The organism is Paraburkholderia sp. Ac-20347 (assembly GCF_017104805.1).
Classification (GTDB): domain Bacteria; phylum Pseudomonadota; class Gammaproteobacteria; order Burkholderiales; family Burkholderiaceae; genus Paraburkholderia; species Paraburkholderia tropica.
In genome coordinates, this window is record NZ_JAAGPN010000029.1 from 1 (window position 1) to 52,028 (window position 52,028).

The following is a 52,028-nucleotide window of genomic DNA, read 5'->3' on the forward strand; positions in this document are numbered from 1 at the left end:
TTTCGGTTCAGTTAAGAACCGGTCGCTCACTCAAAGCTGACAGGTAATTGAATTACTTCAAAAACCTGACTTACTTTAGTGTGAGACTCTTGATACTTTTGCTTCTCCTGACCGGCTCCGAAGAACCGCTCAGGTCGCATCACCTATCAAGCGCCCACACTTATCGGCTGTAAATTTTTAAAGATCGCGTCGCCCAAACTGCCCGGTTCGACTGCCGCACCGTAGTGCGCTGTTACTACCCGGCGTTTGCTGCGTTGCTGCGTCAGCAGCAGAGAAACGAGATTATGAAGGCTCTTTTTCGTTTCGTCAACATCTTTTTTGCGCTACCGCTTAAAAGCTTGTTGATCCTGCGAACCCGCTTGTTTCGTCGCGGGCTTCGCGCTGCGGTGTCAGTGACATCGAATTGCGAAGGAGGCGAATTCTAGTCATACGCATGACATATTGCAAGCGGTTTTTTTGGTATGTCCTTCCGGCTTCACGCAGCGCATCGCCCTCAGCAGTAGCCCGCCAGCGCACGGAACACCACGCGGCCACACGCCCTCTTCTCCTCATCCTGTAGGGCAAACCGATGGCCTGCGCGGAACAGACTAGAATATGGGGTTCTCTGCATCCCAACTCACTGATTTATGCGCTCGCGAATCGCCAAACGCCTCCCTCCTGACGCCGACAAGCTTGTCGGCCTGTCGCTCGCCCTGTTCGCCTCGGGCAGCCGCACCGAAGACCGCTTCTGGGAGGCCAAGCTCGACACGCTCCTAGCGAAGGTCGTGCGAAACGGCAATCAGACCACGCTCGACGCCGCGCTCGATCATCTGCAGCAGAATCATCCGGACGCCTACGGCGCGCTCGCCGACATGGCGGAAACGCATAGCGAGTCGTTCATCCTCGAGCACGAGGGCGAGAAGTACGAGGCGCTGCTGGTCGCCGCGCCCGTGCTCGCCTGGACGCGCTACGTGATTCCGTCGGGTCCGCTGAAGGCCGATGCCTCGGACGCCCTGCGCACGCATCTGCAGGCACACGTGCTGGCGAGCGGCACGCATGTCGCGATGGCGCCCTATCTCTATAGCATCGACCAGCTCCCGCGCCATCACGTAGAAACGTGGCGCCTCGCCCAGCAGCTTTCGCAGTCGGCGCTGACCGGCAACGCCGCGAAGATCAGCACGGGCGAGCTGCCCGAGACGTCGCCGATCCTCGCCGACCCGCGTTTCCTGCTCGCCGTGGTGGCTGCACCGCTCGGCGCGCCGCTGTTCCGCTGGCAGGAAGAAGAAAACGGCTCGCGCATCGAGCGCGGCCAGTGCCTCGAACAATGGGCCACGCAGGGCGGCGCCAATCTGGCCGTCGTCATGCCGGGCTGCGAGTTCGAATGCCTGCTGCCGGACGCCTACTACTCCGCCTGCCGCGACGCCGACGAGCGCGTGCGCCCGCACACCATCCGCACCGCCGTGCGTTATCTGCTCGACACGATCGGCGCGACGGCGCAAGACCTGCGCGCCGTCGTCGCCGGCTTCGGCGAGCGTCGCATCGACGAATACCGCATCGGCTTCACGAAGCGCGGCAGCAACGACGTGCTGTACGGCGTCGTCTGGCCGCTCTACGGTCGCGAAAACGGTGACGCGGAGATCGACGAAGAGCCGTCCGAAGAAAGCGACGCCACCGGCCCGCTCGAAGAAATCGTGACGCTGCTCAAGGAATCGGGCATCACCGATATCCGTCGCCACGCAGGCCGTTTCGAGCCGGAATATTGCGACGATTGCGGCGTGCCGCTCTATGCCGATCCGCTCGGCGAAATCGTCCACGCCGAGATGCCGGAAGATGCTGAGCCCGTTCAGCCTCACTTCCACTAAGCAACGCGGCGTATTCCTACCCGCTGCATCCCAAGTCCCGCCACTGTGCGGGATTTTTTTTTGCCCTACGTCCTACGCCATCTGGACAGGCCGTCAAACGGCGGCCGTTTTGTCATCATGGTGCGGTAGTTCCGGTTTCGAGCGACGTGTGCCGAAGGTACGCGCAGCACAACATTTCGAGAGGCAATACACGGGAGGGCAGTGTTATGCGGTTTGCTGTATTCAATCCGGACGCCGAACGGCGCGAAGGACTCAAGGCGCTGTTAAGACAAATCGACCGTCGCGCGCGTTTCAGCGACGCCCCGGACTGGCGTAGCGCCGAACGCGCGGCGCAGCGTTTCACTCCGAACCTGTTCGTGATCGACTGGCACGACGGCATCGTCGCTGGCGAACTGCGTCAGTTCGTGAGCCGGCACCGCACGCTGCCCATCGCCGTGCTCGTCGATCGCACCGAACCGCCGCACAAGGTGCGCGCCCTGCTCTCCGAAGGCGCGCGCGGCATCATCCGCCGCACGACCGACTCGATCCTGATCGTCAAACTGCTCGAACTGATCCTGCTCGGCGGCGACCATCTGCCCGCCGATGTCTTTGGTCCGACGTTCTGCCCGCCCGGTGCGTGGCCGGTTCCGCCGCGCCGCAATGCACGCGGCATGCCGCTGCCGCGCAAGCTTTCAACGAGGGTGACGCTCTCGCCGCGCCAGGAGCAGATCCTGCGTTGCGTGCATATGGGCAGCACGAACAAGATGATCGCGCGTGCACTCGGCATCAGCGAAGGCACGGTCAAGGTTCATCTGGCGAGCATCTTCCAGCAGCTCGGCGCACCCAACCGGGCGGCGGCCGTGGCGATCTACAACGGCTTGCTGTCGAATCAGCTGCAGGTGCTGCGTACGCGTCGCGAAAGTCCGCGCAAACCCGCACATGGCGAACACGGTCCCACGCCGCTGCGCACCCGCGTGGAGGCGGAGTTCCGCTATCCGTTGCTGACAGACGACACCTTTGCGCCGCTACCGATGGCCGCGGAGCCCATGCCGCCTTACGGCGACGCGGCGCCCGCGCCCTGCAATCCGCCCGCGGCCACCCTCGTCGACGCAGAAGACCCCGAAGCGCCGCCAGGCAGCACACACGTTTTGCCCTCCAACGAGTAATATGAAGCACATGGGGTTCCTCTATACGCCACTACCGTTGTGGGTCATCGTCGGTGCATGGGTTGCATCGGCGGGTCTGCTTGCGTTCGCGCTATGGAACAACCCGTTCAAGCGTCTGCAGGACGCGACGCTCCAGCACGTGTGGCTCGCCATCATCGTGGCCGTCTCCGTGCTGTGGGCGAGCAACGCGTGGCTCGAAGACGGCACCGTGCTGCATCTGCTCGGCGCCACCCTCGTGGTCACGCTGTTCGACTGGGGCCTGGCGCTCATCGCCATGGCCGTGGTCGTCGCGCTCGCGGCGCTGGTGTTCGACTCGCCGTGGGACGGCGTCGCGCTCACCTTCCTCGTCTACGGTGCGTTTCCGGTCTGCCTGTCTGCGTTGCTGCAGCGCGCCTTCACGGCCTGGTTGCCGCGCAACCTCTTCATGTTCATCGTCGGGCAGGGCTTCGTCTCACCGGCCATCGCCGTCTCCGCGGCGGCGTATCTCGCACTCGGCACGCACATCGCGCTCAACAACGGTTCGATGCTCGCGGTGCCGGCCGGCTACGCGTTCAGCGTCTTCCTGCTCGCATCCGGCGAGGCCTGGTTCACCGGCATGGCGACCGCGCTGATCGCCGTCTACCGTCCCTCGTGGGTCACGACTTACGACGTGCGACGCTATCGCCTCGGCGGCCCTCGCACCTGAGCCTGGCCGAGCAACACTGAGCGCACCCGTGCGCCGCCCAAGCATCGCTGACGCAAGCAACGCGTCGCATCCCTGATGGTTTCCTCGATTGCGACCCGCCGGTCGTGCGCTAGAATGAACCGGCGCCTGCGGCCACAAGCCGCGTCGCGCTCACTGCGTGTGCGGCAACAACGGTCGATCCCACGAGGGCAACGCGCGAAATAATTGTTTCAGGATTGAACTCAACCACGCAGCGCAGCATCTTACGGTGCCAGACGTTCCACCCTCATCCAGAACAATCAGATGGACCGCAACATCGCTTTCCGCCAGTTGCTGCGTACCGGAGGCCGACTGGTCGCCTGCGCCGCGAGCCTGATGCTCGTCTGCACGCTGCCCGCCGAGGCCGATCAGCTCGAGCAGCAAAACGATCTCGTCAACACCTACGTCACGCAGATGCATGCCGATCCGCTGGTCGCGCGTTGCGCCGCGCACGGCAACTTCATCGCCGGCACGTCGAGTGTGCTCGATCACGTCGAATTCCCGCCCAGTTCCTTCGATAGCGCGCACGCCACCGTCACGCCCTGGAACGATTCCTTCGATGAAGGCAAGCAGCGTGTGAAGGTCGATACGATCGTCACGGTCGACGGCATCGGCATTCCGCAAGACAGCAACCACGCACCGTACGATCTCAAATTCCGCTGCGGCTACGTCGGTCAGCAGATCCTCGCCTTCAGCTGGAACGATCCTGAACCGCCAGCCCGCGCGCACAGCGAACGCAGCAGCGCGTCGTCCGGCGCGGCGCATGTGAGCGGCAAGCACGGCGCCAAGTCGAAGAAAGCCACCGGCAAGGGCAAAGGCACGACGAAGAAGTCGACGGGCAAATCGAGCCACAAGTCGTCGTCCACCTCGTCGAAGAGCGCCACGAAGTCCGCATCGAAATCGACGACGAAGTCCACCGCGAAAGCCACGGCGAAGAAGTCGTCGACGAAGAAAAAGTCGACGGCGCAGTAAGCGCGGCACGACAGTTCACGCGCGCAACAGCGCGAACAAAAAGGGGGAAGCGGCTCACACCGCTTCCCCCTTTTTCATATCGTCACCATCGTGGCGATGCCGTCAGGCGAGCCTCAGGCAAAGTTTTCGACGTGATGCAGAATGGCCTGCAGCATCGCCGCGCCAAGCGAGGCGCTGCGCTCGCCGTTCCAGCCCACGCGCTCGTCGGGCAGATTCGCGTTGTCCTTGAACGGCATTTCGAGCGTGAGCGAGAGACAGCCATAACGATGGCCGATGTACTTTGACGCCAGCTTGAGCGCGTCCTCGCGATAGCGGCTCGCTTCGTAGCCGTGCTTGTCCTGGAAGTCGGGGCTCGCGATCTTGAAGGCGTCGATGAACGCCTTCTGCTCCGTGCGCTGCTGATCCGTGAAACCCGGCAGCATTTCCGAGCCCGCCACGAACACGTAGGGCAGCGTTTCGTCGCCGTGGATGTCGAAGAACAGATCGCAACCGGTCTGCTCGATCGCATCACGCACCACCAGCACTTCCGGACTGCGCTGCGCGTCCGGCGCCATCCATTCACGATTCAGGTTCGCGCCCACAGCGTTCGTGCGCAGATTGCCGTGCACGCTGCCGTCCGGGTTCATGTTCGGCACGATGTGGAAGATCGCGCGGTCGAGCAGCTTGCGCGCGACCGGATCGCCCGACCAGTCGCCCCACCCCGCCAGCCGCTTCACGAGACCTTCGACGAACCATTCGGCCATCGATTCGCCCGGATGCTGGCGCGCGATGATCCACACGGTCTGCTTGGGCTTGCCTTCGGGCGTGGTGTCGCCGGGCATGCCGAGCGAGAGCAGCGACATCGGCCGGCCCTCGACGCTCTGGCCGAGTTCGCTCAGCGTAGCGTGCGGCAACTGCTGCAGCGCGCCGAGGAATTCCGAGTGGCGCTCCTCGCCGTACGGCTCGAAGTACGCGTAGTAGATGCTGTCGAAGTCGGGCGTGTGCTCGATGGTCAGCGCCTTGCCGTCGTACGAGGTCGGCACGCGGAACCAGTTCACGCGGTCGTAGCTCGCGACGGCCTGGTAGTCGCGCCAGCCTTCGGGAAACGCGCACGCCGATGCGTTCTCGAAGGTCATCGTGCACGGCTCGCCGCGCGCGCCCGTCAGGCGGAAGTAGAACCACTGCGCGAACTCGGACTGATTGTCGGGTCGCACGCGCAGACGAATGTCGTCGGGCTGCTCGCACGACAGGACTTCGATCGCGCCCGCGTCGAACTGGCTGGAGATGGAAATCGTCATGGCAATATCCTTGGCTGGATCGGTGCTCGCGCGCCGCTCAAACGGTCAAATCGATCAATCGGCGATGCGCCGGCGGAATACGTAGGTCGAATCGTTCGATGCGCCCGCATCGAATGCATAGCCTTCGCTGTCGAAGGCCTTGAGCGCTTCGGGCTCGGCGATGCGGTTCTCGACCGCATAGCGCGCCATCAGGCCGCGCGCGCGTTTCGCGTGGAAGCTGATGATCTTGTAGCGGCCACCCTTCCAGTCCTCGAAAACCGGCGTAATCACGGGCGCGTCGAGCTTCTTCGGCTTCACGGCCTTGAAGTACTCGTTCGATGCGCAATTCACGAGCACGCGCGCGCCGTGCTTCGCGCTCTTCGCGTGGTTGTGCTCGAACTGCGCGTTGAGCGCGTGCGTGATGCGCTCGCCCCAGAACGCGTAGAGATCCTTGCCGCGCGCGTTCTCGAAGCGCGTGCCCATCTCCAGACGATACGGTTGCAGCAGGTCGAGCGGACGCAGCAGACCATAGAGACCCGAGAGCACGCGCACGTGGTTCTGCGCGTAGTCGAGGTCGGCGTGCGAAAGCGAGCGGGCGTCGAGACCCTCGTACACGTCGCCGTTGAACGCGAGTACGGCCTGCTTCGCGTTGGTCTGGCTAAAGCGCGTGGACCAGTCGGCGTAACGCTGGAAATTCAGGCGCGCGAGCGGGTCGGAAATGCTCATCAACGTGCCGATCTGCTGCGGCGACAGGCGGCGCAGGCCGTCGATCAGCTCGGCCGCGTCGTCGACGAAATCGGGGATGGTGTGGGTGTCGACGTGCGCCGGCGTGTCATAGTCGAGCGATTTGGCCGGCGACAGAACGATTATCATAGAGGCTTGCAGGGCACGCGGTGCCCATGTTCAAAGGCGAAAGCCCGATTGTAGCGAATTCACGAATGACCGGTTTTACGCCCCGGAATCCCGACGCGCCCATCGTGGTGCTCGACTCCAATGTCTGGCTCGACATCCTCATCTTCGACGATCCCCACACGCGGCCGATCCGCGCCGCGCTCGAACGCGGCGACCTCACGGCGCTGATCGACGCGCGTTGCCGCGGCGAACTCGCGTTCGTGCTCGATTATCCGCATCTGCAGGGACGCGGCGTGGACAAGGCCGGCGCGCTGGCCGCGCTTGCGCCGCTGGTCTCGCTGATCGAGCCGCCCGAGCTGCCCGCCGACGCGCGTGCGCTGCCGCAATGCCGCGACCGCGACGACCAGAAGTTCCTCGAACTCGCGCGCGCAAGCGGCGCGGCGTGGCTGGTCTCGAAGGACCGCGCCGTGCTCAAGCTCGCGAAGCGCATCGCGCGCGATTTCGGCTTCCGGATCGCCACGCCCGATGTGTTCCTCGCCGAATGCGGGCTGGGCGGCGCGGCCGAAGCCGCCGCCTGAACCGGCGCACGCAGCCGCGCCGATTTCCCTACAATCAGGCTTTCCTGTTCCTCCGATTCCAGACGACCGCGCCATGAACGCACCGCATCCTTCGCAAGCTCCGTCGACGCAGAACCTGCTCACGCCCTCTTTTCCGTCGCGTCTGCCCGACGTCGGCACGACGATCTTCACGGTGATGAGCGCGCTCGCCGCTGAAAAGGGCGCGGTCAATCTCGGTCAGGGCTTCCCCGATTTCAACTGCGATGCGCGCATCGTCGACGCAGTGGCGCAAGCCATGCGCGACGGCCACAACCAGTATCCGCCGATGGCCGGCGTCGCCGCGCTGCGCGAAGCGATCGCCGGCAAGATCGAGCAGGTCTACGGCCGCCGCTACGACGCCAACAGCGAAATCACGGTGACCGCGGGCGCGACCCAGGCGCTCCTCACGACGATTCTCGCGACCGTGCATCCCGGCGACGAAGTGATCGTGGTCGAGCCGACCTACGACAGCTATCTGCCGTCGATCGAACTCGCGGGCGGCAAGCCCGTGTTCGTGACGCTCGAAGCGCCCGATTACGCGATTCCGTTCGACCGCCTCGCCGCGGCCATCACGCCGAAAACGCGCCTGATCCTCATCAACACGCCGCACAACCCGACCGGCACGGTCTGGCGCGCCGAGGACATGCGCAAGCTCGAAGAGATCGTGCGCGGCACCAACGTGCTGATCCTCTCCGACGAAGTCTACGAACACATGGTCTACGACGGCCAGCCGCACGAGAGCGTGGCGCGCTATCCGGAACTGGCCGCGCGCAGCTTTATCGTGTCGAGCTTCGGCAAGACGTTTCACGTGACCGGCTGGAAAGTGGGCTACGTGGCCGCGCCCGCGCCGCTCACGGCGGAGTTCCGCAAGGTGCATCAGTTCAACGTGTTCACGGTGAATACGCCGATGCAGGTGGGTCTGGCGCAGTATCTGCGCGATCCGCAGCCGTATCTGGACCTGCCCGCGTTCTATCAGCGCAAGCGCGACTTCTTCCGCGCAGGCCTCGCGAACTCGCGCTTCAAGCTGCTGCCGTGCGAGGGCACCTACTTCCAGTGCGTCGATTATTCGGCGATCAGCGACCTGCCCGAAGCGGAGTTCTCGAAGTGGCTCACTTCGGAGATTGGCGTGGCGGCCATTCCGGTGTCGGCGTTCTATCACGAGTCGCACGAATCGGGCGTGGTGCGCTTTTGCTTCGCCAAGCAGGAGAGCACGCTCGCCAGCGCGCTCGAACGGCTCGCGCGGCTCTGAGCGCGTAACATCCCGCCGCCCCGCCAGCGCGATGACACCGCGAACCGCCTCGAGGCGTGTCCGGTCATCGCGCGGCAGGGCGCGCTCCTGCGCGTTACGCGTTCGCTTCGAGATACGCCTTGCGGTCGGCGCCCACGCGCTGCGCGGCCGGGCGCTCGCTCACGAGCTTGACGTACGCCTTCCAGTCCACGCCGGCCTCGGCGAGGAAATCGCGGCCGTAGACCTTCTGCGTCGCCATGCCGACGAGCGGCAGGCTCACGAACGCCGCCATGTCGGCCACGCCGAACTGTTCGCCGCCCACATACGGCGCGAACTTCGCGAGCCGCTTAAAGCTCGCCACATAGCGGTTCAGACGCTTTTCGACCGTCGCCTTCACTTCGTCGCTAGCCTTTCCGCCGAAGAACGCCTCGCCGTACAGCTCGCGCGCAACCAGCTCCAGATGCGTTTCGATGAAGGTGATCAGCTCGCGCTCCTTGGCGGCCTGCCACGGATCGGCCGCGAAGATGCGCTTGTCGGGAAAGCGCGCCGCCAGATACTCGACGATCACTTCCGACTCGCACAAAAAGCCCTGCTCCGTTTCGATGTACGGCACCTTGCCGCCCGGCGATTCGGCGAGCTGCGCCTCGGCGAGCGGCAGCTTCGTCAGCACTTCCTCGAACGGAATGCCGTGCTCGAGCAGCACGAACTTCACCTTGTTGTAGTAGTTCGAGACCGCAAAACCATGCAGCTTGATCATCCTCATCTCCTCCGTTGGGGCGATGTCCGGCAATTCGAGATTGCCGAACCGTTTTCATAAAAATGTACGACCGTGCTATTCTAGGCCAATCATGGAGCCAGGCTTCCAATGACTTTCCATCATTTCAATATTGAGACACCCGGCGACGATGCGGCAACGTATCCCGCCGACACCTTCGCGAAACTCGCCGTAAAAGGCAAGTCCGGCAAACGCGCCGCGTGCAGCGTCACGCGCCTGCGCGCCGTTTCCATCGCATCGAACGAGGCCCAGTCATGAGCGCCGAACTCCTCAGCACCCGCCCGCACGGCCATGAATCGACGCTCGTGCTCACGCTCTCGAATCCCGGCGCGCGCAATGCGCTGCATCCCGACATGTACGCCGCCGCGATCGAAGCGTTCGATACCGCCGAGCGCGATCCGTCGCTGCGCGCGATCGTCCTCACGGGCGCTGACAACTTCTTCTGCGCGGGCGGCAACCTGAACCGCCTGCTCGAGAACCGCGCGAAAGACCCGTCGGTGCAGGCCGCCAGCATCGACATGCTCGCCCAATGGGTCACGGCCATGCGCCAGTGCAGCAAGCCCGTGATCGCCGCCGTGGAAGGCGCGGCAGCAGGCGCGGGCTTCTCGCTCGCGCTGGCCGCCGACCTGCTGGTCGCCGCCGAAGATGCGAAGTTCGTCATGGCCTACGCGCGCGTCGGCCTCACGCCCGACGGCGGCGGCTCGTGGTTCCTCGCGCAGTCGCTGCCGCGCGCGCTCGCATTCGAGCTGATGGCCGAAGGCAAGCCGATCGCCGCGTCGCGCCTCGCCGAACTGGGCGTCGTCAACCGCATCGCCAAACCGCAGGGCGCGCTCGACGCCGCGCTCGCCTGGGCCGACGAACTCGCGAAGATCGCGCCGAACTCGGTCTCGCGCATCAAGGGTCTGACGAACGTCGCCGTCACGCACACGCTCGACGAGCAGCTCGCCGCCGAACGCGACAACTTCGTCGCCTCGCTGCATCACAGCGACGGCCTCGAAGGCATCACCGCGTTCCTCGAAAAACGTTCCCCGGTCTACAAGCGATGAGCGAATTCCAGTTGCCGCAGCGCCGCCGCATCTATCTGATGCGCCATGGCGACGTCACCTATTTCGACGATTCGGGCCGCGCGATCGATCCGGACACCGTACCGCTCAACGATAACGGCCGCGCCCAGGCGAGCGCCGCCGGCGCGGCGTTCGCGCAGCAAGGCGTGCGCTTCGATCGCGTGATCGTGAGCGGCTTGCGGCGCACGATCGAAACCGCGCAGCATGTGCTCGACGCGACCGGCCAGCAGATCGCGCTCGAAGAACAACCGGCGTGGCAGGAAATCCGCGGCGGCCGTCTCGCCGACATCGCGCCCGCCGACATCGAGAACGCGTTTCTGCGCGCCTTCGACGGCGTCGTGCCCGAAGAGACGCGCTTTCTCGGCGGCGAGAGCATCGGCGAACTGCTCGATCGCGTGCTGCCCGCCGTCGCCGAACTGCGCGCCGATCCCGCCTGGGACACGGCGCTGCTCGTGCTGCACGGCGGCGTGAACCGCGCGATTCTCTCGCTCGCGATCACGGCGGGCGGTCGCATGTTCTTCGGCCACCTCGCGCAGACCACGGGCTGCATCAACGTGCTCGACGTGGGCGCGGCGCCGCACGACTGGGTCGTGCGCGCGCTGAACCACGCGCCGCCCTCGCCTTTGCATCGCGACACCCGCAACACCACGATGGAGATGCTGTACGCGCAATATCTGCGCTATCGCCCGCAGCGCTAGCGCGTTGCACCGACGGCTTACACAAGAACGGAGACAAACATGGCGCAAGCCACCCCGGATGGAGACAAGAACGCCGCCGACAAGTCGACCGACTTTTCGGCGTTCGAAGGCACGCGGCCCGTGGCCGACCGTCAACGTTTCGATGTCGACGCCTTGAGCGCGTGGCTCGCGGCGCACGTCGCGGGCTTCGCCGGACCGCTCACGGTCGAGCAGTTCGCCGGCGGGCAGTCGAATCCCACCTTCAAGCTCGTCACGCCCACGCGCAGCTATGTGATGCGCGCGAAGCCGGGACCGAAGGCGAAGCTGCTGCCTTCGGCACACGCCATCGAACGCGAATATCGCGTGATGGATGCGCTCGGCGCCACCGACGTGCCCGTCGCGAAGATGCTCGCGCTGTGCGAAGACGAAGCCGTGATCGGCCGCGCGTTCTATGTGATGGAGTTCGTCGAGGGCCGCGTGCTCTGGAACCAGGCGCTGCCCGGCATGACGCGCGAGGAACGCGGCGCGATCTACGACGAAATGAACCGCGTGATCGCCGCGCTCCACAACGTGAAGCCCGACGCCATCGGTCTCGCGGACTTCGGCAAGCCCGGCAATTATTTCGCACGCCAGATCGATCGCTGGAGCCGTCAATATCAGGCCTCGGAAACCGAGTCGATCGACGCGATGAACCGCCTGATCGAGTGGCTGCCGCAACACATGCCCGACGATCAGGGCTCGCGCGTGTCGGTCGTGCACGGCGACTTCCGCCTCGACAACCTCATCTTCCATCCGACCGAGCCGCGCGTGCTCGCCGTGCTCGACTGGGAACTCTCGACGCTCGGCGATCCGCTCGCCGACTTCTCGTATCACTGCATGGCGTGGCACGTCGATCCGGGCCAGTTCCGCGGCATCGGCGGACTCGACTGGCAGGCGCTCGGCATTCCCGACGAGCAGCATTACGTGCAGCGTTATTGCGAGCGCACCGGCCTCGAAATCCGCGGCGACTGGAACTTCTATCTCGCCTACAACATGTTCCGCATCGCAGCCATCCTGCAAGGGATCATGAAACGCGTGGTCGACGGCACCGCCGCCAGCGCCCAGGCCGCCGACGCCGGACGCCGCGCACGGCCGATGGCCGAACTCGCGTGGCACTACGCGCAAAAGGTGCGCTAGCCGCGCACCGGATTTCCTGACTCATCATCGGCAAACCGATCAGCAAACCCATCGCACTCGAAACGTATTCGGTGCTCTTTAGCGAGGTCCCAGATGAATTTCGATTACACCCCGAAAGTGCAGGCGCTGCGCGAGAAGCTGCTCGCGTTCTTCGACGAACACATCTATCCGAACGAGTCCGTCTATCACGAGGAAGTCGAGCGCAACCGCGCCGCCGGCAACGCGTGGGTGCCCACCGAAATCGTCGAGAAGCTCAAGGTCAAGGCGCGCGAAGCCGGACTGTGGAATCTGTTCCTGCCGGAATCGCATCGCGGCGCGGGTCTGACGAACCTCGAATACGCGCCGCTGTGCGAGATCATGGGCCGCGTGATCTGGGCGCCCGAAGTGTTCAATTGCAGCGCGCCCGACACCGGCAACATGGAAACCCTCGAGCGCTACGGCGCCGAGGAGCACAAGCGCCAGTGGCTCGACCCGCTGCTGCAGGGGCAGATTCGTTCGGCCTTCCTGATGACGGAGCCGGAAGTCGCTTCGTCGGATGCGACCAACATCCAGACGCGCATCGAGCGTGACGGCGACGACTACGTGATCAACGGCACGAAGTGGTGGTCGTCGGGTGCGGGCGATCCGCGCTGCGCGGTGTATATCGTGATGGGCAAGACCGATCCCGATGGTCCGCGCCACGCGCAGCAATCGATGATCCTCGTGCCTTCCGACGCGGCGGGCATCACGGTCAAGCGCCCGCTCACGGTGTTCGGCTACGACGACGCGCCGCACGGCCACATGGAAATCAAGCTGGAAAACGTGCGCGTACCGGCGTCGAACATCCTGCTCGGCGAAGGACGCGGCTTCGAGATCGCGCAAGGCCGTCTCGGGCCGGGCCGCATCCATCACTGCATGCGGCTGATCGGGCTTGCGGAACGCGCGATCGAATTCATGGCGAAGCGGGCGCTCTCGCGCGTCGCGTTCGGCAAGACCATCGCGCAGCAGACGGTCACGCAGGAACGTCTCGCCGAAGCGCGCTGCATGATCGAACAGGCGCGCCTGCTCACGCTGAAGACCGCGTACATGATGGACACGGTCGGCAACAAGGGCGCGCGCGGCGAGATCGCGATGATCAAGGTGGTCGCGCCGAGCATGGCCTGCCAGGTGCTCGACTGGGCGATTCAGGTGCATGGCGGCGGCGGCGTCAGCGGCGACTTCCCGCTCGCTTACGCGTATGCGCAGGCACGCACGCTGCGTTTCGCCGACGGCCCGGACGAAGTGCACCGCAACGCCATCGCCAAGCTCGAACTCGCGCGTCATATGGAGCCGGGCGCGGCGTCGCGCGTGGAAATGCCGGTCACGCGCTCGTAAGTCCGGCGTAGCACTCAGCGCCGCATCGGGCGGATCGAACACCGCTCGATGCGTGCGTTTAGTCAGATCTCAGGTTGCGCTCAGGTTGCGCTCGCCCGCTGCGCCGCGAGCGATCTGGCCACCGACGCCAGCGTCCTGCGCCGGATCCAGCCGCTGGCCGTGCGTATCGCGAGCCAGTATGGCGTCATCAACATCCGGGTGGACCACGACGGGCAATGCACGAACGTCTCGGTCACGAGCCGCGACGTGCGCTCGCCCTCCTCCACGCGATACCGCAACACCAGCTTCGCGATATCGGCGCGCTCAAGTGCGAGAAAAGCGTCCGCATCCGCGACATCGACGAGACCGAAATCCGGACGCCAGAAGCGCCCCGCCAGCCCAAACGACAACTCGCGCTCACCGCGATCAAGCGGCGTGAACGTACTCAGGCCGAACGACGCACGCGCCTCGCCATGCAGACGCTGCACCAGACGCGTCGGCGCTTCGCGCACGCGCATCAGCGTATCGATGACCCAGTCGTCGCGCATGTCGAGCGCCACGAGCGCGTCGAGAATGCGCTCGGGCGACGTCTCGTCGACAGACGCCGCGTGTCGCTCATAGAACTGGTGACTCGGCAGAAAGCGCGTGTGTGCGGCAGCAGATGCAGTCATCGTCGACGTGTGCGCATGCGGGTGCAAAGCGCGAAAGTGGAACACTGCGCAACATGATGCCACCGCCGAGCGCCCGCGCGATCCCACGCTGACATTGAGGTCACTTTGCGGGCTTCTGCGCGGCGCGACGAACTATGCTAATTTGCGCCAGTTCAGGCGCCGACGCCCATACCGTGGCGCCATCGTCCCAAGGAGCCACGATGATCGACGTCTACAGCTGGGCCACGCCCAACGGCCACAAAGTCCACATCATGCTCGAGGAAACGGGCCTCGAGTACCGCGCGCATCCGATCGATATCGGCGCGGGCGACCAGTTCAAGCCCGAGTTTCTCGAGATCAGCCCCAACAACAAGATTCCGGCGATCGTCGATTCCGAAGGCCCGAAGCGCGCCGACGGCAAGCCGTTCTCGCTGTTCGAATCGGGCGCGATTCTGATTTATCTCGCGGCGAAAACCGGCAAGTTCATGCCCGACGATCTCGCCGCGCGCTACGACGTGCTGCAGTGGGTGATGTTCCAGATGGGCGGCCTCGGCCCGATGCTCGGCCAGGCGCACCACTTCCGCATCTACGCGCCCGAGAAGATCGAGTACGCGGTCAACCGCTACACGAACGAAGCGAAGCGTCTCTACAACGTGATGGAGACGAAGCTCGAAAAGAGCGAATATCTGGCCGGCGACGACTACACGATCGCCGATATCGCCGCGTTCCCGTGGACGCGTTCGTGGCAGAACCAGGGCATCGATCTCGACGCGCTGCCGAACGTGAAGCGCTGGCATGAAACCATCGCCGCGCGCCCCGCCGTTCAGCGCGGCGTGGAAGTGCTTGCGAACGCGCGCAAACCGCTGATGGACGACAAGGCGAAGGAAATGCTGTTCGGCGCGACGCAGTACGCGAAGCACGGTTCGAAGGCGGCCTGATTCGCGCGCCGACTCTTCGGCTGCGCCAAAAGAAAAGCGGCGTCCGGTTTGCACCGGATGCCGCTTTTTTCATGCTTCGAACGCGTGGCGTTCAACCGCTCAAAAGGCTCAAGCGCGACTCAAAAGCGCACTCAAAAGTAATGCCGCGTGATGAATTCGGCCACGCACGCGGGACGCTCGCTGCCTTCGCATTCGATCGTCACGTCCCACACGACCTGCGCGCCGCCGCGTTCGATTTCACTGACTTCCTTCACGCCGAAGCGCCCGCGCACGCGCGCGTCCACCGGCACCGGCGACGTGAAGCGCACGCGGTTCATCCCATAGTTCACGCCCATGCGCTGACGCAGCGAAATCGTCGACTCCAGCAGCACCGGCACGAGCGACAGCGTGAGAAAGCCATGCGCGATCGGACCGCCGAACGGCGACTCGCGGCGCGCACGCTCGGCGTCGAGATGAATCCACTGATGATCGCCGGTGGCGTCGGCGAAACCCTGCACGCTCGCCGCGCTCACGGTGCGCCAGCCGCTCACGAACGGCTCGGCGCCCACGCGTGCGCGCAAGGCGTCGAGATCGGCGATTTCGATGACGGATGCTTCGCTCATTTCGCCTCTCCAGAATGACGCGCGCCAGGGTGGCGCAAACCGAACAACGCCTTCGAACTGACCGTCACGACGACTTCGCCGTGCTGATTGCGTCCTTCCCAGCGCGTTTCGACGATCCCGCGATCCGGCTTGCTCTCCGACACGCGCTTGCTGACGATGCTGTTGACCATCGTGAGCGTGTCGCCGACACGCACCGGCTTGATCCAGCGGATTTCGTCGATACCCGGCGAGCCCATCGACGTCGAGCCGTCGAGGAAATTGCGCACGAGCATGCCCATCATGACCGAGCAGGTGTGCCAGCCGCTCGCGACGAGGCCGCGGAACATCGACGCCTCGCCGCCCGCCTCGCTCACATGGAACGGCTGCGGATCGTATTGCTGCGCGAACTGCACGATCTCGTCGCGCCCGAACGTGTGCGAGCCGACTTCATACGACTTGCCCACTTCGAGGTCTTCGTAACTCACGCCCATCGGTCACTCTCCGTTTCATGATGCCGCCGACGCCGGCGACGCTATCGACGCCGGCGTCGGCGCGCGGCTCAGGCGGCCGCTTGTGCGAAACCCGGCAGCGAGGCGAAGCGTTCGAGGTGGTAATCGACGTCGCCGAGCGTGGTTTCGATAATCGCGAGGCGCTTGAACAGATGCGCCGCCGCGACTTCATTGGTCACGCCCATGCCGCCATGCAGTTGCACGGCCTGCTGACCGACGTAGCGCGCCGCCTGGCCCACCCGCGCCTTCGCCGCCGAAATCGCGCGACGACGCTCGTCGGGCGACTCGCTACTGTAACGCGCGGCCGCGAGGTAGGTCAGCGAGCGCGCCTGCTCGCCGTGGATCAGCATTTCGGCCATGCGGTGCTGGAGCGCCTGAAAGCGCGCGATCGGCACGCCGAACTGCTGACGCGTCTTCGTGTATTCGACCGTCGCGTGATTGAGCGCGTCGATGGCGCCGACCGCTTCCGCGCACAGCAGGAAGGTGGCGTAATCGGCGATACGCTCCCACGTGGCCGCGGCCGTTTTCGCGTCGCCCAGACGGCGCGCCTGCACGGCGTCGAACTGGATCGTGGCGGCACGCTGGCCGTCGATCGTGCGGTAGTCGCTGAGCGTCACGCCCTTCGCGTCGCGCGCGACCACGAACAGCGCGACTTCGCCCGCGAGACGCGCCGGCACGATCCAGAAGTCCGCTTGCGCGCCGTGCTGCACGACCGACTTCGCGCCGCTGAGCGCAAAACCGTTGCCGGTTTCCTTCGCCGTGGTGGCAAGCGAGAACAGGTCGTAGCGCGCTTCGGGTTCGTGGAACGCGGGCGCGAGCTTGACCTCGCCGCTCGCGACGCGTTCGAGCAATTGCGCGTTGTCAGCGTTGTCCGCGCCGCCGAGCTTGAGCGCCTCGACGCCCACGACCGTCGCCCAGTACGGCTCGATCACGAGCGCGCGGCCCAGTTCCTGCATGACCACGAGCATGTCGAACGGCGTACCGTCGAAACCGCCCTGCGCTTGCGGCACCGGCAACGCCGTGAGGCCGAGTTCGACGAACGCATTCCAGTGATCGGCCGAAACGCCGGCGGGCGTCTTCACGATCGACTGACGCGCTTCGAAGCCGTAGTTCTTGTCGAGATAGCGACGCAGCGCGTCGGCGAGTTGCTGTTGCTCTTCGGTGAAATTGAAGTCCATTGCGCCGCTCCTCAAATCCCCAGGATCATCTGCGAGATGATGTTCTTCTGGATTTCGTTCGACCCGCCGTAAATCGACGTCTTGCGATAGTTGAAGTAGTACGCCGCGAGCGGCGCCGCGTCGTCGTCGCCGCCTGCTGCGTGCGCGTGCTCGCCTTCGAGGAACGCCGGATCGAACGGCGCGGCCAGCGGACCGACCGCATCGACCATCAGTTCGGTGAGCGCCTGCTGGATTTCGGTGCCCTTGATCTTCAGCATCGACGCTTCGGGGCCGGGGCCGCGACCGTTGCTGGTGCTCGCGATCACGCGCTCGGCGGTGACTTCGAGCGCCATCAGTTCAATTTCGACGGCGGCCACGCGCGCGGCGAACACCGGATCGAGCAGCAGCGGCTTGCCGTTCTTCTTCTGGTTCAGCGCGACGGTCTTGAGGAATGCGAGTTCGCGGTTCGACGCGCCCACGCGCGCGATGCCCGTGCGCTCGTGGCCGAGCAGATATTTCGCGTAAGTCCAGCCGCGATTCTCCTCGCCGACGAGGTTCTCGACCGGCACCTTCACGTCCTCGAAGAACACTTCGTTGACCTCATGGTCTTCGTCGAGCGTGATGATCGGGCGCACGGTGATACCCGGCGTCTTCATGTCGATCAGCAGGAACGAAATGCCTTCCTGCTTCTTCGCGGCGGGATCGGTGCGCACGAGGCAGAACATCATGTCGGCGTGCTGGCCGAGCGTGGTCCACGTCTTCTGACCGTTCACGACGTAGTGGTCGCCCGCAGCGTCCTGAACACGAACGGCGCGCGTGCGCAGCGAAGCGAGATCGGAGCCGGAACCGGGTTCGGAATAGCCCTGACACCACCAGTCTTCGCCCGAACGGATGCGCGGCAGATAGCGGCGCTTCTGCGCTTCGTTGCCGTATTTCATGATGACGGGCGCGACCATCGACACGCCGAACGGCAGCACCGGCGGCGCGCCGATGCGCCCGCATTCCGCGTCCCATATATGGCGTTGCGCTTCGGTCCAGCCCGGGCCGCCGAATTCGACAGGCCACGCGGGCACGGACCAGCCCTTCTGGCCGAGCAGCGCGTGCCAGCTGGCGATGTCGTCGCGCGAGAGGCGCTTGTGATTCAGGACTTTGTCGCGCATGGCCTGAGGCAGATTGGCCTCGAGCCAGGTGCGGACTTCGGCGCGGAATGCGTCGTCGGTGGGGGAGTAATCGAGATCCATGCGGGTTGTCTCCTGGCCGCGGCTGGTTGGGGACGATCCCCCCAGCCTCGACGAAGACCCGCATGACTACTGCAGCGGACCCTTCAGCGCGGCCGGCACCGGCAGCGGCATCACATCGATGCCTTCTTCGACGAGAGCTTGCGCATCCTCCACGGAAGCGACTCCGCGAATGTTGCGCGACGGCGCTTCGTTGTAATGAATGCGCCGCGCCTCCTCGGCGAAACGGTCGCCTACGTTCTCCGTCTTCTCCAGGACCTCGCGCATCACGCGCATCACCTGCGCCTGCCATTGCGCCGCCTGCTCAGCGTGTTCGCCCTGAGCGTGGGACGGCGTATCGGACGTTGCGCGCGCGCCCGACAAATTGAGCCGGGGCGCGGACGGCAGGCGCGTGACTTCGTTCGCGCCGCACATCGGGCATTCGACCAGCTTGCGCTCGCGTTGCGACTCGAAGTCGTCAGCGGAAGCGAACCAGCCTTCAAACCGATGGCCGTCTGGGCACTGTAGATCGAGGACCTTCATGGGGAATCAAGGCTTGCGTTGAAGTGTAGCGCAAATCGAAAATTTGTGAACGACCGTTCGTAAATTTTTGGGGTGGGGTATTCACTGCCCTGCCCGCTTCGGTTGCGGCGTCGATGCGCTGGGAATGCCGGTGTTGGATTGTAGCGCCGCCCAATTTTGCGCGCTGATGCAGCCGGGCCGACAATCGCGCGCCAAAAATGCACACGGCGGCCTCGCGGGCCGCCGTGTTTGATGTGCACCTCATGCGTGGGTGCCGCGCTAACGGGCGATCAACCCTGCTCCGCCTTGCCGAGCGGCCACTCGCCCGACAGCGCCTTTTCGAGCCAGAACGTGCCGATCACCGTCTTCACGTCGGTGATCTTGCCGTTACGCACCCATTCGAGCAGCTCGGGCAGCGTGGCCGTGAAGGTTTCGAGGAATTCGCCTTCGTCGAGTTTCGACTCACCAGCGACGAGACCGCGCGCCAGATAAATGTCGATGAACTCGGTCGAGTACGAAATGACCGGGTGAATCTTCGTCAGATAGATGTACTCGCGCGCCGTGTAGCCGGTCTCTTCCTTCAATTCGCGGATCGCGCACGCGAGCGCGCCTTCCTGCGGATCGAGCTTGCCCGCCGGGAACTCGGTCATCACGCGCGAGAGCGGATAGCGATACTGGCGCTCCATCAACACGCGGCCGTCGTCGAACAGCGGAATCACCATGACCGCGCCGGGATGCTGCACGTATTCGCGCGTGGCGTGCTTGCCGTCCGGCAGCGCGACCGTATCGCATTTGAGCGTGAGGAATTTGCCCGCGTGGAGCGTCGTGCTTTCGACGCACGTCTCGGCGAGCGCCGGGTCGTGTTTCTGATCTTCAGCAGCCATGTTGAAACCTCGGAAAGACGCGTGATCGGGAAGGCGCGGGAAAGCCGCGAGAAACTGACAACGCGCGCCTCGTGCGGGACGAGGCGCGCGCATCACGCCTGACGGCGTTTGACGAGATATTGCCAGGCGAAGCCGGGAAACGCGAACACGACAAAAAGACTGAACGTGATGGCGTAGAACTGCCAGCCCTGGTCGAAGCGGTTACCGGCGCGCGCTTCCAGCAGGAAGCCGAACGCACCGACCACGAAATACAGCACGATCAGCTCGGCGATGCGGATCCACGCACTCTTCTTCTGCGCACCGATCGGCACCAGGCCGAGCAACCGTTGATTGAAGAACGGCAGGTTGGCGCCCGCGAGCGCCAACAACACGATAAACCAGCCAGCAGACGACATTACAGCGGCAGCGTATGCGAAACGGCTTGCAGGCAGACCGACATCAGCGGACCCGGGATGATACCCAGTGCCAGCACGGCCACGCCGTTGAGCGTGAGCAGCGCGCGATTGCAGCTATGGCTTTCGATCGGCGTGGTGTCGGTCGGCGCGTCGAAGTACATCAGCTTGACGATACGCAGGTAGTAGAACGCACCGAACAGCGACGTGACGACGGCGAGGATCGCGAGCCAGGTGAGGCCGGCGTTCATCGTCGCTTCGAGCACGGCGAGCTTCGCGTAGAAGCCGACCGTCGGCGGAATGCCGGCGAGCGAGAACATCATGACCATCATGACCGCCGCGAACATCGGGCTGCGGTGATTCAGGCCCTTGAAGTCGTCGAGCGTTTCGGCTTCGAAGTCGCGACGCGACAGCAGCATCACGATACCGAACGCGCCGAGCGTCGTGATCAGGTAGACGATGCTGTAGAACATGGCCGAGCTGTACGCGCTGGCCGCGCCCGTCGCCTTGTTGTCGACGATGCCGGCGAGCAGGCCAAGCAGCACGAAGCCCATGTTCGAGATGGCCGAGTACGCGAGCATGCGCTTGACGTTGCGCTGGACGATACCTGTGATGTTGCCGACGATCATCGACAGCGCCGCCAGGATGATCAGCATTTGCTGCCAGTCCACGGCCAGCGGCAGCAGACCCATGACCAGGAAACGCACTGCCCAGGCGAACGCCGCGACCTTCGGGCCGCCGCCGGTCAGCAGCGACATGGCCGTGGGCGCGCCTTGATAGACGTCGGGCACCCACATGTGGAACGGCACCGCGCCCATCTTGAACGCCACGCCCGCCACGATGAACACCACGCCGAACAGCAGCACGATGTCGTTGATGTGGCCCGAGGCAACCGCCTTGAACACTTCGCCGAGTTCGAGCGAACCGGTCGCGCCGTACAGCATCGAGATGCCGTAGAGCAGGAAACCCGAAGCGAGCGCGCCCAGCACGTAGTACTTCATGGCCGCTTCGTTCGACTGCGTCGCGTCACGGCGCAGCGCGATGACCGCGTACAGCGACAGCGACATCAGCTCGAGGCCGAGATACAGCGTGAGGAAGTTGTTGCCCGAGATCATCACGAGCTGGCCGAGCAGCGAGAACATGCCAAGCAGGAAGAACTCGCCCCGGAACATGTCGCGGTCTTCGAGATACTTGCGCGAGTACACGATCGACACGGCGTAGCCGAGCGTGACGACCGCCTTCATGGCGCTGGCGAACGCATCCACCACGTACATGCGCGTGAAGTAGTAGTACACGTGCGGGTCGAACGCGTTCACCGCAAACCAGATACCGGCGATGACCGTGGTCAGCAGCGCGATAAAGTAGGTCGTGCGCCGGCCCGAAGGACCGGAGAACGTGTCGTTGAGCCACGCGACGATGAGGCCGGTCATCACCAGCGCGTCGGGTAGCAGAGCGTTCATAGGGGCGTTTGGCATGATCTTTTGTTCCTCCGCTCGGTATTACTGTGACAGCGGCAGTTTCGACACTGCGACGTGGGAGAGGAGGTTTTCCACGGAGACGTGCATCACATCGGTAAAGGGCTTCGGGTAGATGCCCATGAAAAGCGTGAACAGCGCGAGCACCGCAAGAATGAAGTATTCGCGACCGTTGATGTCCTTCAGCTCGCGAACATGATCGTTCGAGATGGCGCCGAAGTACACCCGCTTGTACATCCACAACGTATAGGCCGCACCCAGGATCAGCGTGAACGCCGCCCCGAATGCGATCCAGAAGTTGAACTTCACTGCCGCCAGAATCACCATGAATTCGCCGACGAACCCGGAGGTGCCCGGCAGGCCGCAATTGGCCATGGCGAACAGCATGGCCAGCGCCGCGAACTTCGGCATCGTGTTGACGACGCCGCCGTAATCGGCGATCTGGCGCGTATGCATGCGGTCGTACAGCACCCCGATGCACAGGAACATGGCGCCCGAGACGAAGCCGTGCGAGATCATCTGGATGATCCCGCCTTCAATCGCAAGCTGGCTCGACGGGCCGAACATAAAGAAGCCGAGCGTGACGAAGCCCATGTGGGCGATCGACGAGTACGCGACCAGCTTCTTCATGTCCGCCTGCACCATCGCCACGAGACCGATGTAGATCACAGCGATCAGCGAGAGCGTGATGATGACCGGCGCCAGGTAATGACTCGCGTCCGGCGTGACCGGCAGCGAGAAACGCAGGAAACCGTATGCACCGAGCTTCAGCATGATGGCGGCCAGCACCACCGAGCCGCCCGTGGGCGCCTCGACGTGCGCGTCCGGCAACCACGTATGGACCGGCCACATCGGCACCTTCACGGCGAACGCGAAGAAGAACGCGATGAACAGCAGAATCTGCGGCGTCATGGCGAGCTTGGCGTCCTGCCAGGTGGCGAGGTCGAACGTGTGCGTCACACGGTACATGTACAGCAACGCGACCAGCATCAGCAGCGAGCCGGCCAGCGTGTACAGAAAAAACTTGAAGGCCGCATAGACGCGATTCGGGCCGCCCCAGATACCGATGATGATGTACATCGGGATCAGCGTGGCTTCGAAGAACACGTAGAACAGCAGGCCGTCAGCCGCGCAGAACACGCCAATCATCAGACCCGACAGGACAAGGAAGGCGGCGAAATACTGTGCGACGTCTTCCTTGATGACCTGCCAGCCCGCGATCACGACGATCACGGTAATGAGCGCCGTCAGCACCACGAACCACATGGCGATGCCGTCGACGCCCAGGTGATAGGCGATGTTGAACCGGTCGATCCAGACCGACTTCTCCTCGAACTGCAGTGCAGCCGTGGTGGTGTCGAAGCCTGAAACGAGCGGAAGCGTGACGAGGAAGCTAAGCACTGAACCGATGAGCGCAAGCCAGCGGGCTCGGCCCGGGTTCCGGTCGGAACCCACTACTAGAACGACGACGCCGAATAATATCGGCATCCAGATCGCAATACTGAGAATCGGAGTTGCGTGCATGCGTTTCCTCGCCTTATTTGCCGCTGAGCGTTACAAACAGGGTAAGGAGGCCAAGCATGCCAATGATCATGGCAAATGCGTAGTGGTAGATATAGCCGGATTGCAGGAATCGAATAACAGTCGCAAACCAGCCGATAAACTTGGCGCTCCCATTTACGACGCCGTCGATCACGACGACATCGCCCTCCTTCCACAGACCGCGACCGATTGCGACCGCTCCGCGAGCGAAGACGATTTCGTTGATCTTGTCGAGGTAATACGCGTTAGCCAGCAGCTTGTAGACCGGTGCGAACGTACGTTGCACGACGGCCGGCAGATCCGGGCGCTTCATGTAGAAGAACCACGCCACCACCACACCCGCAAGCGCGAGCCAAACCGGCAGACCCGAGAACGCATGCGCGCCCATCGCGGCCCAGCCCTGGAATTCCGAAGCCATTTCCGTGAGTGCTTCGTGGTTCTGACCGATGAAGATCACCTTGTCGAACGCCACGCCGTTCTGGAAGAACGAGCCGAACAGCAGCGGCTGGATCGCGTACGCACCGGCGATCACCGACGGAATCGCGAGCAGCACCAGCGGCACCCAGATCACCCACGGCGACTCGTGCGGCACGTGCACGTGATGCTCGTCGTGACCATGATCGCCGTGACCGTGGCCTTGCGCCGCCTCGATCGCCATCGGCGATTCCGGATGCTTCGGACCGCGGAAACGCTCCGGACCGTGGAACACGAGGAAGTACATGCGGAACGAGTACAGCGCCGTCACGAACACGCTCGCCACGACCGCGAAGTACGCGAAGCCCGAACCCGGCAGGTGCGAGAGCTTCACGGCGTCGATGATCGAGTCCTTCGAGTAGAAGCCCGAGAAGAACGGCGTGCCGATCAGCGCGAGCGAACCGACCAGCGAGGTGATCCACGTGATGGGCATGTACTTGCGCAGGCCGCCCATATTGCGCATGTCCTGGTCGTGGTGCATGCCGATGATGACCGAACCCGCGCCGAGGAACAGCAGCGCCTTGAAGAACGCGTGCGTCATCAGGTGGAAGATCGCGACCGGATACGCCGACACGCCGAGCGCGACCGTCATGTAGCCGAGCTGCGAGAGCGTCGAGTAAGCGACCACGCGTTTGATGTCGTTCTGCACGACGCCGAGGAAGCCCATGAACAGCGCGGTGATCGCACCGATCACGACGATGAACGACAGCGCCGCTTCCGACAGTTCGAACAGCGGCGACATGCGCGCGACCATGAAGATACCGGCCGTGACCATGGTTGCCGCGTGGATCAGTGCGGAGATCGGCGTCGGGCCTTCCATCGAGTCGGGCAGCCAGACGTGCAGCGGGAACTGCGCCGACTTACCCATCGCGCCGATGAACAGGCAGATACACGCGACCGTGAGCAGGTTCCACGAGGTGCCCGGGAACGTCAGCGCCGCGATTTCGTGGCCCTTCGCGAACACGTCGTTGTAGTTCAGCGAGCCGCCGTAGGCGAGCAGCAGACCGATGCCCAGCAGGAAGCCGAAGTCGCCCACGCGGTTCACGAGGAACGCCTTCATGTTCGCGTAGATGGCGCTTTCACGCTTGAAGTAGAAGCCGATCAGCAGGTACGAGACGAGACCCACCGCTTCCCAGCCGAAGAACAGCTGCAGGAAGTTGTTGCTCATCACGAGCATCAGCATCGAGAAGGTGAACAGCGCGATGTACGAGAAGAAGCGCTGGTAGCCCTCTTCCTCGGCCATGTAGCCGATCGTGTAGATGTGCACCATCAGCGACACGAAAGTCACGACGATCATCATGAGCGCCGTCAACGAGTCGATCAGGAAGCCGACCTCGAACTTCAGGCCGCCGACCGACATCCATTCGTACACCGTGGCGTTGAAGCTCGCGCCGTTCAGCACGTCCAGGAACGTGATGCACGAGAGCACGAACGCGATCGCCACGCCGAGAATGGTTACCGTATGCGCGCCCGCGCGCCCGACCGTCTTGCCGAACAGACCGGCAATGAGGGAACCGGCGAGAGGCGCAAGCGGAATCGCCAGCAATAAGGATTCGTTGAGTGTTGTTGCCATAGCAGCCTGCCTTAGCCTTTGAGCTGATCGAGGTCCTCGACGTTGATCGTGTCGAGGCTGCGGAACAGAGTCACAAGAATAGCCAGACCAATCGCGGCTTCCGCGGCCGCAACAGTTAGCACGAAGAACACGAAAATCTGTCCGTGAACGTCACCGAGATAATGCGAGAACGCGACGAAGTTCGTGTTCACCGCCAACAGCATCAGCTCAATCGCCATCAGGATGATGATGACGTTGCGCCGATTGAGAAAGATTCCGACGATCGAGATCGCGAAGAGGATCGCGCCGAGCACGAGGTAATGGGCCAGAGTCAACATGTTTCGCTCCTTCGCGCTTAGCTCTTCGTTGCCGGTGCGGCCGGGGCAGCGGGCGCCGCGCCGGCGGCAGGCGCCGCCGTAGCTGCCGCGTCTTCCGGCGCCGGTTCCGGCTCCGGCACTTCCACGACGGCCTGCATCTTCACGAGACGCACGCGGTCTTCGCGACGCACGGCAACCTGCTTCGAGACGTTCTGGCGCTTGCTGTCCTTCGGCTCGCGCACGGTCAGGCTGATTGCGGCGACGATGGCCACCAGCAGCACGAGACCGGCGACTTCGAACGCGAAGATGTAATCGGTGTAGATGATCTTGCCGATCAGGTGCGTGTTCGACAACGACGCCGCAGCGGCCGCCGAGGTATCCGGCACCGGTGCGCTCGTCGCGCCGTAGCCGTGCCACAGGATCAGCGCGGTTTCGACCACGATGATCGCGCCGACGATGGTCGCCACCGGGATGAAGCGCTTGAAGTCGCGGCTCAGCACGTCGATGTTGATGTCCAGCATCATCACCACGAACAGGAACAGCACCATCACCGCGCCCACGTAGACGAGCACCAGCAGGATTGCGAGGAATTCGGCCTCGAGCAGCATCCAGATCGCCGCCGCGTTGAAGAACGCGAGCACGAGAAAGAGCGCCGACGAGACGGGATTGCGCGAGGTGATCACCTTCAGCCCTGATAGCGTGAGCAGCAGCGCGAAGATGTAAAACAGGACGGTCGTGAATTCCATGATTACTGGTTCATCGTTGAGGCCATCGTGAGGCGGATTGCGCGGCGCGAACTGGCGGCCAGACCAGAGTGCGCCGCGGCGGCGGTCAGACTGCGGCGCGCGGCGTTTTGCGGCACGCGCGTTCCCCGCAGCCGGCCCGAACCGCGGGCCGATGCAGCGTCAAGCTTAAGATCAACGGTACGGTGCATCTGCTGCCTTGTTCGCCGCGATCTGCGCTTCGTAGCGGTCGCCGACGGCCAGCAGCATGTCCTTCGTGAAATACAGATCGCCGCGCTTCTCGCCGTGATACTCGAGAATGTGCGTTTCGACGATCGAGTCGACCGGGCAGCTCTCTTCGCAGAAACCGCAGAAGATGCACTTGGTCAGGTCGATGTCGTAACGCGTCGTGCGGCGCGTATTGTCCTCGCGCACTTCCGATTCGATCGTGATCGCCATGGCGGGGCACACGGCCTCGCACAGCTTGCACGCGATGCAGCGCTCTTCGCCATTTTCATAGCGACGCAGCGCGTGCAGACCACGGAAACGCGGCGACATCGGGGTCTTCTCTTCCGGGAACTGCACGGTGACCTTGCGCTTGAACGTATAACGGCCCGTCAGCGCCAGACCTTTGAGCAGCTCGGTCAGGAAGAACGTCTTGAAGAAGTTTTGAATCGCGTTCATGTTTCGTTCGCCCCTTATTTCCAGATGCTCAGCGGCGACATATACCAGAAGCCGACCACGATCAGCCACACCACGCAGACCGGAATGAACACCTTCCAGCCCAGACGCATGATCTGGTCATAGCGGTAACGCGGGAACGTGGCACGTGCCCAGATGAACACCGACAGCAGGCAGAAGACCTTCAGCACGAGCCAGAACACGCCCGGGATGAAGTCGAGGAAGCCGAACGGCGCGCTCCAGCCGCCGAGGAACAGCACCGAGGCCAGCGCCGAGATCACGATCATGTTGATGTACTCGGCGAGGAAGAACAGCGCGAAGCCCATCCCCGAGTAGTCGACCATGTGACCCGCGACGATTTCCGACTCCCCTTCCACCACGTCGAACGGGTGGCGGTTCGTTTCGGCGATGCCCGAGATGAAGTAGACGACGAACATCGGCAGCAGCGGCAGCCAGTTCCACGAGAGGAACGTGATGCCCCAGTTCGCGAACATGCCGCGCATCTGGCCCTGGACGATGTCCGAGAGGTTCAGGCTGCCCGACACCATCAGCACCACGACGAGCGCGAAGCCCATCGCGATTTCGTACGAAACCATCTGCGCCGCGGCGCGCATCGCGCCGAGGAACGCGTACTTCGAGTTCGAGGCCCAGCCCGCGAGAATCACGCCGTAGACGCCGATCGACGAGATCGCCATCACGTAGAGCAGACCGGCGTTGATGTTGCCGAGCACCGCGCCCGCCTGGAACGGAATCACCGCCCAGACCGCGAAGGCCGGCACCACCACCATGATCGGCGCGATCATGTAGACCCAGCGGCTCGCCTGCGCAGGCTGAATGACTTCCTTGAGCAGCAGCTTCAGCACGTCGGCGATCGGCTGCAGCAGGCCGCCGGGACCGACGCGGTTCGGGCCGAGACGCACGTGCATCCAGCCGATCAGCTTGCGCTCCCAGAGGATCAGGTACGCCACGCACAGCAGGATCACCACCGCGACGACGAGAATGCGCACCAGCGCCCAGACCGTGGGCCAGGCCACGCCGAGCAGCTGGCTGCCGCCTGCATTGATCGTATCGAACAAGCTCATTTACGCCTTCTCCACCAGCAGTTCACCGAACAGGCTGCCGAGCTGCGCGCCGGCCGGCGTGGCCGCCGACACGCGCACCGTCGTCGGCGCAAGATTCGCATCGCGCGTTGCCGGCGCGGTCACCGACAGTTCGCCCTGGCGCACGCGCACGGCGTCGCCTTCCTTCAGGCCGAGCTGATCGAACAGCGCTGCCGGCAGACCGACCGTGTTCGCCACGCGGGCCGCCATCGTGAGTTGCAGGGCTTCGCCTCGGCGCACGATCGGGTCGGCACTGTAGATGGGCACGTCGGCGACGCGCTCGAAGCGCCCTTCCGCCGCCTTGGCGACGCTGCCGCGCGCAACCTGCGCCACGGCCTTGTTCGACAGACGCGTGTCGAAGCTGCCGTCGCCGAGCGCTTTGCGGCGCACTTCGTCGGCCGTTTCGTATTCGAAGCCGGGCAGCTTCATGAGCGTGCCCAGCACGCGCAGGACCTTCCAGGCCGGACGCGTGTCGCCGAGCGGGCGCACCACGCCGTTGAAGGTCTGCACCGTGCCTTCGGCGTTCACGAACGTACCCGAGGTTTCCGTGAACGGCGCGACCGGCAGCAGCACGTCCGCGTAGTCGAGGCCCGTCTTGTACGGCGAGAACACGGCGACCATTTCGGCCTGCGCGAGCGCGGCGCGCGCGGCGGCCGGGTTGGCCGTGTCGAATTCCGGCTCGACGTTGAACAGCAGATAGCCCTTGCGCGGCTGCTCGAACGCTTCGCGTGCGTTCAGGCCGTCGCGGCCCGGCAATGCGCCCACGAGGTGCGCGCCGACCGTGTTGGCCGCTTCCGTGAGGAAGCCGAGCGTCGCGCCCGTGTGTTCGGCGATGAATTGCGCGGCCGCATGCAGCAGCGCGAAATCGGGATGCTGCACGACGGCGTTGCCGATCAGCACGAAGCGGCGTTCGCCCGTCGAGAGCGAAGCGGCAACCTGCTTCGCCGCGTCGTTCGACTGCGTGCCCGCGAAGGCTTCCGGCAGCGCCACGCCCTTCGCTTCCGACACCGCGGCCGCGATCGTGGCAAGTTCGTCGAGCCATGCCGACGGCGCGGCGACGATGCGCTGCGCGTTCGGGATCAGCGAGCCGTCGCCCGTTGCGTTGAGCAGCGTGATCTGCGCGCCGCCCTTGGCAGCCTGACGCAGACGCGCGGCGAACAGCGCGTGGTCGCGGCGCAGGAACGAGCCGATCACGAGCGCCGAGTCGGCGAGCGAGAGTTCGGCGATCTTCGTGCCGAGCCACGGCGCGCCCGAAAGCGGCGCCGAGAAGTCGCTCTGACGCAGACGGAAGTCGACGTTCGGCGTGCCGATCGCGTCGGCCAGCTGCTTGACCAGATAGAGTTCTTCAGCCGTGCTGTGCGGGCTCGCGAGCATGGCGAGATGGTTTTCGCCGTGTTCGTCGCTGATGCCCTTGATGCCCTTCACCACGTATTCGAGCGCGGTTTGCCAGTCGGTTTCCACCCACTCGCCGCCCTGCTTGATCATGGGGTGCGTGAGGCGGTCTTCGCTGTTCAGACCTTCGTACGCGAAGCGGTCCTTGTCCGAGATCCAGCATTCGTTGATGGCTTCGTTCTCGAACGGCAGCACGCGCATCACGCGGTTGTTCTTGACCTGCACGACGAGGTTCGCGCCCGTGCCGTCGTGCGGACTCACCGACTTGCGACGCGACAGTTCCCACGTACGCGCCGAGAAGCGGAACGGCTTGCTCGTGAGCGCGCCCACCGGGCACAGATCGATCATGTTGCCCGACATTTCCGAGTCGACGGTCTTGCCGAGGAACGTGCTGATCTCCGAATGCTGGCCGCGGCCGAGCATGCCGAGTTCCATCACGCCGGCGATCTCGTCGCCGAAGCGCACGCAGCGCGTGCAGTGGATGCAGCGCGACATCTCTTCCATCGAGATGAGCGGGCCCACGTTCTTGTGGAACACCACGCGCTTTTCTTCGCTGTAACGCGATGCCGATTTGCCGTAGCCCACCGCCAGATCCTGCAGCTGGCATTCGCCGCCCTGATCGCAGATCGGGCAGTCGAGCGGGTGGTTGATCAGCAGGAATTCCATCACGGCTTGCTGACCCTGCACGGCCTTGTCGGACGTCGTGCGCACGATCATGCCTTGCGACACCGGCGTCGCGCACGCAGGCACGGCCTTCGGCATCTTCTCGACATCGACGAGACACATCCGGCAGTTGGCCGCGATCGACAGCTTCTTGTGATAGCAGAAGTGCGGGATGTAGGTGTCCACCCGCTGCGCGGCCTGGATCACCATGCTGCCCTCGGGCACCTGCACCTTCTTGCCGTCTATTTCAAGTTCAACCATGATGGTTAATCGTCCCTAACCTGTTACCGCTCAATTTCACAGCGGTCTACCCCGTTGCGTCGAGCCACGCGGCCCGCGCACAACGCGCTAACGCTTACGTCTGCCCGTACCCTCAGGCGGCCACCGATTCCGAGGCCGCGTGCGAGCCGGCATGTCCGCCGACGAGACAGCGCTTGTTGTGCACGTGATATTCGAATTCGTCCCAGTAATGCTTGAGCATGCCGCGCACCGGCATGGCCGCTGCGTCGCCCAGCGCGCAGATCGTGCGGCCCATGATGTTGCCCGCGACCGAGTTCAGCAGATCCAGGTCTTCCTGGCGGCCGAGGCCGTGCTCGATACGGTTCACCACGCGGTACAGCCAGCCCGTGCCTTCGCGGCACGGCGTGCACTGGCCGCACGACTCTTCGTAGTAGAAGTACGAGAGACGCAGCAGCGAGCGCACCATGCAGCGCGTTTCGTCCATGACGATGACCGCACCCGAGCCGAGCATCGAGCCCTGCTTGGCGATCGAGTCGTAGTCCATGTCGGTCTGCATCATCAGGTCGCCCGGAATGACCGGCGCCGACGAGCCGCCCGGAATCACGGCCTTCAGTTTCTTGCCGCCACGCACGCCGCCGGCGAGTTCCATGAGCGTCGCGAACGGCGTACCGAGCGGGATCTCATAGTTGCCCGGACGCTCGACGTCACCCGAGATCGAGAAGATCTTGGTGCCGCCGTTGTTCGGCTTGCCCAGTTCCATGTAGGTCTGCGGACCGACGGTCAGCAGGAAGGGCACCGCCGCGAACGTTTCGGTGTTGTTGATCGTGGTGGGCTTGCCGTACACGCCGAAGCTCGCCGGGAACGGCGGCTTGAAGCGCGGCTGGCCCTTCTTGCCTTCGAGCGATTCGAGCAGCGCCGTTTCCTCGCCGCAGACATACGCGCCGTAACCGTGGTGCGCGTGCAGCTGGAACGTGAAGTCGGTGCCCAGAATGTTGTCGCCGAGGTAACCCGCCTGGCGCGCTTCTTCCAGCGCGGCCTCGAAGCGGCGATAGACCTCGAAGATCTCACCGTGGATGTAGTTGTAGCCGACGGTGATGCCCATCGCGTAGGCGCCGATCGCCATGCCTTCGATCACGGCATGCGGATTCCAGCGCAGGATGTCGCGGTCCTTGAACGTGCCCGGCTCGCCTTCGTCCGAATTGCAGACGAGGTACTTCTGCCCCGGGAACTGACGCGGCATGAAGCTCCACTTCAGACCGGTCGGGAAGCCCGCGCCGCCGCGGCCGCGCAGACCGCCTGCCTTGACGTCGGCGATCACCTGCTCGGGCGGAATTTTCTCTTCGAGAATTCGGCGCAGCTGCTTGTAGCCGCCGCGCGCGACGTAGTCCTCGAGATGCCAGTTCTCGCCGTTGAGGCCCGCGAGAATCAGCGGTTTGATGTGACGGTCGTGCAACGAAGTCATTTCGAAAGCTCCTCGAGCAGCTGGTCGATTTTCTCGCGGCTCATGAAGCTGCACATGCGGTGGTTGTTCACAAGCATCACCGGTGCGTCGCCGCACGCGCCCATGCACTCACCTTCTTTCAAGGTGAACTTGCCGTCGGACGTGGTTTCGCCGAAGTCGATACCGAGCTTCTGCTTCAGGTAGTCGGCGGCGCTCTCCGAGCCGCCATCGGGGCCGAGCTGGCACGGCAGATTCGTGCAGAGCGTGATCTTGTGCTTGCCGACGGGCTTCGTCTCGAACATCGTGTAGAACGTGGCGACTTCCTCGACGGCCACCGGCGGCATGCCGATGTAGTCGGCCACGAACTGCATGAGTTCGGGGGACAGCCAGCCATGCTCTTCCTGAGCAACGGCCAAAGCCGCCATCACGGCGGACTGTCGCTGATCGGCGGGGTACTTCGACAACGCGCGATCGATTTCTTTCAGGCCTTCAGCTGAGATCATTTTCTGTCACGGCTCGTTAATTCATTTCACACCAGACACAACCCTGCCGCGCGTGTAGCGCACTGCTCGCTGCGGCAGACGTGGTATTCCCGGTATTCTCGCGCGGCGCGCCTCCTCTTGCTTCGGGGGCGCACCGGCTGTTGCTGCCTTAGCGGTCGATTTCGCCGAACACGATGTCCTGCGTGCCGATGATCGTGACCGCGTCGGCAATCATGTGACCGCGCGCCATCTCGTCCAGCGCGGCCAGGTGGGCATAACCCGGGGCGCGGATCTTCAGACGATACGGCTTGTTCGCGCCATCCGACACCAGGTAGATGCCGAATTCACCCTTCGGATGTTCCACTGCTGCGTAGGCTTCGCCTTCCGGCACGTGGAAGCCTTCCGTGAAAAGCTTGAAGTGGTGAATCAGCTCTTCCATGTTCGACTTCATGTTCACGCGCGACGGCGGCGCAACCTTGTGATTGTCGACCATCACGGGACCCGGATTCTTGCGCAACCACTCAATGCACTGTTTCGCGATACGGGTCGATTGACGCATCTCTTCCACGCGGACGAGATAGCGGTCGTAACAGTCGCCATTCACGCCGACCGGAATGTCGAAATCGAGCTGGTCGTAGACTTCGTACGGCTGCTTCTTGCGCAGATCCCACTCGATGCCCGAACCGCGCAGCATCGCGCCCGACAGACCAAGCTGCATCGCACGCTCGGGGCTCACCACGCCGATGCCCACCAGACGCTGCTTCCAGATGCGGTTGTCGGTGAGCAGCGTTTCGTACTCGTCGACACAACCCGGGAAGCGCGTGAAGAAGTCGTCGATGAAATCGAGCAGCGAGCCCTGGCGCGCCTCGTTCATCCTGGCGAGCGCCTTCTCGTTGTGGATTTTCGACGCCTTGTATTGCGGCATTGCGTCGGGCAGATCGCGATAGACGCCGCCCGGACGGTAGTAGGCCGCGTGCATGCGCGCGCCCGACACCGCCTCGTAGACGTCCATCAGGTCTTCCCGCTCGCGGAACGCGTAGAGGAACACCGCCATCGCGCCGACGTCGAGACCGTGCGAGCCGATCCACATCAGGTGGTTCAGCACGCGCGTGATTTCGTCGAACAGCACGCGGATGTATTTGGCGCGGATCGGCACTTCGATGCCGAGCAGCTTTTCAATGGCCATCACGTAGCCGTGCTCGTTGACCATCATCGACACGTAGTCGAGACGGTCCATGTACGGCACGGACTGCAGGAAGGTCTTGCTTTCAGCGAGCTTCTCGGTCGCGCGGTGCAGCAGACCGATGTGCGGATCGGCGCGCTGGATCACTTCGCCGTCGAGCTCGAGCACGAGGCGCAGCACACCGTGCGCTGCCGGATGCTGCGGGCCGAAGTTGAGCGTGTAGTTCTTGATCTCTGACATGCGACCCTCTTAGTGTTTCCTCAAACCGCCGTAACGATCCTCGCGGATCACGCGCGGCGTGATTTCGCGCGGCTCGATGGTGACCGGCTGGTAGACCACGCGCTTCTGCTCCGGGTCGTAACGCATTTCGACGTAGCCGGAGACGGGGAAGTCCTTGCGGAACGGATGGCCGATGAAACCGTAGTCGGTCAGGATGCGGCGCAGGTCGGGGTGACCTTCGAAGACGATGCCGAACAGGTCGAACGCTTCACGTTCGTACCAGTTGGCCGAACTCCAGATTTCGACGAGCGAAGGCACGATGGGCACGTTGTCGTCCGGCGCGTAGACGCGCAGACGCAGACGCCAGTTGTTCGTGACGGAGAGCAGATGCGACACGGCCGCGAAGCGCGGGCCTTCCCAGGCGCCGTCGCCATAGGTTTGGTAGTCGACGCCGCACAGGTCCATCAACTGTTCGAAGCGGAGCGACGCATTGTCGCGGAGTTCCTGCGCTACGTTCAGGTAATCTACCGCCTTTATGACCAAGGTCAACTCACCGAGCTTTTCAGTGAGAGTGACGATGCGCGCACCAAGGGCCGCTTCGAGGTTCGCTTTCAGGGTCTCGAGTTTGCTTGCCATATTGTGGGGAGGCGCTTGGCCTTTATTGACGGGCGATGGTGCTGGTGCGGCGAATCTTCGCCTGCAACTGGATCACCCCGTAGACCAGAGCTTCCGCGGTGGGCGGGCAGCCTGGCACATAGACATCGACCGGCACGATGCGGTCACAACCGCGCACGACCGAATACGAATAATGATAGTAGCCGCCGCCATTGGCGCACGACCCCATCGAGATCACCCAGCGCGGTTCGGCCATCTGGTCGTAGACCTTGCGCAGCGCGGGCGCCATCTTGTTGCAGAGCGTGCCGGCCACGATCATGACGTCGGACTGCCGCGGGCTCGGACGGAACACCACGCCGAAGCGGTCGAGGTCGTAGCGGGCCGCGCCCGCGTGCATCATCTCGACCGCGCAACACGCAAGCCCGAACGTCATCGGCCACAGGGAGCCGGTGCGCGTCCAGTTGATCAGCTTGTCAGCCGTGGTGGTGACAAACCCTTCCTTCAAGACCCCTTCGATACTCATGTGCTTTCCACTCCAGCGGACGGCCTGCAGTTGTCCCTACAGTGCCGCCCATGCTAACCGGCGATTAACCCCTCATTCCCAGTCGAGACCACCTTTCTTCCAGATGTAGGCAAAGCCCAGCAGGAATTCGAGCAGAAACACCATCATCGACAGAAAGCCCGGCCAGCCGATATCGCGCAGGGCTACGCCCCACGGAAACAGGAATGCCGTTTCGAGATCGAAGATGATGAAGAGAATGGCCACGAGGTAATACCGTACATCGAACTTCATGCGCGCGTCTTCGAACGCTTCGAAGCCGCACTCGTACGGAGAATTCTTTTCGCTGTCGGGCCGGTTGGGACCGAGGATCCTGCCGATTGATACCAGCGCTACGCCCAGACCAAGACCTACGAGAAGGAACAACAGGACGGGGTAATAGGTAGCGAGGTTCAAGGCTATCCTCTATCGGTTGGTTCTGAGGTTCCGCAGGAACACATCATGTCGCACTGCGGGAATCACTTTACGTACTTCGCGCTGCGAACGAAACAAACACGACGTATAAAGCAAAAATGCCAGCCGAAGCTGAAGCAAGCGGCTGGCATTTTGTAGATACATTTGGTGCCGACGGCGAGACTCGAACTCGCACAGCTTTCGCCACTACCCCCTCAAGATAGCGTGTCTACCAATTTCACCACGTCGGCACTGCATGCAATCCGGGACAACAATTTATTGAAACCCGCGAATCGCTTCAAGACTTAAATTCTAACTTGTTCCTGACGTTTGTTCAATGCACAAAAACAAGTTTTTTGAATTTATTTCGGTACGTCGTTACCGCTGCTCGATGCTGCCGAAGCCGCTGCCGGAGCGCTTGCGACAGGCGCTGCGGCAAGGCTTGCAGCGACCGGAGCCGAGGCCACGACCGGGGCAGGAGCCGAAGCACCCAACACACCCGCCGAAGGCTTCGCATGATACGACCCCAAGTAGGTTAGCGCAAGCGTCGACAGGAAAAAAACTGTTGCGAGAACTGCAGTAGTCCGCGACAGAAAGTTGGCCGAACCGCTCGCGCCGAACAGGCTGCCCGACGCGCCGCTGCCGAATGCCGCACCCATGTCCGCGCCCTTGCCATGCTGCAGCAAAACGAGGCCGATCACCCCGAGCGCCGACAGAAGCTGAACGACGATAATCAACGTTTTCAAATACAGCATCACACTCACCTGAGTCCTTGTTGAGCGCCTGTCTCCCCTGAGACACGCGCATATGCTGCCCGCGCCCGGCGCCCGCTAGAGCGCCGCACACCGGCCTGGCTTTACCTTCAGCCCGCGACGCTCGCGCCCGCCGCAGCGGCCGCGCAGATCGCGAGAAAATCCTGTGCCTTCAGCGCCGCGCCGCCGATCAGGCCGCCGTCGATGTCGGCCTGACGGAACAGCTCCGCCGCGTTGTCCGGCTTCACGCTGCCGCCGTAGAGCAGCGGCACGTCGGCCACTTGCGTGCCCTTCGCCGCCAGCTTCGCGCGCAGAAACGCGTGCACCTGCTGCGCCTGCTCCGAGCTTGCGCTCTTGCCCGTGCCAATGGCCCAGACCGGCTCGTACGCGACGACGATACGCGCCGCCTCTTCCACCGACAACACCGCCAGCACCGCATCGAGCTGCGCGCCGACGACCTGCTCGGTCGCGCCGTTTTCGCGCTGTTCCAGCGTTTCGCCCACGCAGACAATCGGCTTGATGCCGGCCGCCAGCGCGCGCTGCGTCTTGACCGCGACGAGCTCCGAGCTCTCGCCGTGATACGCGCGACGCTCCGAGTGACCAACAATCGCGAAACCCGCCTCGAAGTCGGCGATCATGCCGGCCGCGACTTCGCCCGTGTAGGCGCCCTGTTCGTGCGCCGACACGTCCTGCGCGCCCCACACGACCCGGCTGCCGCCGAGCAACGCCTGAGCCTGCGCGAGATAAGGGAACGGCACGCACACGCCGACGCGCACGTCCGCGGGCAGCGCCTGCGCGCCTTGCGCGACGCCTTCGAGCAGTGCCGCATTGGCCGCCAGGCGGCCATGCATCTTCCAGTTACCGACTACGAGCTTCGATCGTTGATTCGTCATTGTTTCGGTTGCTGTTAAAAGCGGACGCAAAACACACTATTTTACTGTGCGTAATCCGGACGGGTCAAACCGGCAGACACCCGATCGGCGAAAAAACGCGTCGAAAAAGCCTCGAAAAATCAAGCTCGAACCGGTTTGGACGCTTTGACGACGCCGGTTTCCGGCGTATTCGCGCTCTGCACCAGCCGATCAGGCTGATCAAGACCAGTCGAGCACGATCTTGCCGATGTGCTCGCTGCTCTCCATGAGCGCGTGCGCCTCGGCGGCCTGCGCGGCAGGAAACACCTTGAACACGACCGGCTTGATGCGGCCCTCTTCGATCAACGGCCACACGTTCGTCTTCAGTTCCTGCGCGATCTGCGCCTTGAAATCGACCGAACGCGCGCGCAGCGTGGAACCCGTGACCGTCAGACGGCGGCGCAGGATCTCGCCCATATTGAGCTCCGACTTCGAACCGCCGAGCGTCGCGATCAGCACGATACGGCCGCCCGTCGCGAGCGCCGACAGTTCGCGCGGCACGTAGCCGCCCGCCACCATGTCGAGAATCACGTCCACGCCGCGATCGTGCGTGAGCGACTTCACGACGTCGACGAAATCCTCGGTGCGATAGTTGATCGCCCGTTCCGCGCCGAGCGCCTCGCAGGCGCGGCACTTCTCGTCCGAGCCCGCCGTCGCGAACACGCGGAAACCGAGCGCGTGCGCGATCTGGATCGCCGTCACGCCGATGCCGCTCGAACCGCCCTGCACCATCAGCGTTTCGTTTTCGCCGCCCTCGCCCTTGCCGAGCTGCGCGCGCTGGAACACGTTGCTCCACACCGTGAAGAACGTTTCGGGCAGCGACGCGGCCTCGACGTCCGTCAGACCTTGCGGCACCGGCAGACACTGGCCGAGCGGCGCGACCACGTATTCGGCGTAACCGCCGCCCGCGATCAGCGCGCACACGCGATCGCCGATCTTCAGACCGAACGGATTGTGCTTCTCGTCGAGCGTGCCGCCGACGATCTCGCCCGCGACCTCGAGGCCCGGCAGATCGGAAATACCCGGCGGCGGCGCATACGAACCCTTGCGCTGAAACACGTCCGGACGATTCACACCCGACGCGCTCACCTTGATCAGCACCTCGCCGGCCTTCGGTTCGGGGGTCGGGCGCTCGGTCAGCTTGAGCACGTCCGGCGCACCGAATTCGGTTATCTCAACGGCCTTCATCTCGGGTCTCCCAAGGGCTGCGCGCCCCGCGCATGAATGATGTCGCGCCCGCATTGCGGACGCACGGTAATCGCTTCCGACATTCTCATAAAAAAACGGCCGGCGCGCTCATCGCGCTGCCGGCCGTTTCAGCTTGCCGCCTTACTGCTGCGGTTCGCCTTGCGGTGCATTGCCTTCGTTCAGCAGAGCCTTCGCCGACAGACGCACACGACCCTTCTCATCCGTCTGGATGACCTTGACCTTAACGATCTGGCCTTCCTTCAGGTAGTCGTTGATGTCCTTGATGCGCTCGTTGGCGATTTCGGAGATGTGCAGCAGACCATCCTTGCCCGGCAGCAGGTTCACGATCGCGCCGAAGTCCAGCAGCTTGAGGACCGCGCCTTCGTACACCTGGCCCACTTCGACTTCAGCCGTGATGTTCTCGATGCGCTTCTTCGCTTCGGCCATGCCTTCGCTCGAGGTCGAAGCGATCGTCACGACGCCGTCGTCCGAGATGTCGATCGTCGTGCCGGTTTCTTCCGTCAGCGCGCGGATCACCGAACCGCCCTTGCCGATCACGTCGCGGATCTTTTCCGGGTTGATCTTGATGGTGATCATGCGCGGAGCGTAAGCCGACAGCTCCGTGTTCACGCCCGACACCGCCGAGGTCATCTTGCCGAGGATATGCAGACGCGCTTCGTGCGCTTGCGCGAGCGCAACCTGCATGATTTCCTTGGTGATGCCCTGGATCTTGATGTCCATCTGCAGCGCGGTCACGCCAGCTTCCGTACCCGCAACCTTGAAGTCCATGTCGCCGAGGTGATCTTCATCGCCGAGGATGTCGGTCAGCACCGCGAACTTGTTGTCTTCGAGGATCAGGCCCATCGCGATACCGGCGACGTGCGCCTTCATCGGCACGCCGGCGTCCATCAGTGCGAGGCAGCCGCCGCAGACCGAAGCCATCGACGACGAACCGTTCGACTCGGTGATTTCCGAGACGACGCGGATCGAGTAGCCGAATTCTTCAGCGCTCGGCAGGCACGCGACCAGCGCGCGCTTGGCCAGACGGCCGTGGCCGACTTCGCGGCGCTTGGGCGAACCAACACGGCCCGTTTCGCCGGTGGCGAACGGAGGCATGTTGTAGTGGAGCATGAAGCGGTCGCGGTACTCGCCTTCGAGCGCGTCGATGATCTGCTCATCGCCCTTGGTGCCGAGCGTCGCGACGACCAGCGCCTGCGTTTCGCCACGCGTGAACAGTGCCGAACCGTGGGTGCGCGGCAGCACGCCCGTACGGATTTCGATCGGGCGAACCGTGCGCGTGTCACGGCCGTCGATACGCGGCTCGCCGTTCAGGATCTGCGAACGGACGATCTTGGCTTCGATGTCGAACAGCATGTTGCCGACGGTCGCCTTGTCGGCCGCCGTCGTGCCGGCCGCAGCCGCGTCTTCTTCGAGCTTCGCCGACGTTGCTGCGTAGACTTCCTTCAGCTTGGCCGAACGTTGCTGCTTGTCGCGCAGCTGGTACGCGGCGAGCAGGTCGCTGTGAGCGATTTCCGCGACGCGCGCGATCAGCGCTTCGTTCTTCGGGGCCGGCTGCCAGTCCCACTCGGGCTTGCCGCCGTCGCGAACCAGTTCGTGGATCGCGTCGATCGCCGTTTGCATCTGCTCGTGGCCGAACACGACCGCGCCGAGCATCACGTCTTCCGGCAGCTGGTCGGCTTCCGATTCCACCATCAGCACAGCGCGTTCCGTGCCGGCGACCACGAGGTCGAGGCGCGACTGCTTGCTTTGCGAACGCGTCGGGTTCAGGACGTATTCGTTGTTGATGTAGGCCACGCGCGCAGCGCCGACCGGGCCGTTGAACGGCAGACCCGAGATCGCCAGCGCAGCCGACGCGCCGATCAGCGCGGGGATGTCAGCCGGGACTTCCGGGTTGATCGACAGGACGTGGATCACGACCTGGACTTCGTTGTAGAAGCCTTCCGGGAACAGCGGGCGCAGCGGACGGTCGATCAGGCGCGAGATCAGCGTTTCGCCTTCCGACGGACGGCCTTCGCGGCGGAAGAAACCGCCCGGGATCTTGCCGGCCGAATAGGTCTTCTCGAGGTAATCGACGGTGAGCGGGAAGAAGTCTTGACCCGGCTTGGCCGTCTTCGCGCCGACGACGGTCGCGAGCACCACGGTGTCTTCGACGTCGACGATGACGGCGCCGCTCGCCTGACGGGCGATTTCACCGGTTTCGAGGCGCACATTGTGCTGGCCCCATTTGAATTCCTTCACGACTTTATTGAACATGGTCATGGTCACTCACTCCTTACTCATTTGTTATGCGGCGCCCGCACACGCGGACGTCACGGCAAGTCAAGGTTCCGGCACCGCGCGGGAAGAGGAGTGTTATGCCATTCCAGCGGAGCGCGCGGGTGCGTTGAGCGCGCCCCCGCGGCCATCGGCCGCGCACGATCTGCTGGAATGACACAAAGCTCTGCCCCGAAGTCCGGCCCTGGCTGCTTTGTGCTGCGGTACTGCGTTTTCCTGCGTTTGCCCTGCGTTTTCCTGCTACTGCCTTGTACTGCCAGCCGATACGCATCGCGAGAAGCGTACCGTTCAAAAACAAAATGCCTGTATCAGTGGAACTGACACAGGCATCTTTCTGGAAGACCTTCCGGTTACTTGCGCAGACCCAGCTTTTCGATCAGTGCGCGGTAACGATCAGCGTCCTTGCCCTTCAGGTAGTCGAGCAGCTTGCGACGGCGGCTCACCATGCGCAGCAGACCACGACGGCTGTGGTGATCCTTTGCGTGCGACTTGAAGTGGCCAGTCAGCTCGTTGATACGCGACGTCAGGAGTGCAACCTGAACTTCGGGCGAACCCGTGTCGCCGGTGCCGCGCGCGAATTGCGCGACGATGTCGGACTTCTTGATATCTGCTACGGACATTTGCTTTTCCTTTGAAACAAACAAGCGGTCACGGAAGAACGGCCGTGCCGTGGTTAGTTGCAACTACGAGGTTTTTACAGCTGCTTCTACTTCGATGAAGCCTTGCCGAGATTTTCGACAAGGCGCGTATTGTAGCACAGCGGCCATGCGCCGCGAACCCGCCTGTCACGACGCGTTCACGGACGCTTCATCTTGCAGACCGTCGCGGGCGCGGTACGCTCCGCCGGCAGCGCCAGCACGGTGCGAAAACCGTAGCCGGAGCCCTCGTTGTCGTAGCGCACGCCCGCCGTGCCCTGCCTGTCCATCTGCATGACGTAAAGGGGCTGGATCGCCTGATGATCGTCGGCGCGCATCAGGATCGGATGGAAGCCGTTGTCGAAACGCAGCCCTTCGAGCGCCTTCGCGACCGCCGCTGGATCGGCCGAACCCGCCTTCGTCATCGCCTGGGCGAGCATTTCGACCATCATCGACATGCGCAGCACCGGGTAGTCGTCCTGTGCCGCCGGGTAGCGCGCGCGGAATGCCTTGTACCACGCGTCGGAGGCCGCGCCGCCCGCGTTCGGGTGCCAGTCGGCCACGGCGATCACGTGCTTGACGCCCGCGTCGCCGAGCGCGGCCGGCGCGCCGAGGCTGTTGCCGTAGAAGGTGTAGAACTTCGCGTCGAGGCCCTGCTCGCGCGCCGCCTTCACCAGCAGCGTGAGGTCGTTGCCCCAGTTGCCCGTGACGACCGCGTCGGCGCCCGCCGCGCGGATCTTCGCGATATACGGCGCAAAATCCTTCACGCGGCCGATCGGATGAAACTCGTCGCCGACGATCGCGATATCGGGCCGGTCCTTTGCCAGCGCCGAGCGCGCGAGCGTGCTCACGTCGTGACCGAAGCTGTAGTCCTGATTGAGCAGGTAGACCTTCTTGACCGATTTGTCGGCGGCGATCACGTCGGCGAGCGCGTCCATGCGCATGCCCGCGTGCGCGTCGAAGCGGAAGTGCCAGAAGCTGCAATTCGCGTTGGTCAGCGCGGGATCGTCGGCGGAATAGTTGAGGAACAGCTCGCGGTTGTCGGGCTCGCGCGTGTTCTGACGGTCGATGGCTGTCACCAGCGCCGCCGCCACTGCCGAGCTGTTGCCCTGCATGACGAAGCCGATGTGGCGGTCCTGCGCCGCGCGTAGCTGCATCAGCGCGGCTTCGGTACTGCCCTTGCTGTCGAGCACGACCAGTTCGAGCGGATGCCGCCCGTCGGGCAGCGCCACGCCGCCCTGCGCGTTCACGCGCTCCACGCCGAAACGCAGGTTGCGCTCGACCGCCGCGCCCGCATCGGCGAACGGGCCGGACATGCCTTCGATCAGCGCGAGCTGGATCGGCTTGCCTGCCGCAACGCCGCTTGCCTCGGCGGCGTCCGCCGTACGCAGCGCGCCCGGGGCCGCCACGCTCAGGAGCGCCGCCGCCAGCGTCAACAGCGCCGGGGCGTGGGTGAAATACCGCGTGAATCGTGCCGTCATGCGCTCTGCCCTCTCGCTACGCAAACTCGAATAAAGCGCGGATCATAGGGCGCACCGGCGCACGCCCGCAAGCCCGCCGTGATCGCGACGTGTCAAAATAACGGTTCCATATTCGGTGCCGGTTCGCACGGCGCCCCGGGGAGCAATTCATGTTCGACCGCCTTTCCTCCGCTATCGTCACGCTGAGCGCCATCATGCGCGAGGCGCCACGCGCGCCGCGCCGCGCCCTGCTCGCGGGCCTCGGCGCGCTCGCGCTCGCGCTCGCGGGCTGCGCGCAGCCCTGGCAGCAATTCCACGCGGGCGACGACGCCCAGTCCGTGATCGCCCGCTTCGGCCAGCCGCGCGAAGTCTACGACCTGCCCGACGGCGGCAAGCGCCTGATGTGGCCCACGCAGCCGATGGGCGAAGTCACCACGGCCACCGACATCGACAAGAACGGCAAGGTCGTCAACGTGCGCCAGGTGCTGCAACCGAACGAGTTCTACAAGGCCGAGATCGGCAAATGGACGCGCGCCGACGTGCTCGTGAACTTCGGCCGCCCGGTCGACACGTCCTACTTCCCGCTGATGAAGAAGGAAGCGTGGACTTATCGCTATCTGGAAGACGGCGTCTGGTACATGCTCTACAGCTTCTATTTCGACGATCAGGGCATCCTGCGCCTCACGCAGAAAACGCCCGATCCGCTGCACGATCCGGATCTGCGCGCCCGCTTCTGATCCGGACCTGACCCGGCAAAACAAAACCCCCGCGCTCTCGCGAACGCGGGGGTTTTTCATTGGCGCGCGCCGCACGAGGCGACGCGCCGGCCGAACGCTTACGAGAGCTGCGGATTGAGCTTGTTCGTGTCCGACGAGTAGAGCTTGTTGAGCGCCGAGATGTACGCCTTGGCCGACGCCGCGACGATATCCGGATCGGTACCCACGCCGTTCACGATGCGGCCGCCCTTCGACAGACGCACCGTCACTTCGCCCTGCGCCTGCGTGCCGGTCGTGATCGCGTTCACCGAGTACAGCAGCAGTTCCGAACCGCTGCCCACTTCGGTTTCGATCGCGTTGAAGGTTGCGTCGACCGGGCCGTTACCCGCGGCTTCGCCCGTCACTTCCGAGCCGTCCGCCGAGAACACGATGCGCGCGTGCGGACGCTCGCCGGTTTCCGAACGCTGCGAGAGCGCGATGAACTTGTAGTGTTCCTTCTCTTGCTGCTCGGCCGATTCCTCGGTGACGATCGACATGATGTCTTCGTCGAAAATCTCCGACTTGCGGTCGGCGAGTTCCTTGAAGCGGGCGAACGCGCTGTTGAGTTCGGCTTCGCTTTCGAGCTGCACGCCGAGTTCCTGCAGACGCTGCTTGAACGCGTTGCGGCCCGAGAGCTTGCCGAGCACGATCTTGTTCGCGGTCCAGCCCACGTCTTCCGCACGCATGATTTCGTAGGTGTCGCGCGCCTTGAGCACGCCGTCCTGGTGAATGCCCGACGCGTGCGCGAACGCGTTTGCGCCCACCACCGCCTTGTTCGGCTGCACGACGAAACCGGTGATCTGCGAGACGAGCTTCGAGGCCGGCACGATCTGCGACGTATCGATGCCGAGGTCGAGGCCGAAGTAGTCCTTGCGGGTCTTCACGGCCATGACGATTTCTTCGAGCGACGTATTGCCGGCGCGCTCGCCGAGACCGTTGATCGTGCACTCGACCTGACGCGCGCCGCCGATCTGCACGCCGGCCAGCGAGTTCGCCACGGCCATGCCGAGGTCGTTATGGCAGTGCACCGAGAACACAGCCTTGTCCGAGTTCGGAATGCGCTCGCGCAGCGTCTTCACGAGGTTGCCGTAGAGTTCCGGCACGCCGTAGCCGACCGTATCGGCGATGTTGATCGTGGTCGCGCCTTCGTTGATGACGGCTTCGAGCACGCGGCACAGAAAGTCCATGTCCGAGCGGCTGCCGTCTTCCGGCGAGAACTCCACGTCGTTGGTGAACTTGCGCGCGAAACGCACCGCCAGCTTCGCCTGTTCGAGCACCTGCTCCGGCGACATGCGCAGCTTCTTCTCCATGTGCAGCGGCGACGTGGCGATGAAGGTGTGAATGCGGAAGTGGTCGGCGGGCTTGAGCGCGTCGGCGGCGCGCTGGATGTCCTTGTCGTTCGCACGGGCGAGCGAGCAGATCGTGCTGTCCTTGACCATGCCGGCGATCGTGTGGATCGCGTCGAAGTCGCCGTTCGAGCTGGCCGCGAAGCCCGCTTCGATGATGTCGACCTTCATCCGCTCGAGCTGCTTCGCGATGCGGATTTTCTCTTCCTTCGTCATCGACGCACCGGGCGACTGCTCGCCGTCGCGCAACGTCGTATCGAAAATGATGAGCTTTTCTGCTGCCATTTTGGGTCTCCGGGGGGGACTTGTTCAGTGTCTAAAAACGGATTTTGGGTGTTCGCGCCACCGATGGCGACGCTGACAATGAACGAGGCTTACGGAGGGCGAGCGAGATCAGCGCGGCAGGCGCGCTAGCGCTAGCGTGCTTAGCAGCGCGCCGGCTTGAAGGGAAAAGAGGGGGAACTGGATGGTGTCCATCGCCCGACTATAGCCGGAAACCGGCGATAGCGCAATCCGATAAGACCAGCGGGCGCAAAGCGCCGTCCGGCGCCGTCGCGGCGCGAAAAAAGGCTGGCGAAAAAGAAAAAGGGCCGCGCTCGCGCGTGGCCCTTTCACTGTGTTCGCGACGGAAACTAGCGTTCGCGCGGCGACGAACGCGCCGGATTGGCGCGCCCGCGCAGCCCCTGATACGCCCAGAAGACATAGCCAGACAGGCCATAGAGCACGAACAGGCCGAACAGCATCAACGGCGGATCCGACGACACCAGCACGAACGCCACCACCACGAGCAGCGTGGCCGCGAACGGCACGCGATGCCGCACGTCGAGCGCCTTGCCGCTGTAGAACGGCGCGTTCGAGACCATCGTCACGCCCGCGTAGATCGTCAGCACGAAAGCGACCCACGGCAGCCACGACAGCTTCACCGGCACGCGGTTATCGGTCGCGAGCCAGACGAAACCGGCGATCAGCGCGGCCGCGGCCGGGCTCGGCAAGCCCTGGAAGAAGCGCTTGTCCACCGAACCGATGTTGGTGTTGAAGCGCGCGAGGCGCAGCGCCGCGCCCGAGCAGTAGACGAAGGCCGCAAGCCAGCCCCAGCGCCCGAGATCCTTGAGCACCCACTCGTACATCACGAGCGCCGGCGCGACGCCGAACGACACCATGTCCGAAAGGCTGTCGAACTGCTCGCCGAACGCGCTCTGCGAGTGCGTCATGCGCGCGACGCGCCCGTCCATGCCGTCGAGCACCATCGCCACGAAAATGGCGATGGCCGCCACTTCGAAGCGCACGTTCATCGCCTGCACGACCGCGAAGAAACCGCAGAACAGCGCCGCAGTCGTGAACGCGTTCGGCAGCAGATAAATGCCGCGCTTCTTCAGGAAATCCTGGCGCGCGGCGCGACGGCTCGCCGCCACGCCGACCTGATCCTGCACCGCCTTGTTGCGGCGAAACGGGCGCGGCAGCGGGCCGCCGCCGGGATTGCGGGGACGACGCGGTTTGAATCCGGCCATACCTGCCCTCCTTATGCCGATTGGGTCGGCAGCTCGGCGAGAATCGTCGACGAGGCGGACACCTTCTCGCCGATCGACACACGCGGACGGCTACCCACCGGCAGATACACGTCGACGCGCGAGCCGAAGCGGATGAAGCCGTAGCGCTGGCCGCGCGAGAGCGGCTCGCCTGCGCGCACGTAGCAGAGAATGCGGCGCGCGATCAGACCCGCGATCTGCACCGACGTGACGGTCGTGCCGTCGGCCATCGTCAGCACGACGGCGTTGCGTTCGTTCTCGGTCGAGGCCTTGTCGATGGCGGCGTTCAGGTACGCGCCCGGGAAATATTCGACCTTCGCGACGGCGCCGTCGACGGGCGAGCGCTGCGAGTGGACGTTGAAAACGTTCATGAACACGCTGATCTTCAGCGCTTCACGGTTGGCGTACGGGTCGTGCGCGGTTTCCACGGCGACGATGCGGCCGTCGGCGGGGCACAGGACGGCGTTGGCCTGGGTGGGAATCGGGCGCGGCGGATCGCGGAAGAACTGGACGACGAAGATCAGGATCAGCCAGAACGGCCATGCGAGTCCGAAGCCTGCGACCGCATGGATCAAGAGCGCCACGACGGCCGCAATGGCGATGAACGGCCAGCCTTCGCGCGCGATGATCGGATGAGGGTAATTCATGGTGGCTTCGCTGTTATTTTAAAAACCGTAGGATAGCAAAAGCCGCCCAGGCTTCGTCCCACCTGGGCGGCTTTTCTTGGCACTCACTGTCGCGAAGCGGTACAAAACCGCTCGCGAGCTCGTACTCAGTCCGTCAGATTAGTTCTTCGACTGGTCGACGAGCTTGTTTGCAGCGATCCACGGCATCATCGCGCGGAGCTTCGCACCGACCACTTCGATCTGGTGCTCGGCGCCCAGGCGGCGGCGCGATTGCAGCGTCGGCGCGCCGGCCTTGTTTTCGAGGATGAAGCTCTTCGCGTATTCGCCGGTCTGGATGTCCTTCAGGACTTCCTTCATGACCTTCTTCGTTTCGGCCGTGATCACGCGCGGACCCGTCACGTACTCGCCGTATTCGGCGTTGTTCGAGATCGAGTAGTTCATGTTCGCGATGCCGCCTTCGTAGATCAGGTCGACGATCAGCTTGAGTTCGTGCAGGCACTCGAAGTACGCCATTTCCGGCGCGTAACCTGCTTCGACCAGCGTTTCGAAGCCGGCCTTGATCAGGTCGACCGTACCGCCGCACAGCACGGCTTGTTCGCCGAACAGGTCGGTTTCGGTTTCTTCGCGGAAGTTCGTTTCGATGATGCCGGCACGGCCGCCGCCGTTCGCTGCTGCGTACGACAGGGCGATGTCACGTGCTGCGCCCGACTTGTCCTGGTGGACAGCGATCAGGTGGGGCACGCCGCCGCCTTGCGAGTAGGTGCCGCGAACCGTGTGGCCCGGAGCCTTCGGCGCGATCATGATGACGTCCAGATCCGCACGCGGGATCACCTGGCCGTAGTGAACGTTGAAGCCGTGCGCGAACGCGAGGGCTGCGCCGTTCTTGATGTTCGCGTGAACTTCCTTCGCGTACACGTCGGCGATCTGCTCGTCCGGCAGCAGCATCATGACGACGTCGGCGTTCTTCACCGCTTCGGCCACTTCCTTGACCTGGAGACCGGCGTTCTCAGCCTTGCTCCACGATGCGCCGTTCTTGCGCAGGCCAACCGTGACGTTCACGCCGCTTTCCTTCAGGTTCAGCGCGTGAGCATGGCCTTGCGAGCCGTAACCGATGATGGTGACCTGCTTGCCCTTGATGAGGGAGAGATCGGCGTCCTTGTCGTAGAAAACTTTCATGTTGGTTCCTTGGCGAGAGTCTGGTGAATTTCGGTACTGCAATTAGCTAGTGCTGCGCCGGATGCGTCGTCGCTTGTCGCGGGCCGCGCATCCGGTCAAGTTCCGGTGCAAGATCGACTGTGTCGGGTCACACCTTCAGAATGCGCTCTCCGCGCCCGATGCCCGAGCCGCCCGTACGGACGGTTTCAAGAATCGCGGTGCTGTCGAGCGCCTCGATGAACGCGTCGAGCTTGTCGCTCGCACCCGTCAGTTCGATCGTGTAGGTCTTTTCGGTGACGTCGATGATGCGGCCACGGAAAATATCCGCCATCCGCTTCATCTCCTCACGTTCCTTGCCGACCGCCCTTACCTTGATCAGCATCAGCTCGCGCTCGATGTGGGCGCCCTCGGTAAGGTCGACCACTTTCACCACCTCGATCAGGCGGTTCAGATGCTTCGTGATCTGTTCGATCACGTCGTCCGAGCCAATGGAAACGATGGTCATGCGCGACAGCGAACGGTCTTCGGTCGGCGCCACCGTCAAGGTTTCAATGTTGTAGCCGCGTGCGGAGAAGAGGCCGACGACGCGCGACAGCGCGCCCGGCTCGTTTTCCAGCAGAACGGAAATGATGTGTCTCATGATGTGATCCGCGATTTATCCAGTGAGCGTGGTTGCCGCCCTTCCCCGCGAACCCGCGCGCCCGTTGTGTGGACGCGCGCCGCGCAGGGTTGGAACGGCGCCGTGCAAATACCGTTACAGGTCTTCCGAGCCGAGCAGCATCTCGGTGATGCCCTTGCCGGCCTGAACCATCGGCCAGACGTTTTCGGAAGGGTCGGTCTGGAAATCGAGGAACACCGTGCGGTCCTTCAGGCGCAGCGCTTCTTTGAGCGCCGGCTCCACATCGGCCGTCTTTTCGATCCGCATGCCGACGTGGCCATACGCTTCGGCGAGCTTCACGAAGTCAGGCAGCGCATCCATGTACGAATGCGAATAGCGCTTGCTGTATTCGATCTGCTGCCATTGGCGGACCATGCCGAGGTAGCGGTTGTTCAGCGAAATGATCTTCACGGGCGTGTCGTACTGCTTGCAGGTCGACAGCTCCTGAATGCACATCTGGATCGAGCCTTCGCCCGTGATGCACAGCACGTCGTCGTCGGGGTGGGCCATCTTCACGCCCATCGCCGCCGGCAGGCCGAAGCCCATCGTGCCGAGACCACCGGAGTTGATCCAGCGGCGCGGCTGGTTGAAGCGGTAGAACTGCGCGGCCCACATCTGGTGCTGGCCGACGTCCGAACACACGAAAGCGTTGCCGCCCGTGAGTTCCCACGCCTTTTCGACCACGAACTGCGGCTTGATGATGTCGCTCGAACGGTCGAACTTCAGGCAGTTCTTTTCACGCCAGCCTTCGATGTCCTTCCACCAGTCGGCGAGCGCGGCCGTGTCCGGACCGTGTTCGGCGTGCTGCAGTTGCTCGATGAGCTCCTTGAGCACTTCCTTGACGTCGCCGACGATGGGGATATCGACCTTCACGCGCTTCGAGATCGACGACGGGTCGATGTCGATGTGAATGATCTTGCGCGGACGCGACGCGAAGTGCGCCGGGTCGCCGATCACGCGGTCGTCGAAACGCGCGCCGATCGCGATCAGCACGTCGCAGTGCTGCATCGCCATGTTGGCTTCGTAGGTGCCGTGCATGCCGAGCATGCCGAGGAACTTGCGGTCGCTCGCGCGATAGCCGCCCAGACCCATCAGCGTGTTCGTGACCGGGTAGCCGAGCAGGTCGGCGAACTGGTTCAGTTCGCGCGACGCATCCGCGAGGATGATGCCGCCGCCGGTGTAGATGTACGGACGCTTGGCCGACAGGAGCAGCGACACCGCCTTGCGGATCTGCCCCGAGTGGCCCTTGGTGACCGGGTTGTACGAGCGCAGCGAAACGCTCTTGACCGGTTCGTACGCGCACGGCGTCTTCGACACGTCCTTCGGAATGTCGATCAGCACGGGGCCGGGACGGCCGGTGCGCGCAATGTAGAAAGCTTTCTTGACGGTGGCGGCGAGGTCGCGCACGTCCTTCACGAGGAAGTTGTGCTTCACGCAGGGACGCGTGATGCCGACCGTATCGCACTCCTGGAACGCATCTTGACCAATGGCGGCAGTCGGCACCTGGCCGCTGATGATCACCATCGGGATCGAGTCCATGTAGGCCGTTGCGATGCCGGTCACCGCGTTGGTGACGCCAGGACCCGAGGTCACGAGACACACGCCGACGTTGCCGGTCGAACGCGCATAGGCGTCGGCCGCGTGCACGGCTGCCTGTTCGTGGCGCACGAGAACGTGCTGGATTTTGTCCTGCTTGTACAGCTCGTCGTAAATGTAGAGCACCGAGCCGCCGGGATAGCCCCAGATGAATTCGACCTGCTCGTCGGCGAGCGCCTTCATCAGCACGGTTCCGCCGATGGAGTTTTGAGCTTGAGGGTCAGATTCTTGCGAGGGGGGGACCGACGTGGAGAATTCCGCGCTGGGCATGTTCATCATTCACCTTTCGAATTTTCGGCAAAAAATTGATCGGGTGCTCTCTGCCGGGCTTGTGGCTCGGGTTCAAGCGGCGCGTCCAGTTGACAGATGAGCTTCTTGGGCTCATCTCAATTGAGACAGTCACTTATGTTGCGAACCGTCGAAGATAGCGGCTCGAAAGCATTCGGTCAAGCGCTTATTGTCGATTCGTGGCGCATTTTCGAATGTCGGGCATCACGCTTGCACGCGCACCGAACATCGGCATGGGCAATCTGAGCAATCGAACGTGGCCGCGATGAAAGCCGCAATTGCTTACTAAAACGCTGCGCCGGCTTGCCATCGACCTTCAAACCGGTCTTCATCCGCGCTTCCCTGCGCTTAGCCACACCGGCGGGCCGCGGATCGGGTAAAGTGCGCGGCAGCGGCGCCGGACATGATCCGCGCCGCGTCCAACCTGACGCGAAACGGCTGCGTGGACGCCCGGATCACCCGCCGGCGCGAAAATTTGCTAGCATCCGCGAGTTTTACGACATTTTTCGAACGATTACGCGTACGCTGGTGGCGGCGCCCTGCAACGGATGGCATCAGACAAGGAACTCGCCGATTTCCTGGCGGGCGTCGAAAGACGCGCGTTCAAGCAGACGGTCTACGCCGTGCGCGACGACGACGCCTCGCTCGACATCGTGCAGGACGCGATGATCAAGCTCGCGGAAAAATACGGCGATCGCCCCCCGGCCGAACTCCCCCTGCTCTTCCAGCGTATTCTTCAGAATACGATGCACGACTATTTTCGTCGGCAGAAAGTACGCAATACGTGGGTGAGCCTGTTCTCCTCGCTGAGCGGCGCCGACGACGAGGATTTCGACCCGCTCGAAACCTTCGAGGCCGAATCGGGCTCCCCCGGCGCGGAAAGCAGCGAGCAGCAGATGGAGCGCGCCCAGGTCCTCCAGCTCATCGACGACGAAATCCAGAAATTGCCGGCACGTCAACGGGAGGCGTTTCTGATGCGTTACTGGGAAGATATGGATGTCGCCGAAACCGCCGCTGCCATGGGCTGTTCCGAGGGCAGTGTGAAAACGCACTGCTCGCGGGCCACGCATACGCTGGCTCAGGCGCTCAAGGCCAAAGGAATCACGCTATGAGCTCCGCTCTCGATAAACAAGAACTAGAGTTCGTGCAGGAGTTGCGCCGCGCGCTCGACGAGAGCGCCGCCGGCCTGCCCTCTGCCACCACTGTCCGATTGTCCGCCGCCCGCAAGGCCGCGCTCGCCCGCAAGAAGGCCGAGCCCGTGTTCGTGCGCGCGCCGGCGCTGGCCGCCGCGGGTGTCGGCGCCATCGGTGGTGTGCCGGG

At 63.7% G+C, this 52,028-nt stretch carries 52 protein-coding genes and 1 tRNA gene; 15 read left to right on the forward strand and 38 right to left on the reverse strand.

Going from position 1 to position 52,028, the window contains the following annotated elements; translation table 11 throughout:
• The first annotated feature begins 626 nt into the window (after positions 1 to 626).
• The 4 genes from G3N97_RS08430 (at position 627) to G3N97_RS08445 (ending at position 4,661) form a co-directional block, all read left to right on the forward strand.
• Positions 627 to 1,841, forward strand: coding sequence for a DUF2863 family protein (locus G3N97_RS08430; RefSeq protein ID WP_205992815.1), 1,215 nt, complete (start codon positions 627 to 629; stop codon positions 1,839 to 1,841).
• Between the two features lie 206 nt (positions 1,842 to 2,047).
• A complete protein-coding gene (locus G3N97_RS08435) occupies positions 2,048 to 2,986 on the forward strand; it encodes a response regulator transcription factor (protein WP_205992816.1) in 939 nt (312 codons plus the stop codon).
• 10 nt (positions 2,987 to 2,996) lie between these two features.
• A complete protein-coding gene (locus G3N97_RS08440) occupies positions 2,997 to 3,671 on the forward strand; it encodes an energy-coupling factor ABC transporter permease (RefSeq protein WP_205992848.1) in 675 nt (224 codons plus the stop codon).
• A gap of 282 nt (positions 3,672 to 3,953) precedes the next feature.
• Positions 3,954 to 4,661: a hypothetical protein gene (locus G3N97_RS08445; protein ID WP_205992817.1), complete on the forward strand. Its 708-nt coding sequence runs from the start codon at positions 3,954 to 3,956 to the stop codon at positions 4,659 to 4,661.
• A 113-nt stretch (positions 4,662 to 4,774) separates the two neighbouring features.
• Here G3N97_RS08445 and G3N97_RS08450 read toward each other — a convergent pair whose 3' ends face one another.
• Both G3N97_RS08450 and yaaA read right to left on the reverse strand, forming a co-directional pair.
• Positions 4,775 to 5,938 carry a M14-type cytosolic carboxypeptidase gene (locus G3N97_RS08450; RefSeq protein ID WP_205992818.1) on the reverse strand — a complete coding sequence of 388 codons (1,164 nt, stop codon included), beginning with the start codon at positions 5,936 to 5,938 and terminating at the stop codon, positions 4,775 to 4,777.
• Positions 5,939 to 5,992: 54 nt separating this feature from the next.
• Positions 5,993 to 6,790: a peroxide stress protein YaaA gene (gene yaaA, locus G3N97_RS08455; RefSeq protein WP_205992819.1), complete on the reverse strand. Its 798-nt coding sequence runs from the start codon at positions 6,788 to 6,790 to the stop codon at positions 5,993 to 5,995.
• A gap of 65 nt (positions 6,791 to 6,855) precedes the next feature.
• On the opposite strand from yaaA, the gene G3N97_RS08460 reads away from it, so the two are divergent.
• Both G3N97_RS08460 and G3N97_RS08465 read left to right on the forward strand, forming a co-directional pair.
• A complete protein-coding gene (locus tag G3N97_RS08460; protein WP_205992820.1) occupies positions 6,856 to 7,347 on the forward strand; it encodes a putative toxin-antitoxin system toxin component, PIN family in 492 nt (163 codons plus the stop codon).
• Between the two features lie 73 nt (positions 7,348 to 7,420).
• Positions 7,421 to 8,614, forward strand: coding sequence for a pyridoxal phosphate-dependent aminotransferase (locus tag G3N97_RS08465; protein WP_065064620.1), 1,194 nt, complete (start codon positions 7,421 to 7,423; stop codon positions 8,612 to 8,614).
• Positions 8,615 to 8,708: 94 nt separating this feature from the next.
• On the opposite strand, the gene G3N97_RS08470 is transcribed toward G3N97_RS08465, so the two are convergent.
• Complete coding sequence (locus G3N97_RS08470) at positions 8,709 to 9,350, reverse strand: glutathione S-transferase (RefSeq protein ID WP_205992821.1); 642 nt, start codon at positions 9,348 to 9,350, stop codon at positions 8,709 to 8,711.
• Between the two features lie 108 nt (positions 9,351 to 9,458).
• Here G3N97_RS08470 and G3N97_RS08475 point away from each other — a divergent pair, with 108 nt between their 5' ends.
• The 5 genes from G3N97_RS08475 (at position 9,459) to G3N97_RS08495 (ending at position 13,638) form a co-directional block, all read left to right on the forward strand.
• Positions 9,459 to 9,626, forward strand: coding sequence for a hypothetical protein (locus G3N97_RS08475; RefSeq protein WP_205992822.1), 168 nt, complete (start codon positions 9,459 to 9,461; stop codon positions 9,624 to 9,626).
• Positions 9,623 to 10,414, forward strand: coding sequence for an enoyl-CoA hydratase (locus tag G3N97_RS08480; RefSeq protein ID WP_205992823.1), 792 nt, complete (start codon positions 9,623 to 9,625; stop codon positions 10,412 to 10,414). Before G3N97_RS08475 ends, G3N97_RS08480 begins: the two co-directional genes overlap by 4 nt.
• Entirely contained in the window at positions 10,411 to 11,130 is a 720-nt protein-coding gene (locus tag G3N97_RS08485) for a histidine phosphatase family protein (RefSeq protein WP_205992824.1), read from the forward strand. The genes G3N97_RS08480 and G3N97_RS08485 overlap by 4 nt, the downstream gene beginning before the upstream one ends.
• A gap of 39 nt (positions 11,131 to 11,169) precedes the next feature.
• Entirely contained in the window at positions 11,170 to 12,285 is a 1,116-nt protein-coding gene (locus G3N97_RS08490) for a phosphotransferase (protein WP_205992825.1), read from the forward strand.
• A 93-nt stretch (positions 12,286 to 12,378) separates the two neighbouring features.
• Positions 12,379 to 13,638, forward strand: a complete 1,260-nt coding sequence (locus G3N97_RS08495) for an acyl-CoA dehydrogenase family protein (protein ID WP_205992826.1) — start codon at positions 12,379 to 12,381, stop codon at positions 13,636 to 13,638.
• Positions 13,639 to 13,718: 80 nt separating this feature from the next.
• On the opposite strand, the gene G3N97_RS08500 is transcribed toward G3N97_RS08495, so the two are convergent.
• Positions 13,719 to 14,288: a hypothetical protein gene (locus G3N97_RS08500; protein ID WP_205992827.1), complete on the reverse strand. Its 570-nt coding sequence runs from the start codon at positions 14,286 to 14,288 to the stop codon at positions 13,719 to 13,721.
• Between the two features lie 200 nt (positions 14,289 to 14,488).
• On the opposite strand from G3N97_RS08500, the gene G3N97_RS08505 reads away from it, so the two are divergent.
• Positions 14,489 to 15,205 carry a glutathione binding-like protein gene (locus tag G3N97_RS08505; protein ID WP_205992828.1) on the forward strand — a complete coding sequence of 239 codons (717 nt, stop codon included), beginning with the start codon at positions 14,489 to 14,491 and terminating at the stop codon, positions 15,203 to 15,205.
• 131 nt (positions 15,206 to 15,336) lie between these two features.
• Here G3N97_RS08505 and G3N97_RS08510 read toward each other — a convergent pair whose 3' ends face one another.
• The 28 genes from G3N97_RS08510 to G3N97_RS08645 all read right to left on the reverse strand — a co-directional run bounded on the left by G3N97_RS08510 (position 15,337) and on the right by G3N97_RS08645 (position 42,779).
• Positions 15,337 to 15,807, reverse strand: coding sequence for a MaoC family dehydratase (locus tag G3N97_RS08510; RefSeq protein WP_205992829.1), 471 nt, complete (start codon positions 15,805 to 15,807; stop codon positions 15,337 to 15,339).
• On the reverse strand, positions 15,804 to 16,277 hold the full coding sequence (locus tag G3N97_RS08515; RefSeq protein ID WP_065064604.1) for a MaoC family dehydratase: 474 nt from the start codon (positions 16,275 to 16,277) through the stop codon (positions 15,804 to 15,806). Before G3N97_RS08515 ends, G3N97_RS08510 begins: the two co-directional genes overlap by 4 nt.
• 68 nt (positions 16,278 to 16,345) lie before the next feature.
• Complete coding sequence (locus G3N97_RS08520; RefSeq protein ID WP_205992830.1) at positions 16,346 to 17,473, reverse strand: acyl-CoA dehydrogenase; 1,128 nt, start codon at positions 17,471 to 17,473, stop codon at positions 16,346 to 16,348.
• Between the two features lie 11 nt (positions 17,474 to 17,484).
• On the reverse strand, positions 17,485 to 18,693 hold the full coding sequence (locus G3N97_RS08525) for an acyl-CoA dehydrogenase family protein (RefSeq protein WP_065064600.1): 1,209 nt from the start codon (positions 18,691 to 18,693) through the stop codon (positions 17,485 to 17,487).
• Between the two features lie 66 nt (positions 18,694 to 18,759).
• Complete coding sequence (locus G3N97_RS08530) at positions 18,760 to 19,212, reverse strand: DUF1178 family protein (RefSeq protein WP_205992831.1); 453 nt, start codon at positions 19,210 to 19,212, stop codon at positions 18,760 to 18,762.
• 269 nt (positions 19,213 to 19,481) lie between these two features.
• On the reverse strand, positions 19,482 to 20,075 hold the full coding sequence (locus tag G3N97_RS08535; RefSeq protein WP_205992832.1) for an NUDIX hydrolase: 594 nt from the start codon (positions 20,073 to 20,075) through the stop codon (positions 19,482 to 19,484).
• A 92-nt stretch (positions 20,076 to 20,167) separates the two neighbouring features.
• Positions 20,168 to 20,470, reverse strand: a complete 303-nt coding sequence (locus G3N97_RS08540; protein WP_205992833.1) for a DUF2818 family protein — start codon at positions 20,468 to 20,470, stop codon at positions 20,168 to 20,170.
• On the reverse strand, positions 20,470 to 21,942 hold the full coding sequence (gene nuoN, locus G3N97_RS08545) for an NADH-quinone oxidoreductase subunit NuoN (RefSeq protein WP_065064593.1): 1,473 nt from the start codon (positions 21,940 to 21,942) through the stop codon (positions 20,470 to 20,472). The genes G3N97_RS08540 and nuoN overlap by 1 nt, the downstream gene beginning before the upstream one ends.
• A gap of 24 nt (positions 21,943 to 21,966) precedes the next feature.
• Positions 21,967 to 23,466, reverse strand: coding sequence for an NADH-quinone oxidoreductase subunit M (locus tag G3N97_RS08550; RefSeq protein ID WP_205992834.1), 1,500 nt, complete (start codon positions 23,464 to 23,466; stop codon positions 21,967 to 21,969).
• Between the two features lie 13 nt (positions 23,467 to 23,479).
• On the reverse strand, positions 23,480 to 25,531 hold the full coding sequence (gene nuoL, locus G3N97_RS08555; protein WP_074984824.1) for an NADH-quinone oxidoreductase subunit L: 2,052 nt from the start codon (positions 25,529 to 25,531) through the stop codon (positions 23,480 to 23,482).
• Positions 25,532 to 25,542: 11 nt separating this feature from the next.
• A complete protein-coding gene (nuoK, locus tag G3N97_RS08560; RefSeq protein ID WP_006052894.1) occupies positions 25,543 to 25,848 on the reverse strand; it encodes an NADH-quinone oxidoreductase subunit NuoK in 306 nt (101 codons plus the stop codon).
• A 17-nt stretch (positions 25,849 to 25,865) separates the two neighbouring features.
• Entirely contained in the window at positions 25,866 to 26,573 is a 708-nt protein-coding gene (locus tag G3N97_RS08565) for an NADH-quinone oxidoreductase subunit J (protein ID WP_205992835.1), read from the reverse strand.
• A 171-nt stretch (positions 26,574 to 26,744) separates the two neighbouring features.
• The gene (nuoI, locus tag G3N97_RS08570) at positions 26,745 to 27,233 is read right to left on the reverse strand and encodes an NADH-quinone oxidoreductase subunit NuoI (protein WP_065064585.1); all 489 of its coding nucleotides are present in this window, start codon (positions 27,231 to 27,233) and stop codon (positions 26,745 to 26,747) included.
• 14 nt (positions 27,234 to 27,247) lie between these two features.
• Positions 27,248 to 28,312, reverse strand: a complete 1,065-nt coding sequence (gene nuoH, locus G3N97_RS08575) for an NADH-quinone oxidoreductase subunit NuoH (RefSeq protein WP_205992836.1) — start codon at positions 28,310 to 28,312, stop codon at positions 27,248 to 27,250.
• On the reverse strand, positions 28,313 to 30,646 hold the full coding sequence (nuoG, locus tag G3N97_RS08580) for an NADH-quinone oxidoreductase subunit NuoG (protein ID WP_205992837.1): 2,334 nt from the start codon (positions 30,644 to 30,646) through the stop codon (positions 28,313 to 28,315).
• A 112-nt stretch (positions 30,647 to 30,758) separates the two neighbouring features.
• Complete coding sequence (nuoF, locus tag G3N97_RS08585) at positions 30,759 to 32,087, reverse strand: NADH-quinone oxidoreductase subunit NuoF (protein ID WP_065064579.1); 1,329 nt, start codon at positions 32,085 to 32,087, stop codon at positions 30,759 to 30,761.
• Entirely contained in the window at positions 32,084 to 32,569 is a 486-nt protein-coding gene (nuoE, locus tag G3N97_RS08590; RefSeq protein WP_065064576.1) for an NADH-quinone oxidoreductase subunit NuoE, read from the reverse strand. Before nuoE ends, nuoF begins: the two co-directional genes overlap by 4 nt.
• 148 nt (positions 32,570 to 32,717) lie before the next feature.
• Positions 32,718 to 33,971: an NADH-quinone oxidoreductase subunit D gene (locus G3N97_RS08595; protein WP_205992838.1), complete on the reverse strand. Its 1,254-nt coding sequence runs from the start codon at positions 33,969 to 33,971 to the stop codon at positions 32,718 to 32,720.
• Positions 33,972 to 33,980: 9 nt separating this feature from the next.
• Positions 33,981 to 34,586, reverse strand: a complete 606-nt coding sequence (locus G3N97_RS08600; protein ID WP_205992839.1) for an NADH-quinone oxidoreductase subunit C — start codon at positions 34,584 to 34,586, stop codon at positions 33,981 to 33,983.
• 22 nt (positions 34,587 to 34,608) lie between these two features.
• Complete coding sequence (locus G3N97_RS08605; RefSeq protein ID WP_027819582.1) at positions 34,609 to 35,088, reverse strand: NADH-quinone oxidoreductase subunit B; 480 nt, start codon at positions 35,086 to 35,088, stop codon at positions 34,609 to 34,611.
• 72 nt (positions 35,089 to 35,160) lie between these two features.
• The gene (locus G3N97_RS08610) at positions 35,161 to 35,520 is read right to left on the reverse strand and encodes an NADH-quinone oxidoreductase subunit A (RefSeq protein ID WP_205992840.1); all 360 of its coding nucleotides are present in this window, start codon (positions 35,518 to 35,520) and stop codon (positions 35,161 to 35,163) included.
• Between the two features lie 163 nt (positions 35,521 to 35,683).
• Positions 35,684 to 35,768 (reverse strand) — tRNA-Leu (locus tag G3N97_RS08615).
• Between the two features lie 111 nt (positions 35,769 to 35,879).
• On the reverse strand, positions 35,880 to 36,272 hold the full coding sequence (gene secG / locus G3N97_RS08620; protein ID WP_205992841.1) for a preprotein translocase subunit SecG: 393 nt from the start codon (positions 36,270 to 36,272) through the stop codon (positions 35,880 to 35,882).
• A 107-nt stretch (positions 36,273 to 36,379) separates the two neighbouring features.
• On the reverse strand, positions 36,380 to 37,162 hold the full coding sequence (gene tpiA, locus G3N97_RS08625; protein ID WP_205992842.1) for a triose-phosphate isomerase: 783 nt from the start codon (positions 37,160 to 37,162) through the stop codon (positions 36,380 to 36,382).
• Between the two features lie 198 nt (positions 37,163 to 37,360).
• Positions 37,361 to 38,368, reverse strand: a complete 1,008-nt coding sequence (locus tag G3N97_RS08630) for an NAD(P)H-quinone oxidoreductase (protein WP_205992843.1) — start codon at positions 38,366 to 38,368, stop codon at positions 37,361 to 37,363.
• Positions 38,369 to 38,509: 141 nt separating this feature from the next.
• Positions 38,510 to 40,648 carry a polyribonucleotide nucleotidyltransferase gene (gene pnp / locus G3N97_RS08635; RefSeq protein WP_074984817.1) on the reverse strand — a complete coding sequence of 713 codons (2,139 nt, stop codon included), beginning with the start codon at positions 40,646 to 40,648 and terminating at the stop codon, positions 38,510 to 38,512.
• 365 nt (positions 40,649 to 41,013) lie between these two features.
• Complete coding sequence (gene rpsO / locus G3N97_RS08640; protein ID WP_027795476.1) at positions 41,014 to 41,283, reverse strand: 30S ribosomal protein S15; 270 nt, start codon at positions 41,281 to 41,283, stop codon at positions 41,014 to 41,016.
• A gap of 176 nt (positions 41,284 to 41,459) precedes the next feature.
• Entirely contained in the window at positions 41,460 to 42,779 is a 1,320-nt protein-coding gene (locus G3N97_RS08645; protein ID WP_205992844.1) for a branched-chain amino acid ABC transporter substrate-binding protein, read from the reverse strand.
• A 194-nt stretch (positions 42,780 to 42,973) separates the two neighbouring features.
• Here G3N97_RS08645 and G3N97_RS08650 point away from each other — a divergent pair, with 194 nt between their 5' ends.
• Positions 42,974 to 43,495 carry a hypothetical protein gene (locus tag G3N97_RS08650; RefSeq protein ID WP_241030472.1) on the forward strand — a complete coding sequence of 174 codons (522 nt, stop codon included), beginning with the start codon at positions 42,974 to 42,976 and terminating at the stop codon, positions 43,493 to 43,495.
• A gap of 98 nt (positions 43,496 to 43,593) precedes the next feature.
• On the opposite strand, the gene G3N97_RS08655 is transcribed toward G3N97_RS08650, so the two are convergent.
• The 6 genes from G3N97_RS08655 to G3N97_RS08680 all read right to left on the reverse strand — a co-directional run bounded on the left by G3N97_RS08655 (position 43,594) and on the right by G3N97_RS08680 (position 50,696).
• Positions 43,594 to 45,144 (reverse strand): 2-isopropylmalate synthase, encoded by a 1,551-nt coding sequence (locus G3N97_RS08655; protein ID WP_205992845.1) that lies wholly within the window; start codon positions 45,142 to 45,144, stop codon positions 43,594 to 43,596.
• 347 nt (positions 45,145 to 45,491) lie between these two features.
• A complete protein-coding gene (gene pssA / locus G3N97_RS08660; protein WP_205992846.1) occupies positions 45,492 to 46,367 on the reverse strand; it encodes a CDP-diacylglycerol--serine O-phosphatidyltransferase in 876 nt (291 codons plus the stop codon).
• A gap of 11 nt (positions 46,368 to 46,378) precedes the next feature.
• A complete protein-coding gene (locus G3N97_RS08665) occupies positions 46,379 to 47,032 on the reverse strand; it encodes a phosphatidylserine decarboxylase (RefSeq protein ID WP_035534386.1) in 654 nt (217 codons plus the stop codon).
• Positions 47,033 to 47,170: 138 nt separating this feature from the next.
• Positions 47,171 to 48,187, reverse strand: coding sequence for a ketol-acid reductoisomerase (ilvC, locus tag G3N97_RS08670; RefSeq protein WP_065064553.1), 1,017 nt, complete (start codon positions 48,185 to 48,187; stop codon positions 47,171 to 47,173).
• 127 nt (positions 48,188 to 48,314) lie between these two features.
• Positions 48,315 to 48,806: an acetolactate synthase small subunit gene (gene ilvN / locus G3N97_RS08675; RefSeq protein ID WP_065064551.1), complete on the reverse strand. Its 492-nt coding sequence runs from the start codon at positions 48,804 to 48,806 to the stop codon at positions 48,315 to 48,317.
• Between the two features lie 114 nt (positions 48,807 to 48,920).
• Positions 48,921 to 50,696 (reverse strand): acetolactate synthase 3 catalytic subunit, encoded by a 1,776-nt coding sequence (locus G3N97_RS08680; RefSeq protein ID WP_065064646.1) that lies wholly within the window; start codon positions 50,694 to 50,696, stop codon positions 48,921 to 48,923.
• Positions 50,697 to 51,256: 560 nt separating this feature from the next.
• Here G3N97_RS08680 and G3N97_RS08685 point away from each other — a divergent pair.
• Positions 51,257 to 51,820, forward strand: coding sequence for an RNA polymerase sigma factor (locus G3N97_RS08685; protein ID WP_065064549.1), 564 nt, complete (start codon positions 51,257 to 51,259; stop codon positions 51,818 to 51,820).
• A partial coding sequence (locus G3N97_RS08690) for a DUF3619 family protein (RefSeq protein ID WP_205992847.1) occupies positions 51,817 to 52,028 on the forward strand: 212 nt, incomplete at its 3' end. The genes G3N97_RS08685 and G3N97_RS08690, both read left to right, overlap by 4 nt.

Excerpts from the sequence above, each read along its gene's own strand:
- G3N97_RS08430 (WP_205992815.1), top strand. The coding sequence starts at position 627 with ATGCGCTCGCGAATCGCCAAACGCCTCCCTCCTGACGCCGACAAGCTT.
- G3N97_RS08435 (WP_205992816.1), top strand. The coding sequence starts at position 2,048 with ATGCGGTTTGCTGTATTCAATCCGGACGCCGAACGGCGCGAAGGACTC.
- G3N97_RS08440 (WP_205992848.1), top strand. The coding sequence starts at position 2,997 with ATGGGGTTCCTCTATACGCCACTACCGTTGTGGGTCATCGTCGGTGCA.
- G3N97_RS08445 (WP_205992817.1), top strand. The coding sequence starts at position 3,954 with ATGGACCGCAACATCGCTTTCCGCCAGTTGCTGCGTACCGGAGGCCGA.
- G3N97_RS08450 (WP_205992818.1), bottom strand. The coding sequence starts at position 5,938 with ATGACGATTTCCATCTCCAGCCAGTTCGACGCGGGCGCGATCGAAGTC.
- yaaA (WP_205992819.1), bottom strand. The coding sequence starts at position 6,790 with ATGATAATCGTTCTGTCGCCGGCCAAATCGCTCGACTATGACACGCCG.
- G3N97_RS08460 (WP_205992820.1), top strand. The coding sequence starts at position 6,856 with ATGACCGGTTTTACGCCCCGGAATCCCGACGCGCCCATCGTGGTGCTC.
- G3N97_RS08465 (WP_065064620.1), top strand. The coding sequence starts at position 7,421 with ATGAACGCACCGCATCCTTCGCAAGCTCCGTCGACGCAGAACCTGCTC.
- G3N97_RS08470 (WP_205992821.1), bottom strand. The coding sequence starts at position 9,350 with ATGATCAAGCTGCATGGTTTTGCGGTCTCGAACTACTACAACAAGGTG.
- G3N97_RS08475 (WP_205992822.1), top strand. The coding sequence starts at position 9,459 with ATGACTTTCCATCATTTCAATATTGAGACACCCGGCGACGATGCGGCA.
- G3N97_RS08480 (WP_205992823.1), top strand. The coding sequence starts at position 9,623 with ATGAGCGCCGAACTCCTCAGCACCCGCCCGCACGGCCATGAATCGACG.
- G3N97_RS08485 (WP_205992824.1), top strand. The coding sequence starts at position 10,411 with ATGAGCGAATTCCAGTTGCCGCAGCGCCGCCGCATCTATCTGATGCGC.
- G3N97_RS08490 (WP_205992825.1), top strand. The coding sequence starts at position 11,170 with ATGGCGCAAGCCACCCCGGATGGAGACAAGAACGCCGCCGACAAGTCG.
- G3N97_RS08495 (WP_205992826.1), top strand. The coding sequence starts at position 12,379 with ATGAATTTCGATTACACCCCGAAAGTGCAGGCGCTGCGCGAGAAGCTG.
- G3N97_RS08500 (WP_205992827.1), bottom strand. The coding sequence starts at position 14,288 with ATGACTGCATCTGCTGCCGCACACACGCGCTTTCTGCCGAGTCACCAG.
- G3N97_RS08505 (WP_205992828.1), top strand. The coding sequence starts at position 14,489 with ATGATCGACGTCTACAGCTGGGCCACGCCCAACGGCCACAAAGTCCAC.
- G3N97_RS08510 (WP_205992829.1), bottom strand. The coding sequence starts at position 15,807 with ATGAGCGAAGCATCCGTCATCGAAATCGCCGATCTCGACGCCTTGCGC.
- G3N97_RS08515 (WP_065064604.1), bottom strand. The coding sequence starts at position 16,277 with ATGGGCGTGAGTTACGAAGACCTCGAAGTGGGCAAGTCGTATGAAGTC.
- G3N97_RS08520 (WP_205992830.1), bottom strand. The coding sequence starts at position 17,473 with ATGGACTTCAATTTCACCGAAGAGCAACAGCAACTCGCCGACGCGCTG.
- G3N97_RS08525 (WP_065064600.1), bottom strand. The coding sequence starts at position 18,693 with ATGGATCTCGATTACTCCCCCACCGACGACGCATTCCGCGCCGAAGTC.
- G3N97_RS08530 (WP_205992831.1), bottom strand. The coding sequence starts at position 19,212 with ATGAAGGTCCTCGATCTACAGTGCCCAGACGGCCATCGGTTTGAAGGC.
- G3N97_RS08535 (WP_205992832.1), bottom strand. The coding sequence starts at position 20,075 with ATGGCTGCTGAAGATCAGAAACACGACCCGGCGCTCGCCGAGACGTGC.
- G3N97_RS08540 (WP_205992833.1), bottom strand. The coding sequence starts at position 20,470 with ATGTCGTCTGCTGGCTGGTTTATCGTGTTGTTGGCGCTCGCGGGCGCC.
- nuoN (WP_065064593.1), bottom strand. The coding sequence starts at position 21,942 with ATGCCAAACGCCCCTATGAACGCTCTGCTACCCGACGCGCTGGTGATG.
- G3N97_RS08550 (WP_205992834.1), bottom strand. The coding sequence starts at position 23,466 with ATGCACGCAACTCCGATTCTCAGTATTGCGATCTGGATGCCGATATTA.
- nuoL (WP_074984824.1), bottom strand. The coding sequence starts at position 25,531 with ATGGCAACAACACTCAACGAATCCTTATTGCTGGCGATTCCGCTTGCG.
- nuoK (WP_006052894.1), bottom strand. The coding sequence starts at position 25,848 with ATGTTGACTCTGGCCCATTACCTCGTGCTCGGCGCGATCCTCTTCGCG.
- G3N97_RS08565 (WP_205992835.1), bottom strand. The coding sequence starts at position 26,573 with ATGGAATTCACGACCGTCCTGTTTTACATCTTCGCGCTGCTGCTCACG.
- nuoI (WP_065064585.1), bottom strand. The coding sequence starts at position 27,233 with ATGAACGCGATTCAAAACTTCTTCAAGACGTTCTTCCTGACCGAGCTG.
- nuoH (WP_205992836.1), bottom strand. The coding sequence starts at position 28,312 with ATGAGCTTGTTCGATACGATCAATGCAGGCGGCAGCCAGCTGCTCGGC.
- nuoG (WP_205992837.1), bottom strand. The coding sequence starts at position 30,646 with ATGGTTGAACTTGAAATAGACGGCAAGAAGGTGCAGGTGCCCGAGGGC.
- nuoF (WP_065064579.1), bottom strand. The coding sequence starts at position 32,087 with ATGACTTCGTTGCACGACCGTCACATCAAACCGCTGATTCTCGCGGGC.
- nuoE (WP_065064576.1), bottom strand. The coding sequence starts at position 32,569 with ATGATCTCAGCTGAAGGCCTGAAAGAAATCGATCGCGCGTTGTCGAAG.
- G3N97_RS08595 (WP_205992838.1), bottom strand. The coding sequence starts at position 33,971 with ATGTCAGAGATCAAGAACTACACGCTCAACTTCGGCCCGCAGCATCCG.
- G3N97_RS08600 (WP_205992839.1), bottom strand. The coding sequence starts at position 34,586 with ATGGCAAGCAAACTCGAGACCCTGAAAGCGAACCTCGAAGCGGCCCTT.
- G3N97_RS08605 (WP_027819582.1), bottom strand. The coding sequence starts at position 35,088 with ATGAGTATCGAAGGGGTCTTGAAGGAAGGGTTTGTCACCACCACGGCT.
- secG (WP_205992841.1), bottom strand. The coding sequence starts at position 36,272 with ATGCTGTATTTGAAAACGTTGATTATCGTCGTTCAGCTTCTGTCGGCG.
- tpiA (WP_205992842.1), bottom strand. The coding sequence starts at position 37,162 with ATGACGAATCAACGATCGAAGCTCGTAGTCGGTAACTGGAAGATGCAT.
- G3N97_RS08630 (WP_205992843.1), bottom strand. The coding sequence starts at position 38,368 with ATGAAGGCCGTTGAGATAACCGAATTCGGTGCGCCGGACGTGCTCAAG.
- pnp (WP_074984817.1), bottom strand. The coding sequence starts at position 40,648 with ATGACCATGTTCAATAAAGTCGTGAAGGAATTCAAATGGGGCCAGCAC.
- rpsO (WP_027795476.1), bottom strand. The coding sequence starts at position 41,283 with ATGTCCGTAGCAGATATCAAGAAGTCCGACATCGTCGCGCAATTCGCG.
- G3N97_RS08645 (WP_205992844.1), bottom strand. The coding sequence starts at position 42,779 with ATGACGGCACGATTCACGCGGTATTTCACCCACGCCCCGGCGCTGTTG.
- G3N97_RS08650 (WP_241030472.1), top strand. The coding sequence starts at position 42,974 with ATGCGCGAGGCGCCACGCGCGCCGCGCCGCGCCCTGCTCGCGGGCCTC.
- G3N97_RS08655 (WP_205992845.1), bottom strand. The coding sequence starts at position 45,144 with ATGGCAGCAGAAAAGCTCATCATTTTCGATACGACGTTGCGCGACGGC.
- pssA (WP_205992846.1), bottom strand. The coding sequence starts at position 46,367 with ATGGCCGGATTCAAACCGCGTCGTCCCCGCAATCCCGGCGGCGGCCCG.
- G3N97_RS08665 (WP_035534386.1), bottom strand. The coding sequence starts at position 47,032 with ATGAATTACCCTCATCCGATCATCGCGCGCGAAGGCTGGCCGTTCATC.
- ilvC (WP_065064553.1), bottom strand. The coding sequence starts at position 48,187 with ATGAAAGTTTTCTACGACAAGGACGCCGATCTCTCCCTCATCAAGGGC.
- ilvN (WP_065064551.1), bottom strand. The coding sequence starts at position 48,806 with ATGAGACACATCATTTCCGTTCTGCTGGAAAACGAGCCGGGCGCGCTG.
- G3N97_RS08680 (WP_065064646.1), bottom strand. The coding sequence starts at position 50,696 with ATGAACATGCCCAGCGCGGAATTCTCCACGTCGGTCCCCCCCTCGCAA.
- G3N97_RS08685 (WP_065064549.1), top strand. The coding sequence starts at position 51,257 with ATGGCATCAGACAAGGAACTCGCCGATTTCCTGGCGGGCGTCGAAAGA.